Annotated in this window: 46 protein-coding genes, 18 tRNA genes and 3 rRNA genes (1 of these 67 running past the window's edge); 4 read left to right on the top strand and 63 right to left on the bottom strand. The window is 40.5% G+C overall.

Annotation, left to right across the window (positions count from 1 at the left end; translation table 11 throughout):
- On the top strand, positions 1-308 hold the 3' portion of the coding sequence (locus NYE32_RS00335) for a LytTR family DNA-binding domain-containing protein (RefSeq protein ID WP_013989911.1). The gene continues 130 nt to the left of window position 1, outside the view; 308 of the gene's 438 nt are visible here — the last part of the coding sequence; the start codon falls outside the window, past its left edge; it ends in the stop codon at positions 306-308.
- On the top strand, positions 305-760 hold the full coding sequence (locus NYE32_RS00330) for a DUF3021 domain-containing protein (protein WP_195436128.1): 456 nt from the start codon (positions 305-307) through the stop codon (positions 758-760). Before NYE32_RS00335 ends, NYE32_RS00330 begins: the two co-directional genes overlap by 4 nt.
- A 33-nt stretch (positions 761-793) precedes the next feature.
- Here NYE32_RS00330 and mutS read toward each other — a convergent pair whose 3' ends face one another.
- The 3 genes from mutS to argR are packed head-to-tail and all read right to left on the bottom strand — an operon-like array spanning position 794 to position 4,132.
- Positions 794-3,352, bottom strand: a complete 2,559-nt coding sequence (mutS, locus tag NYE32_RS00325) for a DNA mismatch repair protein MutS (protein WP_073689442.1) — start codon at positions 3,350-3,352, stop codon at positions 794-796.
- Entirely contained in the window at positions 3,345-3,704 is a 360-nt protein-coding gene (locus NYE32_RS00320; RefSeq protein ID WP_073689443.1) for a YlbF family regulator, read from the bottom strand. Before NYE32_RS00320 ends, mutS begins: the two co-directional genes overlap by 8 nt.
- Complete coding sequence (argR, locus tag NYE32_RS00315; RefSeq protein ID WP_171963598.1) at positions 3,704-4,132, bottom strand: arginine repressor; 429 nt, start codon at positions 4,130-4,132, stop codon at positions 3,704-3,706. The genes NYE32_RS00320 and argR overlap by 1 nt, the downstream gene beginning before the upstream one ends.
- A 154-nt stretch (positions 4,133-4,286) precedes the next feature.
- Here argR and argS point away from each other — a divergent pair, with 154 nt between their 5' ends.
- Positions 4,287-5,978, top strand: coding sequence for an arginine--tRNA ligase (gene argS, locus NYE32_RS00310; RefSeq protein ID WP_073689444.1), 1,692 nt, complete (start codon positions 4,287-4,289; stop codon positions 5,976-5,978).
- Between the two features lie 621 nt (positions 5,979-6,599).
- Here the strand turns inward: argS and NYE32_RS00305 are convergent.
- The 10 genes from NYE32_RS00305 to purD form a co-directional block, all read right to left on the bottom strand.
- Positions 6,600-6,755 carry a class IIb bacteriocin, lactobin A/cerein 7B family gene (locus tag NYE32_RS00305; RefSeq protein ID WP_013989906.1) on the bottom strand — a complete coding sequence of 52 codons (156 nt, stop codon included), beginning with the start codon at positions 6,753-6,755 and terminating at the stop codon, positions 6,600-6,602.
- The gene (locus NYE32_RS00300) at positions 6,748-6,948 is read right to left on the bottom strand and encodes a hypothetical protein (RefSeq protein WP_049545557.1); all 201 of its coding nucleotides are present in this window, start codon (positions 6,946-6,948) and stop codon (positions 6,748-6,750) included. The genes NYE32_RS00305 and NYE32_RS00300 overlap by 8 nt, the downstream gene beginning before the upstream one ends.
- 26 nt (positions 6,949-6,974) lie before the next feature.
- The gene (locus NYE32_RS00295; RefSeq protein ID WP_004181980.1) at positions 6,975-7,169 is read right to left on the bottom strand and encodes a class IIb bacteriocin, lactobin A/cerein 7B family; all 195 of its coding nucleotides are present in this window, start codon (positions 7,167-7,169) and stop codon (positions 6,975-6,977) included.
- 185 nt (positions 7,170-7,354) lie between these two features.
- Entirely contained in the window at positions 7,355-8,653 is a 1,299-nt protein-coding gene (gene purB, locus NYE32_RS00290) for an adenylosuccinate lyase (RefSeq protein WP_156685501.1), read from the bottom strand.
- An 85-nt stretch (positions 8,654-8,738) separates the two neighbouring features.
- The gene (locus NYE32_RS00285; protein ID WP_195436130.1) at positions 8,739-9,860 is read right to left on the bottom strand and encodes a hypothetical protein; all 1,122 of its coding nucleotides are present in this window, start codon (positions 9,858-9,860) and stop codon (positions 8,739-8,741) included.
- 27 nt (positions 9,861-9,887) lie between these two features.
- Positions 9,888-10,115, bottom strand: coding sequence for a phosphoribosylaminoimidazole carboxylase (locus tag NYE32_RS00280; protein ID WP_156685499.1), 228 nt, complete (start codon positions 10,113-10,115; stop codon positions 9,888-9,890).
- Between the two features lie 8 nt (positions 10,116-10,123).
- Positions 10,124-11,074 carry a 2-dehydropantoate 2-reductase N-terminal domain-containing protein gene (locus NYE32_RS00275; RefSeq protein WP_156685498.1) on the bottom strand — a complete coding sequence of 317 codons (951 nt, stop codon included), beginning with the start codon at positions 11,072-11,074 and terminating at the stop codon, positions 10,124-10,126.
- A complete protein-coding gene (gene purK, locus NYE32_RS00270) occupies positions 11,075-12,166 on the bottom strand; it encodes a 5-(carboxyamino)imidazole ribonucleotide synthase (RefSeq protein ID WP_156685497.1) in 1,092 nt (363 codons plus the stop codon).
- A complete protein-coding gene (gene purE, locus NYE32_RS00265) occupies positions 12,153-12,641 on the bottom strand; it encodes a 5-(carboxyamino)imidazole ribonucleotide mutase (RefSeq protein WP_014633767.1) in 489 nt (162 codons plus the stop codon). Before purE ends, purK begins: the two co-directional genes overlap by 14 nt.
- A gap of 297 nt (positions 12,642-12,938) precedes the next feature.
- Complete coding sequence (gene purD, locus NYE32_RS00260) at positions 12,939-14,201, bottom strand: phosphoribosylamine--glycine ligase (RefSeq protein WP_339157036.1); 1,263 nt, start codon at positions 14,199-14,201, stop codon at positions 12,939-12,941.
- A 306-nt stretch (positions 14,202-14,507) separates the two neighbouring features.
- Between purD and NYE32_RS00255 the strand changes: the two genes are divergently transcribed.
- Entirely contained in the window at positions 14,508-15,347 is an 840-nt protein-coding gene (locus tag NYE32_RS00255) for a CHAP domain-containing protein (RefSeq protein ID WP_339157035.1), read from the top strand.
- Between the two features lie 139 nt (positions 15,348-15,486).
- Here the strand turns inward: NYE32_RS00255 and NYE32_RS00250 are convergent, their stop codons facing one another.
- From NYE32_RS00250 to dnaA, 50 genes are all read right to left on the bottom strand, one after another.
- On the bottom strand, positions 15,487-16,215 hold the full coding sequence (locus tag NYE32_RS00250) for a hypothetical protein (RefSeq protein ID WP_316583653.1): 729 nt from the start codon (positions 16,213-16,215) through the stop codon (positions 15,487-15,489).
- Positions 16,202-18,919, bottom strand: coding sequence for an RNA-directed DNA polymerase (locus NYE32_RS00245; RefSeq protein ID WP_316583655.1), 2,718 nt, complete (start codon positions 18,917-18,919; stop codon positions 16,202-16,204). Before NYE32_RS00245 ends, NYE32_RS00250 begins: the two co-directional genes overlap by 14 nt.
- 112 nt (positions 18,920-19,031) lie before the next feature.
- Positions 19,032-20,579 carry a bifunctional phosphoribosylaminoimidazolecarboxamide formyltransferase/IMP cyclohydrolase gene (gene purH, locus NYE32_RS00240; protein WP_037599454.1) on the bottom strand — a complete coding sequence of 516 codons (1,548 nt, stop codon included), beginning with the start codon at positions 20,577-20,579 and terminating at the stop codon, positions 19,032-19,034.
- Positions 20,580-20,653: 74 nt separating this feature from the next.
- Complete coding sequence (purN, locus tag NYE32_RS00235) at positions 20,654-21,208, bottom strand: phosphoribosylglycinamide formyltransferase (RefSeq protein ID WP_037599456.1); 555 nt, start codon at positions 21,206-21,208, stop codon at positions 20,654-20,656.
- Positions 21,208-22,230 carry a phosphoribosylformylglycinamidine cyclo-ligase gene (gene purM / locus NYE32_RS00230; protein ID WP_037599457.1) on the bottom strand — a complete coding sequence of 341 codons (1,023 nt, stop codon included), beginning with the start codon at positions 22,228-22,230 and terminating at the stop codon, positions 21,208-21,210. The genes purN and purM overlap by 1 nt, the downstream gene beginning before the upstream one ends.
- A gap of 170 nt (positions 22,231-22,400) precedes the next feature.
- The gene (gene purF / locus NYE32_RS00225) at positions 22,401-23,840 is read right to left on the bottom strand and encodes an amidophosphoribosyltransferase (protein WP_013989889.1); all 1,440 of its coding nucleotides are present in this window, start codon (positions 23,838-23,840) and stop codon (positions 22,401-22,403) included.
- Between the two features lie 154 nt (positions 23,841-23,994).
- Entirely contained in the window at positions 23,995-27,720 is a 3,726-nt protein-coding gene (locus NYE32_RS00220; RefSeq protein ID WP_037599461.1) for a phosphoribosylformylglycinamidine synthase, read from the bottom strand.
- Positions 27,721-27,786: 66 nt separating this feature from the next.
- Positions 27,787-28,494, bottom strand: a complete 708-nt coding sequence (gene purC / locus NYE32_RS00215) for a phosphoribosylaminoimidazolesuccinocarboxamide synthase (RefSeq protein ID WP_339157034.1) — start codon at positions 28,492-28,494, stop codon at positions 27,787-27,789.
- Positions 28,495-28,752: 258 nt separating this feature from the next.
- Positions 28,753-28,998 (bottom strand): phosphopantetheine-binding protein, encoded by a 246-nt coding sequence (locus tag NYE32_RS00210; RefSeq protein WP_002889565.1) that lies wholly within the window; start codon positions 28,996-28,998, stop codon positions 28,753-28,755.
- Positions 28,998-30,002: a phosphate acyltransferase PlsX gene (plsX, locus tag NYE32_RS00205; protein ID WP_013989885.1), complete on the bottom strand. Its 1,005-nt coding sequence runs from the start codon at positions 30,000-30,002 to the stop codon at positions 28,998-29,000. The genes NYE32_RS00210 and plsX overlap by 1 nt, the downstream gene beginning before the upstream one ends.
- A 211-nt stretch (positions 30,003-30,213) precedes the next feature.
- The gene (recO, locus tag NYE32_RS00200; protein WP_037599465.1) at positions 30,214-30,987 is read right to left on the bottom strand and encodes a DNA repair protein RecO; all 774 of its coding nucleotides are present in this window, start codon (positions 30,985-30,987) and stop codon (positions 30,214-30,216) included.
- On the bottom strand, positions 30,974-32,149 hold the full coding sequence (locus NYE32_RS00195; RefSeq protein ID WP_037599467.1) for a pyridoxal phosphate-dependent aminotransferase: 1,176 nt from the start codon (positions 32,147-32,149) through the stop codon (positions 30,974-30,976). The genes recO and NYE32_RS00195 overlap by 14 nt, the downstream gene beginning before the upstream one ends.
- A gap of 91 nt (positions 32,150-32,240) precedes the next feature.
- Complete coding sequence (locus tag NYE32_RS00190; protein WP_002886286.1) at positions 32,241-33,206, bottom strand: ribose-phosphate diphosphokinase; 966 nt, start codon at positions 33,204-33,206, stop codon at positions 32,241-32,243.
- Between the two features lie 211 nt (positions 33,207-33,417).
- Positions 33,418-34,929, bottom strand: coding sequence for a CHAP domain-containing protein (locus NYE32_RS00185; RefSeq protein WP_037599470.1), 1,512 nt, complete (start codon positions 34,927-34,929; stop codon positions 33,418-33,420).
- Positions 34,930-35,013: 84 nt separating this feature from the next.
- Entirely contained in the window at positions 35,014-35,538 is a 525-nt protein-coding gene (gene mreD / locus NYE32_RS00180) for a rod shape-determining protein MreD (protein ID WP_037599472.1), read from the bottom strand.
- A gap of 1 nt (position 35,539) precedes the next feature.
- Positions 35,540-36,370 carry a rod shape-determining protein MreC gene (gene mreC, locus NYE32_RS00175; RefSeq protein WP_037599475.1) on the bottom strand — a complete coding sequence of 277 codons (831 nt, stop codon included), beginning with the start codon at positions 36,368-36,370 and terminating at the stop codon, positions 35,540-35,542.
- 58 nt (positions 36,371-36,428) lie between these two features.
- Positions 36,429-36,516, bottom strand: a tRNA-Ser gene (locus NYE32_RS00170).
- A gap of 4 nt (positions 36,517-36,520) precedes the next feature.
- A tRNA-Ile gene (locus NYE32_RS00165) sits at positions 36,521-36,594 on the bottom strand.
- A 31-nt stretch (positions 36,595-36,625) separates the two neighbouring features.
- Positions 36,626-36,696 (bottom strand) — tRNA-Gly (locus NYE32_RS00160).
- 9 nt (positions 36,697-36,705) lie between these two features.
- Positions 36,706-36,778 (bottom strand) — tRNA-Phe (locus NYE32_RS00155).
- 3 nt (positions 36,779-36,781) lie between these two features.
- Positions 36,782-36,855, bottom strand: a tRNA-Met gene (locus NYE32_RS00150).
- Between the two features lie 9 nt (positions 36,856-36,864).
- A tRNA-Ser gene (locus NYE32_RS00145) sits at positions 36,865-36,954 on the bottom strand.
- A 19-nt stretch (positions 36,955-36,973) separates the two neighbouring features.
- A tRNA-Ile gene (locus NYE32_RS00140) sits at positions 36,974-37,047 on the bottom strand.
- A gap of 16 nt (positions 37,048-37,063) precedes the next feature.
- Positions 37,064-37,137, bottom strand: a tRNA-Met gene (locus NYE32_RS00135).
- 5 nt (positions 37,138-37,142) lie between these two features.
- Positions 37,143-37,216 (bottom strand) — tRNA-Pro (locus NYE32_RS00130).
- A gap of 6 nt (positions 37,217-37,222) precedes the next feature.
- A tRNA-Arg gene (locus NYE32_RS00125) sits at positions 37,223-37,296 on the bottom strand.
- A gap of 14 nt (positions 37,297-37,310) precedes the next feature.
- A tRNA-Leu gene (locus NYE32_RS00120) sits at positions 37,311-37,396 on the bottom strand.
- 6 nt (positions 37,397-37,402) lie between these two features.
- Positions 37,403-37,474, bottom strand: a tRNA-Gly gene (locus NYE32_RS00115).
- 6 nt (positions 37,475-37,480) lie between these two features.
- Positions 37,481-37,553, bottom strand: a tRNA-Thr gene (locus NYE32_RS00110).
- Between the two features lie 12 nt (positions 37,554-37,565).
- A tRNA-Leu gene (locus NYE32_RS00105) sits at positions 37,566-37,647 on the bottom strand.
- Between the two features lie 5 nt (positions 37,648-37,652).
- Positions 37,653-37,725 (bottom strand) — tRNA-Lys (locus tag NYE32_RS00100).
- Between the two features lie 19 nt (positions 37,726-37,744).
- A tRNA-Asp gene (locus tag NYE32_RS00095) sits at positions 37,745-37,817 on the bottom strand.
- 2 nt (positions 37,818-37,819) lie between these two features.
- Positions 37,820-37,892 (bottom strand) — tRNA-Val (locus tag NYE32_RS00090).
- A gap of 5 nt (positions 37,893-37,897) precedes the next feature.
- A 5S ribosomal RNA gene (gene rrf / locus NYE32_RS00085) occupies positions 37,898-38,013 on the bottom strand.
- An 83-nt stretch (positions 38,014-38,096) separates the two neighbouring features.
- A 23S ribosomal RNA gene (locus tag NYE32_RS00080) occupies positions 38,097-40,996 on the bottom strand.
- 146 nt (positions 40,997-41,142) lie between these two features.
- Positions 41,143-41,215 (bottom strand) — tRNA-Ala (locus NYE32_RS00075).
- A 54-nt stretch (positions 41,216-41,269) separates the two neighbouring features.
- Positions 41,270-42,817, bottom strand: a 16S ribosomal RNA gene (locus tag NYE32_RS00070).
- Together the 16S, 23S and 5S rRNA genes with 18 tRNA genes alongside form the textbook arrangement of a ribosomal RNA operon.
- 364 nt (positions 42,818-43,181) lie before the next feature.
- On the bottom strand, positions 43,182-45,161 hold the full coding sequence (ftsH, locus tag NYE32_RS00065; RefSeq protein ID WP_002883966.1) for an ATP-dependent zinc metalloprotease FtsH: 1,980 nt from the start codon (positions 45,159-45,161) through the stop codon (positions 43,182-43,184).
- Positions 45,162-45,180: 19 nt separating this feature from the next.
- Complete coding sequence (hpt, locus tag NYE32_RS00060) at positions 45,181-45,723, bottom strand: hypoxanthine phosphoribosyltransferase (RefSeq protein ID WP_037599390.1); 543 nt, start codon at positions 45,721-45,723, stop codon at positions 45,181-45,183.
- Positions 45,724-45,804: 81 nt separating this feature from the next.
- Entirely contained in the window at positions 45,805-47,070 is a 1,266-nt protein-coding gene (gene tilS / locus NYE32_RS00055) for a tRNA lysidine(34) synthetase TilS (RefSeq protein ID WP_037599389.1), read from the bottom strand.
- A complete protein-coding gene (locus tag NYE32_RS00050; protein WP_037599388.1) occupies positions 47,070-48,362 on the bottom strand; it encodes a serine hydrolase in 1,293 nt (430 codons plus the stop codon). The genes tilS and NYE32_RS00050 overlap by 1 nt, the downstream gene beginning before the upstream one ends.
- Positions 48,359-48,490: an SP_0009 family protein gene (locus NYE32_RS00045; protein WP_002883955.1), complete on the bottom strand. Its 132-nt coding sequence runs from the start codon at positions 48,488-48,490 to the stop codon at positions 48,359-48,361. The genes NYE32_RS00050 and NYE32_RS00045 overlap by 4 nt, the downstream gene beginning before the upstream one ends.
- On the bottom strand, positions 48,490-48,861 hold the full coding sequence (locus tag NYE32_RS00040; RefSeq protein ID WP_037599387.1) for a septum formation initiator family protein: 372 nt from the start codon (positions 48,859-48,861) through the stop codon (positions 48,490-48,492). Before NYE32_RS00040 ends, NYE32_RS00045 begins: the two co-directional genes overlap by 1 nt.
- Positions 48,845-49,120: an RNA-binding S4 domain-containing protein gene (locus tag NYE32_RS00035; RefSeq protein ID WP_002883975.1), complete on the bottom strand. Its 276-nt coding sequence runs from the start codon at positions 49,118-49,120 to the stop codon at positions 48,845-48,847. Before NYE32_RS00035 ends, NYE32_RS00040 begins: the two co-directional genes overlap by 17 nt.
- 184 nt (positions 49,121-49,304) lie before the next feature.
- Positions 49,305-52,811 (bottom strand): transcription-repair coupling factor, encoded by a 3,507-nt coding sequence (gene mfd / locus NYE32_RS00030; RefSeq protein ID WP_037599386.1) that lies wholly within the window; start codon positions 52,809-52,811, stop codon positions 49,305-49,307.
- Complete coding sequence (gene pth / locus NYE32_RS00025) at positions 52,804-53,373, bottom strand: aminoacyl-tRNA hydrolase (RefSeq protein WP_037599385.1); 570 nt, start codon at positions 53,371-53,373, stop codon at positions 52,804-52,806. The genes mfd and pth overlap by 8 nt, the downstream gene beginning before the upstream one ends.
- A 73-nt stretch (positions 53,374-53,446) precedes the next feature.
- Positions 53,447-54,562, bottom strand: coding sequence for a redox-regulated ATPase YchF (gene ychF / locus NYE32_RS00020; RefSeq protein WP_002883967.1), 1,116 nt, complete (start codon positions 54,560-54,562; stop codon positions 53,447-53,449).
- Positions 54,563-54,771: 209 nt separating this feature from the next.
- The gene (locus NYE32_RS00015) at positions 54,772-54,963 is read right to left on the bottom strand and encodes a DUF951 domain-containing protein (RefSeq protein WP_037599384.1); all 192 of its coding nucleotides are present in this window, start codon (positions 54,961-54,963) and stop codon (positions 54,772-54,774) included.
- Positions 54,964-55,014: 51 nt separating this feature from the next.
- Complete coding sequence (dnaN, locus tag NYE32_RS00010; protein ID WP_037599383.1) at positions 55,015-56,151, bottom strand: DNA polymerase III subunit beta; 1,137 nt, start codon at positions 56,149-56,151, stop codon at positions 55,015-55,017.
- Between the two features lie 155 nt (positions 56,152-56,306).
- Positions 56,307-57,671 (bottom strand): chromosomal replication initiator protein DnaA, encoded by a 1,365-nt coding sequence (gene dnaA, locus NYE32_RS00005; protein WP_037599382.1) that lies wholly within the window; start codon positions 57,669-57,671, stop codon positions 56,307-56,309.

Raw genomic sequence — 57,671 nt, 5'->3', positions numbered from 1 at the left:
AAGGAAAAAAAGATGGAGAAACTTATCTTATCGAACCCAAAGCTATTTCCAGAATTTACATCGAAAATCGACAAGTTCTAGCTGAAACTATTCAAGGAGAGTACCCCTTAGGCTTACGTCTCTATCAAGTTTTAGAAAAACTGCCATCTTACTTTATCAAAATTTCACAATCAGAGATTGTCAACCTCAAAGAAATTGAACGCTTCAACATCACCCCTAACGGCCTCGTAGAAATTCACCTTAAAAACAAGGAAACTACCTACTCATCACGCCGTTACCTCAAAGCAATAAAGGAGAAATTACAATGAAAAAGCAACTTTTTAAATCAGGTACAAATGGCATCCTTATCGGACTTGCCGTATCCATGGTCATGTCTCTTATCTGGGCACCAAGCTACATGCCTCTAAATCCTCACTCAGCCATTGGACAATGGATGACGTCACATCAGGTTCACGGATCTATAGCATTGGCCTACTGCCTCATCACTTGGTTTGCTATCGGTATCCTTTTTGAAATCGCTAGTTATATTTTTCGTAAAGCTGAATGGAGTTTGCTTCGTGCAACCCTCACTCACTATGCCTTAACCTGTCTAGGTTTCATTCCACTAGCTACCCTCAGCGGATGGTTTCCTCTACGTTTAACTTTCTACTTGGAGCTAGTCATTGAATTCAGCCTTATCTATCTCCTCGTTTGGGTCTTCTCTTATTGGAAAATGAAAAAGGATATTGAACAACTCAACCAAGAATTGAAACACCTATAAAAGACAAGAAGCCTGTCAATTGACAAGCTTCTTTTATAGTTTCTGTTTTAAATCTGCTACAGCCATCATGACCTGCATAGGTGTCATGTTGTAAATGTCTAAATCACGCAACTCTTGAAGAACTGGATTTTCAGTAAAATCATCAAAGAGAGAGATTTGCTCGTTGACATGTGTTTCAGTGGCAGGCTTCTCTTGAGGCAATACCTTTTCCTGAGGTTGGATGGCAACTGTCTCGCCCTCTAGTTGTGTCAAGATAGTGTCAGCACGTTCCAGTAAATCTGCTGGTAAACCTGCAATCTTAGCTACATGAATACCATAAGATTTGTCGGCTGGTCCATCAACAATCTTGTGAAGGAAAGTCACTTCACCGTCCTTTTCAAGTGTCGCCACATGAACGTTGACAAGGTGTGTCAAAGTATTTGACAGAGCTGTCAACTCATGATAATGGGTCGCAAACATGGTTTTAGCCCCCACCTTGTCATGAATAAACTCAATGATAGACTGGGCCAGAGCCATACCGTCATAGGTGGCTGTCCCACGTCCCAACTCATCAAAAATAATCAAGGAATTAGGTGTCGCTCGCTTAATGGCCTGATTAGCCTCCATCATCTCAACCATGAAGGTCGACTGACCTGAAATCAGATCATCTGCAGCACCAATACGTGTATAGATAGCATCAAAAACTGGCAAATCAATACTATCTGCTGGCACATAAGACCCCATCTGAGCCATAACTACTGACAAGGCTAACTGACGCATATAGGTAGATTTACCACTCATATTTGGTCCTGTAATGAGCTGAACATTGGTCTGACTGTCAAAGGTAATCGTGTTTGGAATGTATTCCTGAACGCCCATAACCTTCTCAACCACCGCATGACGACCTTGATCAATAACGATACGATGCTCATCATTGAACACAGGACGAACATAATGATTAGTCTCTGCTGTAACAGCCAAACTTTGAAGCACATCGACGGTCGCAATGGCCTTAGCCAAAGATTGCAAACGGTCAATATAGCGTTCAACCTGCTCACGGACACGCATGAAAATATCATACTCTAGCGTTGATGATTTTTCACGCGCCTCAAGCATTTCACCTTCAATTTTAGCCAACTCAGCAGTTCCAAATCGCTCTGAATTTTTCAGAGTTGCCTTGCGGAAGAAATGGTCAGGAACCAAGCTAAGGTTAGAGTTGGTCACATGGAAGTAATAACCATCTTTACGGTTATAATCAATCTTTAGTGTTGTAATACCAGACGCTTCACGTTCTTTGGCTTCGATATCTGCAATCCATGAGGTTCCCTCACTCATCACCTTGCGATACTTGTCCAAGGTCTCATCAAAACCAGCACGGATAATGCCACCTTCTGTAATGGTTGCAGGAGCATCTGGATCAATAGCCGACCGAATCAATCTCTCTAATTCTGGCAGAGCATCTAACTCTTGTAAAAGACGTGACAAGGCATCGTCATTAAAAGACTCCAAAATCGCCTTAATCACCGGTACTTGAGCCAAAGTATGACCTAGCTGAATCAAATCTTTTGGATTAGCCTTGCCAAAGGAAACACGACTGGCCAGGCGCTCAATATCGTAAACACCTTTTAGACTCTCAGTCAAGTCACTACGCTCAAAGAAATTGTCCAAGAAAACTTGGATAATATTCTGACGCTCGGTGATAGTGGCTTGATTCACTAAAGGACGATCAATCCAAGTTCGCAAGAGACGCATTCCCATAGCTGTCTTGGTTTCATCCAAGAGCCAGAAAAGAGATCCGTGTTTCTTGCCCGTTCTAGCATTTTCCAGTAAATCCAAACTTGACTTGGTCGCATAGGACATCTGCAAGTAATCTTTAATCTCATAGTGCTGAGCCTTTTGTAAATGACTGAGCTCTCGCATCTGAGTACGATGAACATACTGGAGAAGTTTACCCGCCACACTGCTTTCCAAATCTGTCAAACTAGTGTCAATCAAGTGGACATCATCGTAAACCTCTGTTTCCTTGGAGAGTAGAAGGTTGAGTTGCTTCACCAAAACTTGTTCGTCAGCTTCAGGTAAATCATAACCAACCACTACTTCACGTGCCTTAAGATTCTGAATTTCACTGCAAACTGAACTAAAATCATCCAACTCTGTCGCAAAAAATTCACCCGTTGATACATCCATATAGGCCAGGCCGAATCGACTTCCAACCTTGTCAATGGCTACTAAGAAATTGTTGGCATTATCAGGTTTAGAGCTGTCAACCACTGTCCCTGGCGTGATAACCTGAACTACCTCACGCTTAACCACGCCAACAGCCTGTTTAGGGTCCTCCATCTGCTCAGCAATGGCTACTTTGTAGCCCATCTCAACCAAGACATCAATATAGGCTTGAGCCGAATGATAAGGAACACCTGCCATAGGAATGGGTTTATCTGCGTTCTTATTACGACTGGTTAGGCTAATTTCCAAAATCTGGGCAGCCTTAACGGCATCATCGTAAAATAATTCGTAAAAATCCCCCATCCGAAACAGCAAAAAAGCATCTGGATAATTTTCCTTGATATCCAAATACTGCTGCATTCCTGGAGATATCTTTTCCTTAGCCATGTCTTAACTCCTCGTTAATCTTTTCTTCGATAGACTTGGTCACATATTGAATCAAGTCACTGGCATCTTGCATCTTTTGACGGTAATCCTGAACAATGGGCAAATTTTCCAACTCATTCTGAATCAAATCTGCCTGCTCACCTGCCTCCTCATAGGCACGTTGTTTCTCAATTTTTTGAAAAAGCACCGCTTCTTGTTGATAGGCCTTCATCTGTCCAGCCAGAAAACTAATCTGAGGGATCTGTCCAATAGCTTTCTCAGCCTCTTGAAAAGCAAGAACCGCCTCATGGTGTTTGAGGAGGTCGATTAACTCTTCTTTGGCTTTTTGGAAATCCTGATGGGGAGTCTTCATCAGTGAAACTCACTTTCCAATCTTTCAGCAACCACTGCGTCCTTACAGATTACCAATAGGGTATCTGCGCCAGCAACAGTTCCTAAAATTTCAGGATTGCCGTCACTATCAATCAGGTTAGCCAAAACATCTGCTTCACCCAATTCTGTATGGAGAACCAGCATAAACTGAGCACGGGAAACTGATTTGACATAGTCCTTAACCGTAGGATCCAAACTTGAAAGCACATGCTCAGACAAACTATAGTAAAGTTTACCTTCCTCATCACGAAGCTTCAACAGACCAATCTCACGCAAATCACGTGACAAGGTAGCCTGTGTAACCGTGATACCTTCCGCCTCTAGGCGTTGCTTAATTTCCTCTTGTGTCCCAATCTTATCTCTTGAAATCATCTGTTTGATAACAGCTTGACGATCTCTCTTCATTATCTTTCCTCTTTTTATGTATATTCCTTGCATATTATAACAGAATTTTTGTATTTTTTCATGAAATACTTCCTAATAGATGCTTTCTTGTCCCTACCCTATTAACTAAAATAATGGTAAAATAGATTCGAATGACAAGATTTGAAATGGAGTACCTATGAATACTAAAGAACTCATTGCAGCAGAAATTACTAAAGTTGTTCCTGAATTGGAGCAAGAAAACATTCAAAATCTGCTTGAAACCCCTAAAAATGCTGACATGGGGGACCTTGCCTTCCCTGCCTTCTCATTGGCAAAAGTCTTACGCAAGGCCCCTCAAATGATTGCAGCAGACATCGCTGAAAAAATTGATGCTTCAAACTTTGAAAAAGTTGAAGCTGTTGGTCCTTACATCAACTTCTTCCTTGATAAATCAAAAATCTCGGCGGACGTTCTTGGACAAGTCATCGCTCAAGGTAGCCACTACGCTGACCAAAACATCGGTCACGGACGTAACATTGCCTTTGATATGTCTAGTCCTAACATCGCTAAACCTTTCTCTATCGGTCACTTGCGTTCAACAGTTATCGCTGACGCTCTTGCCAACATCGTAGCTAAACAAGGCTACAAACCAGTCCGCATCAATCACTTGGGTGACTGGGGTAAACAGTTTGGTATGCTGATTGTTGCCTATAAGAAATGGGGTAGCGAGGAAGCTGTCAAAGCCAACCCTATCAATGAACTTCTTCAACTTTATGTGCGTATCAATGCCGAAGCTGAAAAAGACCCATCTGTAGATGAAGAAGCTCGTGAATGGTTCCGTAAATTGGAAGCTGGTGACGAGGAAGCAACTGCCCTCTGGCAATGGTTCCGTGACGAAAGCTTAGTAGAATTCAACCGTCTCTATGATGAACTTGGTGTTTCATTTGATAGCTACAACGGTGAAGCTTTCTACAATGATAAGATGGATGAAGTCGTTGACATCTTGACAGAAAAAGGACTTCTCCAAGAATCTCAAGGTGCCCAAGTGGTTAACCTTGAAAAATACGGTATCGAACACCCAGCCCTCATCAAAAAATCAGATGGTGCAACCCTTTACATCACACGTGACTTGGCTGCTGCCCTCTACCGTAAACGTACTTACGACTTTGCCAAAGCCATCTATGTGGTTGGTAATGAACAATCTGCCCACTTCAAACAGTTGAAAGCTGTTCTTAAAGAAATGGGCTACGACTGGTCTGACGATATGACTCACGTTGCCTTTGGTCTTGTAACTAAGAACGGTAAGAAATTGTCAACTCGTAAGGGTAACGTTATCTTACTTGAGCCAACTATCGCTGAAGCTGTTAACCGTGCTCAAGCTCAAATCGAAGCTAAGAATCCAAACTTGCCTAACAAGGAAGCTGTTGCCCACGCTGTTGGTGTCGGAGCTATCAAGTTCTACGACCTTAAAACAGACCGCATGAATGGTTATGACTTCGACCTTGATGCCATGGTATCCTTCGAGGGGGAAACTGGACCTTACGTACAGTATGCACACGCTCGTATCCAATCTATCTTGCGCAAGGCTGACTTCACGCCATCTACAGATGCCACATACAGCCTAAACGACGTTGAAAGCTGGGAAATCATCAAACTCATCCAAGACTTCCCACGTATCATCAACCGTGCATCAGATAACTTTGAACCATCTATCGTTGCTAAATTTGCTATCAGCTTGGCCCAAGCCTTCAACAAATACTACGCGCACACACGTATCTTGGACGAAAGCCCAGAACGTGACAGCCGTTTGGCTCTTTGCTACGCAACAGCAACAGTCCTCAAAGAAGCCCTTCGCCTTCTCGGTGTTGAAGCTCCAGACGAGATGTAATCTATACTTAAAACGCCTAAGGGCGTTTTTTAATTGCCAAAAAAAGAACCCAACACATGATGTTGAGCTCTTTTGGAGATTATGAAAAAGAAAAGTTCGTTGTTCTACAAAAAGTGTAAGCCAACGAGACTTACTGAACAAAGTTCAGTAAAAGTTATTTAGGAGACTTAAAGTATAACCTCCCTACCTTAAAGAAACCTTAAATCGCAGAAAAAAATCCCCAAAGGGATTTTCACAGCAGCCCAGAGACCACTGAAAAGATACGATTGTACAGGCTTTCCAACCTCTTCTTCCTAATCCTCCAAGGTGACCGCTTGTCCAATAGAATCTTTATATAACTATATTACCTTGTTTTGGAAGGGTTTTCAAGTATTTTCTTAAAATATCCTAATAAAACCTCAAAAATAAGAAAAAAGCCTAGATTTCTAGACTTTCTTCGGGGAGATTTGTTATGAAAAAATTATGTTTACCTCTAGCTCACAAAAGCTAGTTGCTTTATTAGAATGATTATAATATATCTTAATAAGATTAAATTTAACTTAAGAATAGGGATTCTAAATTAAATTGGTAAACAATACAATGTGAAATTATAATACCACTTTCACAGAGTGATTCTGTCACCTATCGTCCACGTCTAGCTAAATCTGTTCCAAATTTATATCCTGAACTAAATGATGCTACTGCTAGACTTCCTAAACCAATAGCAACCATAATTGGTGCAACACCTCCTTGAATTTCCTGTAATTCTTTTTTACTCAACTCATATTTTTTAGACATCTTTTTCTCCTAGCATTTTCAAAATTAATATAATCAAGATTAAGAGCATCGCTATATTTGGAACATCGATGGATAACATCCATGATGGAACTTTAATATAACCCAAATCGCTCATCATTCGTGCAATATTATAGAGCAGGCTTATTAAAAGAATAATTAACTCTGGTAGATATTTTACAAGCTCTTTAAACATTGTCTGCCTCCAATGATTCTTGAATGTTAAGGACGATTAGCATAATAACCTGCTGCAATCCCTGCAGCACCACTTGCTGCTATAACACCTGCAACGCCACCAATGACCTTCCAACCTACGACAACTCCACCAATTACAATCGGTGCAAGACCTCCGTTAACCATCATCAATTCTTCATCTTGAAGAGTAACACAGTTTACATTTTCTAAATTCAATACCATCCAATTCTCCTTTTCTATTTTTAGAATTATAATAACGAGTGTCATTATTCTTTCCACTCGCTAGCTCGTTGGTATTCTCTCGAGCTATGTTATTATTATAATTTGTCAATCAAACAAAAAATAGTGACATAAATGTCACCATCAAAAAAAGCAGGTCTAGCCTGCTTTTTGCTATTTTGTTTAGATTAATCACCCAAACCGATGCGTTCGAAGATTTCATCAACACGTTTAGTGTAGTAAACTGGATTGAAGATTTCGTCGATTTCTTCTTGAGTGAGGCGAGAAGTTACTTCTGGATCTGATTCAAGAAGTGGTTTGAAGTCTACTTGGTTATCCCATGATTGAGCAGTCTTCGGTTGAACAAGGTCGTAAGCTTGCTCACGCGTCATGCCTTTTTCAATCAAAGTCAGCATCGCACGTTGACTGAAGATCAAACCAAACGTAGAGTTCATGTTGCGGATCATGTTTTCTGGGAAGACTGTCAAGTTCTTAACGATGTTTCCAAAACGGTTAAGCATGTAGTCAATCAAGATGGTTGTGTCTGGTGTGATGATACGCTCCGCTGATGAGTGAGAGATATCACGTTCATGCCAGAGTGACACATTTTCATAAGCTGTTACCATGTGACCACGGATGACACGTGCAAGACCTGTCATGTTTTCAGAACCGATTGGGTTGCGTTTGTGAGGCATTGCTGAAGACCCTTTTTGACCTTTGGCAAAGAACTCTTCCACTTCACGTTGTTCTGATTTTTGAAGACCACGGATCTCAGTCGCCATACGCTCGATAGAAGTTGCGATGCTAGCAAGAACTGCAAAGTACTCAGCGTGAAGGTCACGAGGAAGTACCTGTGTTGAGATTTCTTGAGCACGGATACCAAGTTTGTCGCAGACGTATTTTTCAACGAATGGTGGGATGTTGGCAAAGTTACCAACCGCACCAGAAATCTTACCAGCTTCCACACCAGCAGCCGCATGCTCGAAACGCTCGATGTTGCGTTTCATTTCGCTGTACCAAGTGGCCAATTTAAGACCAAAAGTTGTAGGCTCAGCGTGCACACCGTGGGTACGACCCATCATGATGGTGAACTTGTGTTCTTTCGCTTTGTCAGCGATGATGTTGGTGAAGTTTTCAAGGTCACGACGGATGATGTCGTTGGCTTGTTTGTAGAGGTAACCATAGGCAGTATCTACCACGTCAGTAGATGTCAAACCATAGTGAACCCACTTACGCTCTTCGCCAAGAGTCTCAGAAACCGCACGTGTGAAGGCAACCACATCGTGACGCGTTTGCTGCTCGATTTCCAAAATACGGTCGATGTCAAAGTCCGCTTTTTCACGAATCAAAGCCACATCTTCCTTAGGGATTTCCCCCAACTCAGCCCATGCTTCGTCAGCCAAGATTTCCACCTCAAGCCAAGCACGGTATTTATTTTCTTCACTCCAAATGTTCGCCATCTCAGGGCGGCTATATCTATCAATCATATTTTCTTTTCCTTTCTTTGTTTAAGTTATATGTTAACGATACTCTATCAAAATCCAAGTCTTTAGAATGTTCTATTTTCCTGATTTAACTATCTTTCCCCAGATTAATAAAGTACTTTGATACCTTTTTAGCTTCTTCCTTAGTATTGTAATCAAGTTCTGGACGAGATAAAACATTTTTCAAGACTCGTCTTACATATTCATCAACCATGATTGATGTATTTTCAATATCAACAGCCGAATAATTGACTTTGTTACCATGGGATTGTTTACTTCGTATTCTAAATGCTTTTTTTATTGTATTAAAAATACTTTTGTTCTCATTTTCGATTTCATCCTCTGTGCTATTACTCGAAAGTAACAGAGCATTAGCAAGAAAAGTCTGCTCTTGTACAGTAAGGTCTAATAAATTCTTAGTTACTTCTTGTAAAGTTTTTTCGATTTTTGTACTCTTCATTCCTTCAAGTGCATATATACATTGAAGGACTTGCATATAAAAATCAATTTTCACTGATAATTGACCACTTCTTCGAGCATTCTGTAAATTAATTAGCGCTCTAACAAAACTAGATTCCTTACTACGATCCAATTTATCATTTTCTATTGTTGAAGCTCTGAAAGAGTGATGTATAACAGTAGGAGTAACTGGCAGAGGTTTTGTCATTATAGAATACAGTAAGAAGTAATTTTGTTCTACCTCTTTCAGCTCTTTTCCAGTCAATTCAATCGTTTTATGTTCTCCATTCGCCAAAGTATATGGCATTTCAATACTAATCCGATTTTGATATCCACTTTGTGTAATAAAATAGGTATTATTCTCCTGAACACATGAATCTTTAACCAGCCAAATCGCAGTTGATAAAACAATAATATTTTTATACTGCCTAAAGAATGGTAGATTATATATTTCATCGACTTCTTGCTTTAATTTAAAATCCTTATTTTCTATAACAATTTTACCGAAATCGTATAACTGTTTCTCTACTTTTTCAGGTAACTCAAAAGAAAAGCATATTCCTGCTTTACTTTTGAGTTCTTCTAGTCTCATTTTCCCATAAAGTTTTGAAAAATATTTTTCAATCAATTTATGCTTCTTAAAAAACGATTTATTATTAATAACCTCTGTACTTTCTATCGGAAGCTTTTTATCTATCTGCGAATCCAAAAAAAGTAATTTTTTAGTTATTTTAAGATAGCTAATTTCCATTAGTATAAAATTCATTTTAACTTTCCCTCATTCAAAATCCTCTTTCCCAATCCACACTGATGGATAGTGATCCAGTGTATTCAAATCAGTATCCATCGGCAAATCATAGATAGCTAAATAGTTTTCCGGATATTGAGCAACCAACTCTTCATACTTAGCTTTCACTTTTTCGTGATTGCTACTAGCATACAAGACTTCGACGACTGCTCCAGTCTTATCTTTTTCAACAAATGCGTTGACAATGAGTTGAATCATAAAACCTCCTAAATCGAAATTCCCTTCATATTTGCATCAAGAATGGGCATCTCAACACCTAACTCCTGACCGGTCTGATAGACACTTTGACAACAGTAGAAAATATCCTGTTTATCATTGTGTAAGGTCATGATTTTTCGGGTCAGCTCATTTTTCGCAAACATGATTTTCATGGCTTTTCCTGCAATCCAAGCGGGAATTTTGTAAGGTAAGAGTTCAGCTTTATAAAGTTTCAAATTCACACCACGTGCTTCTACGACTTTCAAAGCCTCTCGAATGGCCTTGATGGCCAATGATAATTCCGAAGAACTATTCATCAAGTTCAAAGCCAGCTGTTCTGGATTTTCCAATTTTCCCGAACGCGCAGCTGTCGAAGTGACACCTGCATTAATCGCCATGTGAATCCAAATCCACTCGACCATATCATGAGGCACTTCCCACTTTAAATCTGCTGAAGTTAGTAAATTCGTCAGGTCAGCATAGTTAGAAATCTGTGCTCTTTGCTCACCTTCTAGCATTAAATGGTCGAACAAGACACCATCCAAATGGTCCTCCTGCATATGACCGCCCGCTGTCGGAAAAGCCAGAATATAGTCGTAATCTCCTGCCCACTCTTGGACCTCTTTTCGAGTATTCCAGAAATTACAGAAGAAAACAAGGGTGCCTTTGATATTATTTTTTCGCAAGGTTTCCACAGCTTCTTTGACAAAACCATGACGAACACTGAGAAAAATAAAATCATATTCCGAATCATCTTCTGCCACATGAACCTCATAGGTATCATGCTTGTTCTCACCTTTGGAATGATAGCGACCATCTAGCAAATCAACCGATAGGGATTTGGGAGCATTGTTCCGCTTACTGTCTCTAAGGACATGTTCTACTTGATGACCTGCTTTTTGAAAAGCATAGGCATAAGTCGTTCCAATGACTCCGAGTCCTAGGATTGCTATTTTCACCTAAAAATCAATTCCTTTCCCAAACTCAACCACACTATCTGGTTCATCACTAAACAAAGTCACATGACCCATTTTGCGGTTGTGCTTCGCTTCTAGTTTACCATACATGTGGAGGTGGGCGCTTGGATTTTCTGTGACATAACGCTCAGCTGCTTCGACGTGTTGGCCGAGGACGTTGAGCATGACAGCAGGTGCATGGAGGTTGATTGCTGGAAGTGGTGCTCCGAGAACGCCCAAGATATGCGTGTCAAACTGTGAAAAGTCGCAGGCTTCAATTGAGTAGTGGCCAGAATTGTGTGGGCGTGGGGCGATTTCGTTGACGATGATGTCATCAGCTGTCGCAAACATTTCCACACAGAGGGTACCAGAGAGGTTAAGTTGTTCAGCAATCTTCACAGCCATAGCTTTAGCTTTCTCAGCTAGACTATCCGAAATGCGAGCGGGCACGATGGTTTTAGAGAGGATGTTGTTGCGGTGGATATTTTCCTGAACTGGGAAAACCGTCACATCCTTGCCATTACCAGACACTATGACTGAAATTTCAAGGTCGAAGTTGACGAACTCTTCCAAGACACACTCGGCTGAGTTAGCAAGGGCATTTGCCTCTTCCAAATCGTCGGCTGAAGTGATGACTTTTTGACCGTGGCCATCGTAACCGCCTGTCGCAGTCTTGAGGACGTGTTTTTTAGAAAGGTCAATATTTTCCAAATCAAGGCTAGATGTCACGACCTTGTAAGGCGCAACCGTCACTTTAGCCTTGTTTGAGAGGAAGTCCTTCTCAAAAATACGGTTTTGTGAAATGCGAAGTAGGTCTGTTCCTTGTGGGAGCTGACCGTCTTTGATAACAGCGTCAAGGCCGTCAGCGTCGACATTTTCAAATTCATAAGTGAGAACATCACAGCGGTCTGCCAACTGGCGAAGGGCGTCTACGTCATCGTAGGGTGCCACGATAACCTCAGACACACGAGAAGATGGACAATCTGCTGCAGGATCAAGGGTGATAACCTTGTGGCCCATGTAGATAGCTGAAATAGCCATCATCTGACCGAGCTGGCCACCACCGATGATACCAATGGTTTTAGTTGAGCTCATTTGTAGACTCCTCTGCGATTTTTCCTTGTTCTTCAGCAAAGTTAGCAAGCGCATCCGCAATGGCCTTGTCTTCTACTGAGAGGAGACGAAGGGCAAAAAGGGCAGCGTTAGTCGCACCAGCTTCACCGATAGCCATGGTTGCGACAGGTACACCACCTGGCATCTGAACGATAGAATAGAGCGAATCCACACCGCTAAGGGCACGTGATTTGACTGGCACACCGATGACTGGAAGGGTTGTTTTGGCAGCAACCATACCCGGCAAGTGAGCAGCGCCACCCGCACCAGCGATGATGACCTTGATACCACGGCTACGTGCTTCTTCCGCATGTTTGAACATGAGGTCCGGTGTACGGTGTGCGGAAACAACTTTCTTTTCATAAGCAACACCGAAGTTGTCGAGGACTTCAGCGGCTTTTTGCATGGTTGCCCAGTCGGATTTTGAGCCCATGATAATGGAAATTACTGGTTTCATAGTTAATATCCTTTTCTTTTTTGATAATGGTCTTAAGTGGTGGGGACGGAAGCAAACCTTCGGTTTCATTCCTAAACTTTGAGCCTAGAGTCTCAAAGTTTCCCCCGACCAGAACAGTAACTGTTCTGGTCTTTTCACCACGGCGACCATTATCGGATTGGCGACTTCGTCGCCTAAAATAGCATTGATATTCGAAAACTCAAAGAAAATCATAGAGTGACAAGGCAAAGCGACGAAGATAGAACTAAAGTTCATCAAGGAGCTTTAACACAGTCAATCGAAGATTTTCAAAGAGTTTTATTTGTTAGCCTTGCTACCGATATCCGTACGATAGAAGAGGCCTTCTGTGTTTTGTTTATCGAGCTGGCTGTAGATAATGTTTTGGCCGTCTTTGACGGTGTCTGCTGTTGTGACTAGCATGTAAACACGTCCTCCGTTTGAGAGGAGATCTTGGCCATTTTCAGCGAATTTAGCACCGGCATAGTAAGTGATGATATCGCCTTCTGTCTTGGCTGGAAGTTTGACACCCTTCTCATAAGCCAGTGGGTAGCCGTTTGAGGCTACAACCACGCCTAGTGTCACACCCTTGTCCGTCCAAGTGATAGCTGGCTCTTGGCCATCCAAAATATCGGTGATATTTTGTGCAAAGTCAGATGTCAAACGAGGCAAGATAATTTGCGTTTCAGGATCACCAAAACGAGAGTTGAACTCGATGACTTTAGGTCCGTTAGCTGTCAAGATAAGTCCCGCGTAAAGGACACCAGTGTAAGGACGCCCTTCTTTAATCATGCCTTCGAGGACTGGCTTGACAATAGTGTCAACTGCTGTGTCAACCACGCTCTGTGGCAAGTGAGGAACTGGCGCATAGGCACCCATCCCACCAGTGTTAGGACCCTTGTCCCCATCATAGGCACGTTTGTGGTCCTGAGCCGTAGGCATGATGTAGAACTTGACCCCATTGACAAAGGCAAAGAGAGAGAACTCTTCCCCGTCAAGGAATTCCTCGATGACCACACGCGCACCTGAATCACCGAATTTATTGTCCAAAAGCATCTCGTGAGCGGCTTCGACGGCTTGCTCAACCGTTTCAGCAACGACGACACCTTTACCTAGGGCTAAGCCGTCTGCTTTGACGACGATTGGAGCGCCTTTTTCCTCAATGTAGGCCTTGGCTTCCTCAAAATCTGAAAATGTGCCATAGGCTGCTGTCGGAACGTCATATTTGACCATGATTTCCTTAGCAAAATCCTTAGACCACTCAAGCTCAGCCGCAGCCTTGGTAGGACCAAAGGCTTTGAGTCCAGCCGCATTGAAATCATCCACGATACCAGCTGCAAGAGCATCATCTGGACCGATAAAGGTCCAAGCAATATCGTTCGCTTTTGCGAAGTCAATCAGCTTAGAATGTTCGGAAATTCCGATATTGATCAAATCAAGACCGTCCAATGTCATCCCGTCATTACCAGGAGCCACGAAAACTTGCTCAACGTCCTTAGACTCCAATAATTTCTTGGCAATCGCATGTTCACGACCACCAGAACCAACAACCAAAAGTTTCATTTGAAAGATACCTCAATATCAAATAAGACTAGGGGCAAATGCCCGTTAACGACAATCATTCGGAAAAATTAGCATTTTTCACGAATTATACATAACCATTATAACATATTTGTTCGGAGATATGGGTGTGTATCCAAATTTGGACATGAAAAAGGCAGCCACTTGGACCACCTCTTGGGAGATTATGAAAATGAAAAAAGTTATTTAGGATTAATGATAGTATAGACTGAGCAGCTTAAGGGAGGCTTAAACGCAAAAATATCTTCATTTTCCTGAAAAACTGCGAATAGGTAGGTGGAGGTTAAAATGAAGAAAAAATTACTAAATTGTCTCTTACCGCTAGCTTGTCTAGCGACTGTTTCGGTTTCGTGTGGCAGCTCTGCTCAGGCGGCTGTCCTCGGGGATGACTACCCTTCCTCTTGGAAATACGGTGGCTTCGGTGTCGATCCATGGACCATGTATTGGCGTCAATGTACATCCTTCGCAGCCTATCGACTCAGTAACACCAACGGTTTCACTCTACCTCTAGGTTATGGAAATGCCATCACTTGGGGCAGTATCGCACGTGCCAATGGCCACCGCGTTGACATGAATCCTGCCGTAGGGAGCATCGCCTGGTTCTCAGCTGGAGTCAATGGGGCTGGTCACATGGGACATGTCGCTTGGGTTGCGGAAGTTCATGGTGATCAGGTGACCATTGAGGAGTACAACTACGATGCGGGTCAAGGACCTGAGAAATATCACAAACGTAGCTTCCATAAGAGTCAGGTGTCTGGCTATATCCATTTTAAAGACCTCGAACCAGGAGCTCAAAATGGAAATCCTACTAACTTTTCTTTCAAAGTTGGCGATACAGTCCGCTTCACAGGCACCTTCCGTGTCACATCAATCGTAGGAAGTAATATCACCAGTCAAGACCTAGCTGGAGGTACACCAACCAAACACAATATCGTTGACCCTGGCCCAGTCATTGAAGTTGATGGACAGGGTAATCCAACATCAGACCAGTACCTCAACCCTGGTGAGACCTTTACTATTCCAGGTAACTTCAAAGTGCTAGCCATTGACCCACCTAGCGATGGCATCCTCGTCCAAATCGGAAATCGCAAGACTTGGGTAACCCAATCTGTCCTTGAAAAAGTTTAAATCTATTGAACAATCGTGAGAACGGTTGTTTTTTTGATACTCTGAAATAAAAAAGCCCAGCCAGTGCTGAGCTCTTAGGAGATTTATGAAAAAGAAAAGTTTTTTAGGATGGTATTAGTATAACTTGGAAGTCTACCTTCTATATGGTCTTCAGATTATATTTTCGTAAATTTTTCCAATCCCTTCTCACAACAATTGTTATATTTATCTCTTGTAGAAAATTATATGTCTCAATAGCTAATTTTAACAATTGCAGCCTCTGCATAGAGGATATAGACTGATGATTTGCAAAACGTATATTTCCCCCTATCACCGAGCACACAAACTCTCTTTCCCCATTTGAATTATCCAATTCCTTACAAAGGTCATAAATGAGTTCAAAATATTTTTGATAGCTTTCCAATTCAATATGATGATCCGCATTAAACTTCGCCACTCTAAAAAGGTAGTATTTCTGATTAAAACATACCATTTTGCCATCAGAATCTGTTATAGTAGGTAAATCAACATCTCGAAATTTATCCATAAACTGAGCTTGTATTGATTTGCTACGTATCCTACAATCAGTATTACGATTCAAATCACTATCTACAGGAATCACTCTTATCTTATCTTTATACTTTTTATTGAATAAATCACCATACTCAATCTTTAAAGTCAATTTTGAACGTTCTGGCTCCTTGAATTCATAGTTGTTTAATAAAAAATGAATACCTAACCCTGACGCTAACGATATTATCAAAATAATACTCTCTGCAACCCAAAAGTTTAGTTTATTCATTTTGGGTAAGATAAATTGTAAATAACCAAATATACTAACAATGTACCACTCAAGCACCACAGTTATTATTTTTCTAATTTTTACCATATTTTCTCCCTAAATTTCTATAATAATATTTTGGTGGATTTTGCTTCATAGTACTATCCAAGTTATTTAATCTCTTATTCTTTATTACCTTTAAATCAATCTCGCAAATATCAACATGAGTGTTTTTAGCTCCTTTATGCAGTGAAATTTGTCGCTTATACTCTTCCTTGTAAGGGCTAAATACTTCAACCCCACCGAATTTCGAATAGTTTGTTATCGTAGATACTGCCATTAGATCTCGTGATAGACTCTCTGCTATCTGATAATAATACTTAATATCTTTATTATTAGTAATTAAGTGAACTATTTCTGGTTCTTCCTTGGAAATTTCATATTTTAAATCTATTGAAGTAGCCTCATAACAATTTAATATTGCGTGGTAACTTCCTTTAAATTCTATTATATGCTGATTTTCCCATTCAGTTGGGTTTGGGATATAAATTTCCCAATTATTTCCTAAATGAGAACTCGAATTATGAAATTTCTCGTATTCAAGTGGTGATGGATAAATCTTTGGAAGTAGTATTATCTCTACATCTTTATACTCTTTTTCTCCCTTCAATACTTTAAATGGTCTGATAATAAAGGTTAAATTTAGAACCTTTTCTTTCTCCTTTAGGTAAATAAAATCCATTCCTCCAATAATAAGTGTTTTTGTTTTTTTTGAAAATCGTACAAGTGAGTAAATCTCTTGAATTGGTATTCCTTGTTCGGGATACAATAAAACATCTGCATTATTTTCATCTGACTCGTTCAGAGTAATAACAATATCAGTAATATTAGATTTATTTTTAGAATTTGAGAGAAAATAATTCTTCCTGTTACTATATGTTTCAAAGTTACTCTGAGATAGTACAATCTTATCTTTTGGTTCATACCCTTCAATTTTCGTATCTGCATTATTATCAAAAACTTTTATATTTTGTACAGTATGAAAATTATTACGAAAATTATTCTTTATTATAGTCAAAAAGTCTTCATCTTTACTCGAAATAGATAGTGACTGAGAACACTTAAATTGCACTAACTTCCTTAATTGCTTTTCAAAATAAAATAAACTAGTCTCATCAATTATATTTTCTAATTTATATCTCGGATATCTAAAATATTCCTGAATCTGATATAATGGTGTATTTAATTTACAACTAAAAACTTTTTCAATATTCTTTTCAAAGTGCGATAAAAACACATCTAGGTAATCATTTTCCTTCTCTACATTTTCTTTTAGTAATTGAAATCTATTCCAAAATTCCAATTTATATTTTTTTATACTAGTCAGACTTTTTGAGTACTCACTTAATAATAATTTCTTTGATATCAATTCAATAATAATCAAGTGATACCAATAATCAAATAAATTTAGTAAAAATTCATCATCAACAAATGAATAAAAATAGTCAATAAATTTCTTCGACAGCCTTACATTATCTCCATCAATATCCTCCTTAAGATTCCAAAAAATATAATTAAAAATTGTCGATATTGTTCGGCTAATATATTTTTTATCCCTAACAATTGTAAATAAATCCGAAAGTTTCGTTAACCCCTGAGTTAATTTATATGCGTTCTCAAACTCTTTATCATATTCATTAGGATCTATCAAACGATAATTATCACTGGAAAGCTGTTGAGTTTCTTTCTCAAATTTATTCAAATAATTAATATCATTTTGTTTGTTAACAATAAAAAACAGGGTTTTCTCTTCATTAAGTTCAACTGAATTCTTCAAAGAACTCTTTATTAAACTAAGCTTACTTTTGATACGTTCAACTTCTGGTAACTCCGATGATAAATAATTCTCAGAAATATCTGTTTTTATCAAAAAAACAATATCATCTACATAACGACTATAGTTAACTGGATAAAATTCTTCTTTAATTTTTTTGTCTAACTCTAACAAATAGAGATTGCTCAAAATATTACTAGGCAAAAAACCTATGGGAAGCACTCCATCAATTCTCTCATTATTTTTTTCTTCTGAGTTATTTAAAGTTACTAAAAATTCTCTTACCTCTTTTAAATTGTTATATTTTTCAATGATTAAAAAAATATATTCTGTAATAAATTCAAAATCACTTATAGAATGTTTTCTTAGTTCGGTTAGCAATCTTTCTTTGATATTTTGTACACTAACGTTATAGTAACATCTTGACAAATCAGTCTGTATATATATACCTGTCTCTTTATTATTTATCCATTGACGCATCTTATCAAAGTTTGAATCTCGAAACTCAGAATATGCATCAAAATACGGTTTAAAAAAACTACTTTGCGATACAGACAATCTATTAGCATAGATATCACTATCAAACCCATTATCAACTATTTTTCCAACAGTTTCTACCCAAATCGCACTCACAATAAAATCTTGTAAACTTAACTGAATAAAATAATTAAATTCTATTTTCCCAGTAATTTTCCTAGATGAAGAGAATGTAATAACATTATGAGATTGACTTTCTAAATTATCCTTAACTTTTTTATACATTGGAATGGCTTCGATTTCTTTCAATTTAGGATTAAGAGTACCTTTTAGTAACTCGTTTTTTATGTTAGAAATCTCTGAAACAAGTACTTCTCGAATATTCTCTTCTTTATCTCCCCTAAACCATATCGGCCAATTATAAAACATTCTCTTGTTATACTTCAGCTCATTCAAAATCTTTGTTGCTAAAATCTCTGCATTAATGCTTTCAATATCCACTTAATCATAATCCTTTCTTTTAATTATTCTAGTATACCAAATTTTTTACTTTATTAACTTTAATATTAAACTCAAAGAAAAACATCCAATTTCTTGGATGCTTTGTAAGTTCTTAATGACGGAAGTGACGAACACCTGTAAAGATCATTGTCAAACCATGTTTATCAGCCGCTTCGATTGACTCTTGGTCACGCACTGATCCACCTGGTTGGATGATAGCCTTAATACCTGCTTTGGCGATTTCTTCAACGTTATCTGCAAATGGGAAGAAGGCATCTGAAGCAAGAACAGCGCCATCAAGACGGTCTTTAGCTTGATCAATGGCGATGCGGACTGAAGCCACACGGTTAGTTTGACCAGGGCCAACACCAAGTGTCATGTGGTCGTTAGTCACGATAATACCATTTGATTTGACATACTTGATAGCTTTCCAAGCAAACTCAAGAGCTGTCGCTTCTGTCTCAGTTGGTTGGCGTTTAGTAACCACTTGCCAGTCAGCTGGACTTTCTTTAACAACGTCTTGGTTTTGAACGAGAAGTCCACCAACAACACCAGTGTATTCTGCTTCGACTTCGCTAGCATCTTGAGCGTCAAATGGCAACTCAAGGATACGCAAGTTTTTCTTCTTGGTAGTCAAGATTTCAAGCGCTTCGTCTGTGTAGCTTGGTGCAATGATGATTTCAAGGAAGACACCGTGCATTTTCTTAGCCGTCGCAGCGTCAACTTCACGGTTGAGGACTACAATACCACCAAAGATTGACACTGGGTCAGCTTCATAAGCGTAGTCCCAAGCTGTTTCAATGTCATCAGCTTGACCGATACCACATGGGTTCATGTGTTTCAAAGCCACAACTGTTGGACGGTCTTTGAAATCACGGATGATACGGATAGCGGCATCAGCGTCACGGATATTGTTGAATGACAATTCTTTACCGTTAAGCTGTTTAGCTGAAGCAATTGAGTAAGCCGTTGGTAAACCTTTTTGGTAGAAGTCTGCGTCTTGTTGAGGGTTTTCACCGTAACGCATAGGTTGCTTGAGGTCATAAGTCAAAGTGAGTTTTTCAGGTTTTGTTTCACCCACTTGAGCTGTGAAGTATTCTGCAATCAAAGCGTCGTATGAAGCTGTGTGACGGTATACTTTCGCTGCCAAACGTTGGCGAGTTTCGTAGCTTGTTTCGCCGTTGGCTGCCAATTCGTCAAGCACAACCGCATAGTCAGCAGGGTCCACCACAACTGTTACGCTAGCGTGGTTTTTAGCTGCTGAACGAAGCATTGATGGACCACCGATATCGATGTTTTCAACTGCGTCAGCGTAAGTCACATCTGGTTTGAGAATGGTTTCCTTGAATGGATAAAGGTTTACCACAACAAGGTCAATAAGTTCGATATTATTGTCCTTAGCCGCTTGAAGGTGGCTATCGAGGTCACGACGAGCGAGGAGACCACCGTGGATATTTGGGTGAAGGGTCTTAACACGACCGTCCATCATTTCTGGGAAACCAGTCACATCATCAATGGCGATAGTGTCTACCCCAGCATTGTCAAGGGCCACCTTGGTACCACCTGTTGAGATGATGTCCCAACCTAGTTTTTTGAGTTCTTGGGCAAATTCAACGATGCCCGCTTTATCTGAGACTGAAATAAGTGCTCGTTTAGTCATTTTCTCTCTTTTCCTTTTTTAAAAAAGTTCTTTATCTGCTACAGTCGAAAATTATCTTTCGCTCTAGCGCTTTCTTATTTTCTCGCTACACCCAAACTATCCAAGACTTCTGGATAGAGTTTGTACTCTGCTTCGTGGATGCGAGTTTCGAAAGTATCAAGGGTATCACCTTCAAGGCGTGGCACACGGACTTGTTTGATGACCTTTCCGGTATCAACGCCAGAATCCACCCAGTGAATAGTTACACCAGACTGGTCAACACCTGCATTCCAAGCATCCTCAATACCGTGAGCCCCCGGAAATTCAGGGAGATAAGCCGGGTGAATATTGATAATACGGCCTTCGTAAGCTGCTAGCAAGGTTGGGCCGACGATTTTCATATAACCGGCCAAACAAACCAAATCAATCTGGTGATCATCCAAGAGTTTGACGATAGCCTCTTCATAAGCCGCTTTATTGTCAAATTCCTTGAGTTCAAAGGTATGGCTAGCCACACCAAGATTTTTGGCACGTTCTAAGACGTAGGCATCACGGTAATCTGAAAAAACAAATTCTACTGGAAATTGTTCCGCAATCACCTGGAAGTTTGAGCCGTTGCCAGAGGCAAATACAGCAATCCTTTTAGCCATTATTTAATCACCACACTTGCGCCATCTTTCTTCACAATACGACCGATTTCATAAACAGGTTCGTCAAGAAGTTCTTTGACACGTTCAACATTTTCTGGTTTAACCGCAAGCATGAGACCAATACCCATGTTGAAGATTTCAAACATTTCTTCATGTTTGATTTCACCATATTTTTCAAGGGCTTTGAAAATTGGAAGAACTGGCACTTTGCTTTCGTCAATTTCAGCAGCCAAGTCATCTGAGAACATACGTGGTACATTTTCGATGAAACCACCACCTGTGATGTGGGCAATACCGTTCACCAATTCTTCTTTGATGAGTGGCAAAGCCGCTTTGACGTAGATACGAGTTGGTTCAAGAAGAACGTCTTTGAGTTTTTTGCCTTCAAGTTCTGGGAGAATTTCTTCACCTGTGTAATCCGCAAAGACACGACGCACGAGTGAGTAACCATTTGAGTGGATACCGCTTGAGGCAAGTCCAAGAAGCACATCACCTTCAGCCACTTTTGAACCGTCAATGATTTGAGATTTTTCTGCGATACCTACCGCGAAACCTGCCAAATCATAGTCGTCTTCTCCATACATACCAGGCATTTCAGCAGTTTCACCACCAATGAGGGCAGCACCAGCTTGCACACAACCTTCAGCCACACCAGCAACGACCTGTTCCAATTTAGTTGGTTCATTTTTACCAGTTGCTACGTAGTCAAGGAAGTAAAGGGGCTCAGCACCTGCAGCGATGATATCGTTAACACACATAGCTACACAGTCTTGACCGATAGTATCGTGTTTATCGTACTTGATAGCAAGCATGAGTTTAGTACCGACACCATCTGTACCTGAAATCAAAACGGGCTCTTTGACACCTGTTTTTGAAAGGTCAAACATACCACCGAAGCCACCGAGAGCTCCCATGACACCTGCACGCTCTGTACGGGCAACGTGTTTTTTGATACGTTCAACAACTTCATAACCTGCTTCAACATCCACACCCGATTGGGCATACGCATTTTTATTTGTCATTTGTTTATTCCTTTTCTTTTTTCGAGAAAAATACTAGTCAGATCTCCAGCTTTGGCTCCATAGGTCAAAGCGTCTACTGACAAATGCTTTAGCTTTTAGTCAGTAGTTAGACGTGGAGCGTAAGCATTTTTAGACATAATTTTTTACTCTTTTTTCCTTCTAGACTACTCTTAATAGAAAGAAGTGTGTTCTTTCAAACTTTCCAAATAGCGTTCTTCGTAATCGTACAATGGTGTTGGATATTTACCATCAAAGTAAGCCACACAAAGGCCACCGTTCGGTGCATCTGTGTCAATTCCAATAGAATCAATCAAGCCATCAATAGACAAGTAAGTCAAGCTATCCGCACCAATGATTTCGCGTGTTTCCTCAACTGTATGATTGGCCGCAATCAATTCCTTACGTGTTTGAATATCGATACCGTAGAAACATGGATAGGCAAGGGCTGGACTACCGATTGCTACGTGGACCTCTGTTGCTCCTGCTTCTTTTAGCAAATTAACGATACGACGTGAGGTCGTCCCACGTACAATAGAATCGTCAATCATAACCACACGTTTGCCTTTAACAACACCTGATACGGCAGAGAGCTTCATACGAACCCCTTGCTCACGTAATTCTTGTGTTGGTTGGATAAAGGTACGTTGAGTGTATTGGTTTTTAATCAAGCCCATTTCATTTGGTAAGCCTGATTCTTCTGCAAATCCCATGGCTGCGCTAAGTGATGAATTAGGCACACCAACTACAATATCTGCTTCATGTTTGAATTCACGTGCCAATTGAGCACCCATACGTTTACGAGCTGTATGGACATTGACCCCTTGGATATTTGAATCAGGACGGGCAAAGTAAATATACTCCATTGAGCAAACAGCCAATTGGGTGTCCGTTGTATAGTTATCGTAAGTAATGCCATTATCATCGATGATAACAACCTCACCTGGATTCACATCGCGAATCCACTCTGCTCCAACCACTTCAAAGGCACAGGTTTCAGATGAAACCACAATAGCTCCATTGGCCATCTTACCAATAGAAAGGGGACGGAAACCATTTGGATCCAAGGCTGCAATGAGCTTGTCCTCAAGCATGAGGAGGTAAGCAAATCCACCTTTAACAGTGTTCAAGGCTTCTTTCACCTTACCCATGAAGGATGGGTTATGGCTACGACGAATCAAGTGGGCCAAAATTTCTGAGTCAGAAGTCGAGTTAAAGATTGCACCATTTTTTTCCAACTCACGTCTAAGTGACTCTGCATTAGTCAAGTTCCCGTTGTGGGCAAGTCCAAACTGATTGTCATGAAAGCGAAAGAGGAAAGGCTGGATGTTATCCACCGAAGCTTCACCAGCAGTCGCATAACGAACATGACCGATAGCAGCCGTTCCAGTTAGCTTGTCCAAGTTGGCTGGATCACGAAAAACTTCTGAGAGAAGCCCCATATCACGATGACGCTTCAATTGACCCGCATCATTTGAGAGAATTCCTGCTCCCTCTTGACCACGGTGTTGGAGACTGTGAAGTCCGAAATAAGTTAATTTGGCAGCATCTGGGTGACCCCAGATACCAAAAACACCACATTCTTCATTAAGAGATTTAACTTCGTATGTCATTTTTTATACCTTTTATTTTTGATATTTTCCTTATGCAAGGCGAACGAAAAACTGTTTCTACCCTCTCATTTCACTAATTGGAACTCAAGTTTTCAAGCTCTTTATAACCACTGCATATCGAAAAATATCATTACTGAGTACACTTGGCACTCTATTATTTTCCAGTAAAGTATTTAACCGCTGACGCAAAGAGGTGTTGGTCTTTATTTCCTGGAATATTTTGGAAAAGACCGTCTTCGAAACGTTCTGAGTGACCCATCTTACCAATAATTTGACCGTTCTTACTTGTGATACCTTCGATAGCATTCACAGATCCGTTAGGATTGTATTTTGAATCCATGCTTGGTTTACCTTCGAAGTCAACATATTGGGTAAAGATTTGACCATTGTCACGAAGCTCTGCAAATTCCTCAGCTGTCACGACAAACTTACCTTCACCGTGTGATACTGGGATGGCATGGATGTCACCAACTTCTACTCCGGCAAGCCATGGTGAGTTCGTGTTGGCAATACGTGTTTCAACCATCTTAGCCACGTGTTGGTTGGCATCATTGTAGAAGAGGGTTGGACTAGTACTGCTTGCATCTTCAAAGTTACCATATGGAAGAAGACCTGATTTGACAAGAGCCTGGAATCCGTTACAGATACCGATAATCAAACCACCACGTTCGATGAAGCTATCGATGGCTGCACGTACTTTTTCATTGAGCAAGATGTTAACGATAAATTTAGCTGATCCATCTGGTTCATCGGCTGCTGAGAAGCCACCTGCAAAGAAGATAATGTTAGCTTTTTCGATATTGTCAACCATGGTGTCAACAGACTTGACAATAGCCTCTTCGTTAAGTGTTACAAATGGTACTAAGTTGACTTTTGCACCTTCTTTTTCAAAGGCCTTAGCTGAATCGTACTCAGAGTTAGTACCTGGGAACACTGGGATGTAAACCACTGGTGTATCAACTGTTTCTTTAGCTTTGATAACAGCATCTGATGCCACAGTAGGTACTTCTTCCAACTCAGTTGCTTGTGCAAATTCCGTTGGGTAAACCTCTTCCAATTTACCTTGGAAGGCACTGTCAAGTTTGTGTCCATCAAGCGTTACACCATTGACAGTAAGTGTAAAGTCAGCTGCTGTTTGTCCAATCTTGGCAACCCCTGCAATATCTTCCGGAGATGTGAAGACGAATCCACCCAATTGAGCTGTCAAGGCAGTCTCAAGATTTTCAAGGGTTACAGTGGCACTAATATGGTTACCAAATGTTGCAAGGGCAAGAGCTTCAACAACACCACCATATTTGACAGCTGATGCTGCTGTCACTTTGTGATCAGCTTGGATGGCTTCAAACTTAGCAAAGTTAGACTTGATGAGATCGAAGTCAATTTCTTGTGCCAAAGCTTGACCTGGGATGTAATAGATATTTTCACCAGCAGCTTTAAATTCTGGAGAAAGGACCTTACGGCTATCTGCAGTTGTGACACCAAAAGCAACCAAGGTTGGTGGTACTGTCAATTCTTCAAAGGTACCAGACATAGAGTCTTTACCACCGATAGATGGCAACCCAAGTTGAATCTGAGCTTCAATTGATCCAAGAAGAGCTGATACTGGTTGACCAAAACGCTCTGCTTGTTTATCCATACGCTCGAAGTATTCTTGATAAGAGAAACGAGCCTTAGACCAGTTTGCACCAGCAGCAACCAAGCGAGCGGTTGCTTCGATGACCGCATAAGCCGCACCATGATATGGAGACCATTCTGCTACATAAGGGTTGAACCCTTGCGCCATAACAGAAGCAGTTGTTGTCACACCATGTTGGACTGGCAATTTCTGTACAGAAGCTTCAGTTGGTGTAATTTGGTAGCGACCACCAAGTGGGTGATTGACTGTTGAACGACCAACTGAGCTATCAAAGATAGTTTGCAACCCTTTTTGACTGGCATGGTTAAGATCAGCCAAGACTTCAAGAGTATCAGCTTCAAGGGTTTCGGCAGATGTTTGGCGTTCTTCTGGAAGCTTGACATCCTTGTCAACTACCTTAGCATCCACAACTACACGCACACCGTTTGTATCAAGGAAACGACGTTCCAAATCAACGATGGTTTCGCCATTCCAGTGCATAACAAGATTTGGTTTTTCAGTCACTGTCGCAACGACAACAGCATCAATATTTTCTTTATTACATTCAGCAACGAAGGCGTCTACATCATCTGGACGAACCACTACAGCCATACGTTCCTGAGACTCAGAAATGGCAATTTCTGTACCGTTCAAGCCTTGATATTTCAATGGCACTTTGTCTAGATCAATTTCAAGACCATCTGCCAATTCACCGATAGCCACACAGACACCACCAGCACCAAAGTCATTTGATTTCTTGATAAGACGTGTCACTTCCCCATTACGGAAAAGACGTTGAATCTTACGTTCTTCGATGGCATTCCCTTTTTGAACCTCAGCACCAGCTGTTTCAACAGATTCAACCGTTTGAACTTTAGATGAACCTGTCGCACCACCGACACCATCACGTCCAGTCTTACCACCGAGCAAGATAATCACATCACCTGCTTCAGGTTTTTCACGGACAACATTTTCCTTAGGAGCCGCACCGACCACGGCACCTAGCTCCATACGCTTAGCAACGAAACCTGGGTGGAAATATTCACGAACATAGGTTGTTGCAAGACCAATTTGGTTACCGTATGAAGAATAACCGTGAGCTGCTGTTTTAGAAATCACTTGTTGTGGTAATTTACCAGCACGAGTTTCAGCAATTGGTGTTGTAATATCACCAGCACCTGAGATACGCATGGCTTGGTAAACATATGAACGACCTGACAATGGGTCACGAATGGCTCCACCAATACAAGTAGCTGCACCACCAAATGGTTCAATTTCAGTTGGGTGGTTGTGAGTTTCGTTCTTGAACATGAGAAGCCATGGTTCTTTCACACCATTGACATCCACTTCAATTTCAACTGAGCAGGCATTGATTTCATCAGACACTTCCATGTCATCCAAACGACCATTAGCACGCTCATAACGGCCAAAAATAGTCGCCATATCCATCAAGGTTTGAGGTTTTTCTGTACGTCCCAACTCATCACGCATGGTGATATATTTGTCATAAGTCGCTTGCAATTGTTTTTGGAATTTAGAAGCTGAGAAGTCGATATTCTTCAACTCCGTCTCAAAAGTTGTGTGACGGCAGTGGTCAGACCAATAAGTATCCAAAACTTTCAACTCAGTCTCAGTAGGCACACGTCCAATAGACTTGAAGTAATCTTGAATGAAGAGAAGGTCATCCACTTCCATTGCCAATCCTTGCTCTGCCTTATACTTAGCAAAATCTTCTGCCGTATAAGTTTCAAAGAAATCCAAACTTGGAATGGTCTTGTCAGACTCAGAGAAATCCTGTTTAGCAATGCCAACAGTGATGTCTTTGAAACGAGAATCCACTGGGTTCAAGAGGTAGTTTTTGACAGCTTCCAACTCATTCGCATCAATATCCTTGTTAACCAAGTAAAGTTGCGCTGTGTTCACCGTTACATCATTTGAACTACCAAGCAAAAGCAAAGCTTCCTGTGAAGATGCCGCACGTTGGTCAAATTGACCAGGCAAACTTTCGATAGCAAAGAAAGCATACTTCTCAAGATCAGCCTTAACCGCAGCTTCATCCAAAACAGTATCGGTCACTTGCTCAGAGAAGATGTGTTTTTCCGCACACGCAAACAAGTCCTCTGCCAAATTAAAGACATCGTAAACTTGAACAATACGAAGATCATTCAAAGTTTTCAACTGAAGATTATGCTTTAATTCTTTTACTAAAGAGTGAGATTTCACACGAAAATCAGCTTTTTTCTCAACGAAAATACGTTTATCCATTTTATTTCCTTTATCTATTTCTACTTAAAGATTGTAGTGAAGACCAAGTATTCTATTTGTAAAAGGCTACTTCAATCCTTGTAATTTTTCCAATACAACTTCATAAACATCTGTCAAGCTACCAAGATCACGACGGAAGACATCCTTGTCCATATGGTGCCCTTCAGCATCCCAAAGGCGGCAGTTATCTGGTGAAAATTCATCTGCCAAGATAATTTTGCCATCCTTATCAAAACCGAATTCCAATTTGAAGTCAATCAAACGAAGACCAATTTGTACAAACCAATCTTTCAGCAATTCATTGATACGACGCGTTTCTTCCTTGATATAAGCAATTTGTTCATCATTGGCAATATCCAAAAACTTCACATGCTCGTCATTGATGAATGGGTCATCCAAATCATCGTTCTTATAGTAAAATTCAACGATAGGAGTTTTCAAGTCCAAACCTTCTTCCACGCCAAAACGTTTAGAAAAAGAACCCGCAGTCACGTTACGAAGAACAACCTCCAAAGGAATGATTTTCACTTTCTTGTTGAGTTGTTCTGTGTCAGAAATACGTTCGATAAAGTGAGTAGCTACACCCGCAGCATTCAATTTTTCAAAAATAAGAGACGAAATCTGATTATTTAGCACACCCTTTCCCTTAATAGTCTCCTTACGAGCACCATTAAGCATAGTTGCTTGGTCCTTATAGACCGACTTAATCACATTTTCGTCTTCTGTACTATAAATATCTTTAGCTTTACCAGTATAAATTAGTTGGTTTGACATGGTATTGTTCGCCTTTCAAGTTTATTCGTCTTAATTATACCACACCAAAATCCAAAAACCAACATATAGCAAACTTTATTACTTGAGTAAAAAAACAACGTTCGTGTTTTAGTTCTTTTTTAGAGTTTCTTAATAAATAATGTATAGAAAAAAGGAGTGTGACAGAACTAAATCCATATAACATTTAGTTTCTTGCCTCACTCCAACAAAATAACAATCGTATAGTACACAATTATTATATTATTATGTCTAGCTTTCTTATTCTTTATTCAATTCCTCAGACAAATAGTCCAACAAATCAGCTACCTTAACCATATGGTCAATAGTATCATCGGAAATCTCAAGAGCAAACTCATCCTCCAAATTAATAATGAATTCCATAAGCTCTATTGAATCTACACCCAAGTCATCTAATTTGGTGTCTTCGGTTAAAACAATGTCCTCTTTACCCATCTGCTCTTGAATAACGAGCTGCATTTTCTGAAGAATTTCTACTCTACTCATCAGTTAGCCTCCTCTTTCGGACTAAAGGCTTCAACTAGCTGCTCAACAACCTTCGTATCAAGCATCGTACGAACCTGTTTAATGGTGTAGTAAACAGCCTTAGCATCACTAGATCCATGACATTTTACTACGGGAGCTTTAAGACCAAAGAGAACCGCACCTCCGGCGCTAGAGTAATCCATAGTCTCTTTCATACCTTTTAGACTATCCTTCAATAGGAAGGCACCTAACTTAGCTTTAAGACCACCATTCATGATAGCTGACTTAAGAGTCTTCATGGCACCAAGTCCCGTTCCTTCAATTGCCTTAAGAACTGCATTTCCTGTGAAACCATCAGCGACTACTACATCAGCAGCTCCTGACATAATTTCACGCGCCTCAACATTACCAACAAAGTTAATACTTGGCTCCTTAGATAGGAGTTCAAAAGCCTCCTTACGAAGACTATCCCCCTTTGTTTCCTCAGTCCCATTATTAAGGAGACCTACACGAGGGTTGGCAATACCACGCACATTTTTAGCATAGAAAGAGCCTAAAATAGCATATTGATGCAAATGACTAGCTGTATTTTCCGCATTTGCACCTAAATCAAGCATATCAAAGGGTTGACCAGTAAAACTTGGCATTGTTGACATAAGACCTGGACGCTCAACTCCCTTAATACGTCCGACCACGAAGAGACCTGCGGCAAGAAGGGCACCTGTATTTCCCGCAGAAATCACGGCACCTGCTTTTTTCTCCTTAACAGCTTGTGCACCTAAGACCATTGAAGCTTTTTTCTTCTTGCGAATAGCTTTAGCTGGCTCATCATCCGAATTTATCTTTTCATCAGTATGCACAATGCTCACACGTTCATTTGCTGTCAAATAAGTCTTGATTTTAGCTTCATCACCATAAAGCTGGATTTCAATATCTTTGAAATCTGCTATAGCTTGGTTGACTCCCTCTACAATTGCTTGTGGCGCATTATCGCCACCCATAGCATCTACTGCAATTACATGCATAGCATTCTCCCTCTCGTCCTCTGCCATAAAAAACAAACTCAGATTTCTTTCAATAAAATATTAGGTAACTAAAATAGACTAGTTCACTGTTTCTAGCAGAGTCTTTCAGCTTATTATCTTATTATTATAGCACGAACTGACCTGCATTTTAACCCCTGAGACTGAAAACCATTACTTTCCTGTTTCACGTGAAACAAAAAGAAGATAATGTCTAGTCAGCACTATCTTCTTTATTCATAATATGGCCCCAAGAATTTAGATTATCAATAAATTTCTTACTTTTAAGATGTATTCCAACATAATTATCATAGAGGTCATCGATAAAATATCGTAGCTTTCGTTTCATGTCATCCTTAACAGATATGCTTCTCAATTCTTCAAAGGAAAGCCCCTGAAAACGATCTAAAAGATAAGGCACATTAGGGTCCAAGTGACTACGCCTTTCATCCTCTGCATAGTGATTTGGACAAAGTAGCCCCGAGAACTTAAACGAGAAATCAAAAGGAAGACCTACACGATGACAAAAGACACACTCGTGAAAATTCAAGCGTACGCCGAAACGGTCTAAAACCTGAATCTCAAAGATATTAGTCAATATTTCATAATCCAAGCCTTCTTCCATTAATTCAAGCGTCTTCTCCAAGAATACAAATAATTGCGCATCTGGCACACCATCAGCAATAGTAGCATCTGTCAATGCAGCCAAATAAGTCGCATAAGACAGCTTGAAAATATCGCTTGTAATTTCCTTGAAGGACTCTACCTGGCTATAATCTTCTATGAAAGATAGACCTTCATCATTTACAGTCATCATGAATTCAGCGATGGTCAAAGGTTGAATGACAGCACTTAATTTACCTGCTCCACCACCTCTAACAAAAAACATCCGTTTACCAGCTTGCTCGGTAAAAATTTTAACTAGTTTATCATTCTCACGATAATTACGATTGAAGAGGACAAGCCCTCTACTCTCAAGCTTCTGCATGTTCTTCCATAAACTCTTTCAAACGAGTCATAGCTGTTTCAATAGTATCCATGCTAGCCGCATACGACAAGCGAACAAAGCCTTCGCCATACTTTCCAAAAGCGACCCCTGGGATAATCGCAATAGCTTTTTCACGAGCAAAGTCTTGGCAGAACTTAAAGGAGTCTTGAGTATACCCTTCTGGAATCTTAGCAAAGATGTAGAAAGCACCATCAGGTTTAATAATTCTGAAATCAAGTTCAGTCATTTTTTCAAGAATATAATCACGACGCTTCAAGTACTCAACTTTCATTGGTTGGGCATCATCCTTACCAGCAGATAAGGCTTCAATAGCTGCAAATTGTGCCATAGTAGCTGCAGCTGTTACCAAATACTGGTGACTCTTAATCAACTGAGCCGTTAAAACTGCAGGTGCAAAAATCAAACCAATACGCCAGCCTGTCATCGCATGAGATTTAGACAAACCATTAATCAAAATTGTTTGTTCCGGCAAATACTCAGCAATAGATACATGTTGGTCCACATAAGTTAGCTCAGAGTAAACTTCATCACTAACAACAAAAATATCGTATTTTTTCAGAACTTCAGCCAAATCTTTAATCTGTTGACGTGAGTAGGTCACACCGGTTGGGTTGGTTGGGTAGTTAAGCAAAACGGCTTTGAGCTTATCTCCCTGCTCCAAAATTGCCTTTTCTAACATCTCCGGAGTCAAAACAAAATCATTAGCTGTTGTATCAATTTCAACAATTTCAGCACCAACTAGATTTGCAATCGGCTCATATCCAGGATAGGCTGGTGCAGGTAAAAGAATCGTATCTCCTGGCTCCAAAATCGCTGTCAAAGTTGCAGAAAGGGCTTCTGTAGCTCCAATAGTCACCAATATTTCATTTTCTGAGTTATAAGTAAGATTGTATTTTTCCTTAACAAACTCCGCAGCTGCTTGACGTAAGGCAGGAAGCCCTGCCATACCTGTATAGTGCGACTGGTTAGCATCGATAGCAGATTTAGCAGCCTCTTTTACATGATCTGGAGTTGTAAAATCAGGTTCACCAAGTGTCAACTTTTTGATCCCTGGTACATCTGAAATTGATTGGTCAAACTGACGAATCATTGAAACTTCAATCTTATCTAAATTTTTATTAAAACGTTGTGTTAAATCCATCACAGTCACCTCTTTGCAATTATGCCTAACATTATATCAAAAACTCAAACGCATTTAAACACCAAAAAAGCTAGCCTAAGCTAGCTTTAGTCTATTTATGGCCCATTTCAAACAAAGGTGACAATGGACGTTTTTCATGAATACGAATAATTGCCTCTGAAATCAAATCAGCAATTGAAATTTGTTCAATTTTATCAATCAAACGTTCTTCTGGAAGATAAATCGTGTCCAATACGACAAGCTTCTCAATAGCAGATTTTTGAATATTATCAAGTGCTGGACCTGACAATACAGGGTGAGTACATGAAGCATAAACATGAGTTGCACCAGCTTCAGCAAGCGCATCCGCCGCATGACAGATTGTACCCGCAGTATCAATCATATCATCAATCAAGATACATGTTTTACCTTCAACGTTACCAATAATATTCATAACCTCAGAAGTGTTCATTTTATCAACACTACGGCGCTTATCAATGATTGCAATTGGTGTTTTCAAACATTGAGCAAGTTTTCGTGCACGAGTCACACCACCATGGTCTGGAGAAACAACAACAACATCATCCCCAGTAAGACCAGCACGATCAAAGTAATCTGCGATAAGTGGCGCCCCCATCAAATGGTCTACAGGAATATCAAAGAATCCTTGAATTTGAGAAGCATGGAGGTCAACTGTCAAAAGTCGATCAACACCTGCAACCTCAAGCATATTAGCAACCAACTTAGATGTGATTGGTTCACGTGAACGTGCCTTACGGTCTTGACGTGCATAACCATAATAAGGCATAACAACACTGATTGTTTCTGCACTTGCACGTTTTAGCGCATCAACCATAATCAAGATTTCCATCAAGTTATCATTTACAGGAGAGCTTGTAGATTGAAGAATAAAAACGTGATGACCACGGATAGATTCTTCAATATTAACTTGAATCTCACCATCTGAAAATTCACGAACACTTGATTTTCCGAGTTCAATACCCATTTTATCAGCAACTTTTGCTGCTAATTCCTGGTTAGACGATAAAGCAAACAACTTCAAATTCGTATAAGACATGATTTCCTCCAAAATATCTACTAAACCATTCTACCTTTTTTTAGATTGATTTTCAATGCAAAATAAATGGTGTCACAGTAACTTAACAAGACTAAAAAGATTTAACCTTAACCTCGACATTTTCCCGTCTAAAAGCTGTTCCAGAAAGTAAAGACATTTTGCCATAAAATAAAAACGACTCGAGAAAATTCGAATCGCCTTTTTGTGTTCATTATGGGTAAATATAATATACAGAACCACCGTGAGCTGAAGATGTTGGATCAAATGTACCACGGTAGTTACCGATTGACATGTTACCAGCATAGTTTGATTCCATAACTTGAATTGAATTTGCACCTGATGCTGATGTTACGTAAGCTACGTGACCATAACCACCACCATCATTTGGCCAAACCGCAATTGCACCGGCTACAGGAGTCGTACCAACTGAGTGACCAGCTGCTTGTGCGCTAGCAATCCAGTTTTTAGCATTACCCCAGTAATTACCAACCCATGAAGCTAATGATTTAGCACCCCAAGTACATTGACCAACTGGATATGTATTAGGAGTTGATGCTGCTGATACTTTAGGTGTTTCAGCAGCAGGAGCTGGTGCTTCTGAAGCTGCAGGTGCTTGACTTGCTGGTGCTTCAGATGTTGCCGCAGGTGCTTCGCTAGCAGGAGCTTCTGAAGCTGCTGGAGCAGCTGATTCTGGTTGTGCTTCAGATGTTACTGGGGCAGCAGGCTCTTGTTGTGCCTCTGACGCAGCTGATTCTGGCTGTGCTTCAGATGTTGCTGGAGTAGCAGGCTCTTGTGTTGCTTCTGAAGTTGCAACAGTTGGCTCTTGAGTAGTTTCTGAAGTTTCTGATGAAACCGGTTCTTGTGCTACTTCTGAGGCTGTCGCTGTTTCTGAAACAGTAGCTTCAGAAGGTTGAGCTACAGCTTCTGAAGTTGCTGCCGCCTCTGATTGAGCTACAAATGCTGCCGCTTCTGAAGATGCTACTGCTTGTGCTGCTGCCTCTGATTCTGCAATTGCTTGAGACTGAGCAACTGAGGCTGCAGTTGAAGCTGCCACAGCTTCTGCAGTTGATTTAGCAGAAACAAGTGATGTTTTTTCATCTTGTGCTGTAGCCAATTCTGCAGCCAAAGTAACTTGTGCTGCTTCTAGTTCAGCTTGTTGAGTTGTCAAACCAGCTTCTGTTGTTTCAAGCTCAGCTTTATTAGTTGCAATTTCATTAATAGCAGCTTGGTTTTGTTCTTGCTTTGCAGCAAGCTCTTTTTGATCAGACTCTTGTTTTGTCAACATGTCATTATTAGCCGTAACAACTTTTGAAATAGCTGTGATACGAGTAATAGCTTCAGAGATTGACTTAGAGTTCAAGATAGAGTTGATGTAGCTAGTCGCAGTATTATTTTGTTGAGCACTACGAGCTTGTTTCGCCAAAGAATCTTGACGAGCTACAATTTTACTTGATAATTCTTGAATTTCAGATTCCAAATCTGCTGATACTTTTTCAAGTTCAGCATTTTTAGTTTCCAAATCTGATTTTTGTGTTCTAAGTGTAGATACTTGAGATTGGATTGTAGCAACTTGCGCTTGTGCAGTCTCTTGTTGAGAAGCAAGGTTACTAATTGCGTTATCTGCAGCAGCGATTTGCGAATCATAATCCTCTGCATGTACTGATGCAGCTGCTGATAAGGTTACACCACTTACCAACACTGCTGAAAGAATACGTTTTTTCATAATATAAAATACTACTCCTTTTCGATAAGACCTTCTTATTGTATCAAAAAATGGCGCAAACTTTGTTACGCCAATATTACAGTTCTATTTAAATCTATCAACTGACAGATACAAAAATAATTTTTCAAGAATAGGTTTAATAAAGATAAAGATCAAAAGATTAAACACTATACTAGGACTTAGTTGATAAATAATAAAATCCGTCACAGACTCATTGGAGAAACCATAGAATAAGGCAAAGCCAAAATTTATGGTATCAAAGAGAAATAAGAATAAAAACATTAACAAAAAATCAACATAGGTATTTCTCTTAACAATTCGACCTAGCTGAGTTAACAGATAGCATAACAGTGGCAGAGTTAGAATCACTATACCAACTGTTTTGAAATAATAGGTATCATAAAGAAATCCAAAACAAATAAGGTAAAGAAATGCATACTTATTTGGAAAATCAAGAGTTAAGATGAAAATATAAATAATAAAAAGATGAGATGATAGAAAAAATTCAGGGGATAAATAATGATTAAGTATCATAGAAATATGACCATCCCATAGAAAAGGGACAATACTCAGTAAGAAAGGAATAATAGAATACTTGGACAATTTCATATTATTTACCATCTCCAACTAAAGTAACATAAGAAATTTTATCAAAATCAGCATAAGGTTTTACCAAAATCGTACGATTTCCTTCATAATCAATAACAGAGTCTACAGTACCAATTGGAACATCCTTTACTGATACATCATCAAGACCACTTGTGACTACTACAGTGCCGACCTTAACGTTAGAAGATGAATTGAGTTGTGTCATCTCTAATAGCTTCTTTTTATTGTCATAACGTGATATAATCCCGAAAATCTGATTATCGTCCTCTGATTTAACACTAGATGCAAGGTAGCTATCACTAGAACTACTAGAAAGTAAAGAAATAGTTGTTGTATCATTATAAACTTTAGTTACAAATCCAATAACTCCACCATTAGAAGTTGCTAGCATAGATTTACTAACATTCTTAGACTTACCCACATTAATAGTTAACTCTTTTAACCAAGTCACAGAAGGTCTCATAGAAACTTCAGCAGTGAGAACATTATCACGACTTAGCTTGTCCGAAAGATTAAGAGATGCTCTTAAAGAATCATTCTCTTCTTGCAAGTTAGAAATAATAGCCGATTGATTTTCTAAATTTGACAAAGATTTTTTTAAATCACGATTCTCAGAATAAGTTGATAAAAGATCAGAAAGCACATTGTGAGATTTTGATAGTGCAGTAAATGGAACTGAAACAACAGAGTCTACTTTTGTAACCAAACCAGATACATTAAAAGAGATATCCTTCGTTAATTTTTTATTAGTAAAGACAAAAGAAAAAAGCATTACAAAAAATAGAATAATAATAAACCCATAAAGAAGAAATCGATAAAAACTATTTTTCATTTTGTCACCTCAAAAAAAAGAAAACGAATTATCTAAAAGATAATTCGTCATAATACTACGGAGAATGGGGGATTCGAACCCCCGCGCCAGTTACCCGACCTAACGATTTAGCAAACCGTCCTCTTCAGCCTCTTGAGTAATTCTCCAATATGGGCACGAGTGGAATCGAACCACCGACCTCACGCTTATCAGGCGTGCGCTCTAACCATCTGAGCTACGCGCCCAAGCAAATGCTTGGCTATAATATCCAAATAAAGCGGGTGACGAGAATCGAACTCGCGACAACAGCTTGGAAGGCTGTAGTTTTACCACTAAACTACACCCGCTTAATAAAATGGCGCGAGACGGAATCGAACCGCCGACACATGGAGCTTCAATCCATTGCTCTACCAACTGAGCTACCGAGCCATATTGCGGGAGCAGGATTTGAACCTACGACCTTCGGGTTATGAGCCCGACGAGCTACCTAGCTGCTCCATCCCGCGTTAATTATAAGGAGGATGTGGGATTCGAACCCACGCACGCTTTTACACGCCTGACGGTTTTCAAGACCGTTCCCTTCAGCCGGACTTGGGTAATCCTCCAAATATTATAATTAATATATGGACCTTGTAGGACTCGAACCTACGACCGCTCGGTTATGAGCCGAGTGCTCTAACCAGTTGAGCTAAAGGTCCAAGAAATCCATATATATAGCGGCGAAGGGGATCGAACCCCCGACCTCCCGGGTATGAACCGGACGCTCTAGCCAGCTGAGCTACACCGCCATAAATCGGGAAGACAGGATTCGAACCTGCGACCCCTTGGTCCCAAACCAAGTGCTCTACCAAGCTGAGCTACTTCCCGATAAAATGCACCCTAGAGGAGTCGAACCTCTAACCGCCTGATTCGTAGTCAGGTACTCTATCCAGTTGAGCTAAGGGTGCTCATTATTTTATTATGCCGAGGACCGGGATCGAACCGGTACGAAAGTTTCCTTTCGCAGGATTTTAAGTCCTGTGCGTCTGCCAGTTCCGCCACCCCGGCTCCTCAAGCGAACGACGGGATTCGAACCCGCGACCCCCACCTTGGCAAGGTGATGTTCTACCACTGAACTACGTTCGCATTTTATGCCGGCTACATGACTTGAACACGCGACCCTCTGATTACAAATCAGATGCTCTACCAACTGAGCTAAGCCGGCTAACTTTTCTAATGCGGGTGAAGGGACTTGAACCCCCACGCCGTTAAGCGCCAGATCCTAAATCTGGTGCGTCTGCCAATTCCGCCACACCCGCATATATGACCCGTACTGGGCTCGAACCAGTGACCCATTGATTAAAAGTCAATTGCTCTACCAACTGAGCTAACGAGTCTCAAATATTTCTACTTGAACGGTCCCGACGGGAATCGAACCCGCGATCTTCGCCGTGACAGGGCGACGTGATAACCGCTACACCACGGGACCTATGGGAGTTAACGGGATCGAACCGCTGACCCTCTGCTTGTAAGGCAGATGCTCTCCCAGCTGAGCTAAACTCCCTTTGTGCTAAGCGACTACCGTATCTAACAGGGGGCAACCCCCAACTACATCAGGCGTACTAGGGCTTAACTTCTGTGTTCGGCATGGGAACAGGTGTATCTCCTAGGCTATCGTCACTTAACTCTGAGTATTCTCAACTCAAAATTGAATATCTATACTGTATCAAGAAACCAAATCGTTGTCAATATGTCTCAGTTACTTTCTTTGGATAAGTCCTCGAGCTATTAGTATTAGTCCGCTACATGTGTCACCACACTTCCACTTCTAACCTATCAACCTGATCATCTCTCAGGGCTCTTACTGATATAAAATCATGGGAAATCTCATCTTGAGGTGGGCTTCACACTTAGATGCTTTCAGCGTTTATCCCTTCCCTACATAGCTACCCAGCGATGCTCTTGGCAGAACAACTGGTACACCAGCGGTAAGTCCACTCTGGTCCTCTCGTACTAGGAGCAGATCCTCTCAAATTTCCTACGCCCGCGACGGATAGGGACCGAACTGTCTCACGACGTTCTGAACCCAGCTCGCGTGCCGCTTTAATGGGCGAACAGCCCAACCCTTGGGACCGACTACAGCCCCAGGATGCGACGAGCCGACATCGAGGTGCCAAACCTCCCCGTCGATGTGAACTCTTGGGGGAGATAAGCCTGTTATCCCCAGGGTAGCTTTTATCCGTTGAGCGATGGCCCTTCCATGCGGAACCACCGGATCACTAAGCCCGACTTTCGTCCCTGCTCGAGTTGTAGCTCTCGCAGTCAAGCTCCCTTATACCTTTACACTCTGCGAATGATTTCCAACCATTCTGAGGGAACCTTTGGGCGCCTCCGTTACCTTTTAGGAGGCGACCGCCCCAGTCAAACTGCCCGTCAGACACTGTCTCCGATAGGGATAACCTATCTGGGTTAGAGTAGCCATAACACAAGGGTAGTATCCCAACAACGCCTCACTCGAAACTGGCGTCCCGAGGTCATAGGCTCCTACCTATCCTGTACATGTGGTACAGATACTCAATATCAAACTGCAGTAAAGCTCCATGGGGTCTTTCCGTCCTGTCGCGGGTAACCTGCATCTTCACAGGTACTAAAATTTCACCGAGTCTCTCGTTGAGACAGTGCCCAAATCATTACGCCTTTCGTGCGGGTCGGAACTTACCCGACAAGGAATTTCGCTACCTTAGGACCGTTATAGTTACGGCCGCCGTTTACTGGGGCTTCAATTCATACCTTCGCTTACGCTAAGCACTCCTCTTAACCTTCCAGCACCGGGCAGGCGTCACCCCCTATACATCATCTTACGATTTAGCAGAGAGCTGTGTTTTTGATAAACAGTTGCTTGGGCCTATTCACTGCGGCTGACCATAAGTCAGCGCCCCTTCTCCCGAAGTTACGGGGCCATTTTGCCGAGTTCCTTAACGAGAGTTCTCTCGCTCACCTGAGGCTACTCGCCTCGACTACCTGTGTCGGTTTGCGGTACGGGTAGAGTATAATTAACGCTAGAAGCTTTTCTCGGCAGTGTGACATCACTAACTTCGCTACTAAACTTCGCTCCCCATCACAGCTCAATGTTATAGATATAAGCATTTGACTCATATCACACCTCACTGCTTGGCCAGACACTTCCAATCGTCTGGTTTAGTTAGCCTACTGCGTCCCTCCATCACTATATACTCTAGTACAGGAATATCAACCTGTTGTCCATCGGATACACCTTTCGGTCTCTCCTTAGGTCCCGACTAACCCAGGGCGGACGAGCCTTCCCCTGGAAACCTTAGTCTTACGGTGGACAGGATTCTCACCTGTCTTTCGCTACTCATACCGGCATTCTCACTTCTATGCGCTCCAGCACTCCTCACGGTACACCTTCTTCGCACATAGAACGCTCTCCTACCATACCTATAAAGGTATCCACAGCTTCGGTAATATGTTTTAGCCCCGGTACATTTTCGGCGCAGGGTCACTCGACTAGTGAGCTATTACGCACTCTTTGAATGAATAGCTGCTTCTAAGCTAACATCCTAGTTGTCTGTGCAACCCCACATCCTTTTCCACTTAACATATATTTTGGGACCTTAGCTGGTGGTCTGGGCTGTTTCCCTTTCGACTACGGATCTTAGCACTCGCAGTCTGACTGCCGATTATATCTCGTTGGCATTCGGAGTTTATCTGAGATTGGTAATCCGGGATGGACCCCTCACCCAAACAGTGCTCTACCTCCAAGAGACTTAACATCGACGCTAGCCCTAAAGCTATTTCGGAGAGAACCAGCTATCTCCAAGTTCGTTTGGAATTTCTCCGCTACCCACAAGTCATCCAAGCACTTTTCAACGTGCCCTGGTTCGGTCCTCCAGTGAGTTTTACCTCACCTTCAACCTGCTCATGGGTAGGTCACATGGTTTCGGGTCTACGACATGATACTAATGCGCCCTATTAAGACTCGGTTTCCCTACGGCTCCGTCTCTTCAACTTAACCTCGCATCATATCGTAACTCGCCGGTTCATTCTACAAAAGGCACGCTCTCACCCATTAACGGGCTCGAACTTGTTGTAGGCACACGGTTTCAGGTTCTATTTCACTCCCCTCCCGGGGTGCTTTTCACCTTTCCCTCACGGTACTGGTTCACTATCGGTCACTAGAGAGTATTTAGGGTTGGGAGATGGTCCTCCCAGATTCCGACGAGATTTCTCGTGTCTCGCCGTACTCAGGATACTGCTAGGTATAAAGACTATTTCGAATACGAGGCTATTACTCTCTTTGGCCTACCTTCCCAGGTAGTTCTTCTATAATCTTTAAGTCCACGTTGCAGTCCTACAACCCCGAAGAGTAAACTCTTCGGTTTGCCCTCTTGCCGTTTCGCTCGCCGCTACTAAGGCAATCGCTTTTGCTTTCTCTTCCTGCAGCTACTTAGATGTTTCAGTTCACTGCGTCTTCCTCTACATTACCTTAACAGTAATGAGTGACAGGCATTACCTGCCGGGTTCCCCCATTCGGACATCTCTGGATCATTGCTCACTTACAGCTCCCCAAAGCATTTCGTCGTTAGTCACGTCCTTCATCGGCTTCTAGTGCCAAGGCATCCACCGTGCGCCCTTATTAACTTAACCTTATTTTGGTCTTTCGACCTAACTCATTAAATATTCACAGCGTTTCGGTTTATTTTCTTGTTACTATCTATATGTAATTAATTACATATGGAATTTGATATAGATATTCAATTTTCAATGGACAATACTTGAATCTTTCGATTCAATGGAGCCTAGCGGGATCGAACCGCTGACCTCCTGCGTGCAAAGCAGGCGCTCTCCCAGCTGAGCTAAGGCCCCACAAGACCTCTCAAAACTAAATAAGAAACTCAAGTACATTCCGTTTTTCCTTAGAAAGGAGGTGATCCAGCCGCACCTTCCGATACGGCTACCTTGTTACGACTTCACCCCAATCATCTATCCCACCTTAGGCGGCTGGCTCCAAAAGGTTACCTCACCGACTTCGGGTGTTACAAACTCTCGTGGTGTGACGGGCGGTGTGTACAAGGCCCGGGAACGTATTCACCGCGGCGTGCTGATCCGCGATTACTAGCGATTCCGACTTCATGTAGGCGAGTTGCAGCCTACAATCCGAACTGAGATTGGCTTTAAGAGATTAGCTTGCCGTCACCGACTCGCAACTCGTTGTACCAACCATTGTAGCACGTGTGTAGCCCAGGTCATAAGGGGCATGATGATTTGACGTCATCCCCACCTTCCTCCGGTTTATTACCGGCAGTCTCGCTAGAGTGCCCAACTGAATGATGGCAACTAACAATAGGGGTTGCGCTCGTTGCGGGACTTAACCCAACATCTCACGACACGAGCTGACGACAACCATGCACCACCTGTCACCGATGTACCGAAGTAACTTTCTATCTCTAGAAATAGCATCGGGATGTCAAGACCTGGTAAGGTTCTTCGCGTTGCTTCGAATTAAACCACATGCTCCACCGCTTGTGCGGGCCCCCGTCAATTCCTTTGAGTTTCAACCTTGCGGTCGTACTCCCCAGGCGGAGTGCTTAATGCGTTAGCTGCGGCACTGAATCCCGGAAAGGATCCAACACCTAGCACTCATCGTTTACGGCGTGGACTACCAGGGTATCTAATCCTGTTCGCTCCCCACGCTTTCGAGCCTCAGCGTCAGTTACAGACCAGAGAGCCGCTTTCGCCACCGGTGTTCCTCCATATATCTACGCATTTCACCGCTACACATGGAATTCCACTCTCCCCTTCTGCACTCAAGTTTGACAGTTTCCAAAGCGAACTATGGTTGAGCCACAGCCTTTAACTTCAGACTTATCAAACCGCCTGCGCTCGCTTTACGCCCAATAAATCCGGACAACGCTCGGGACCTACGTATTACCGCGGCTGCTGGCACGTAGTTAGCCGTCCCTTTCTGGTAAGCTACCGTCACAGTGTGAACTTTCCACTCTCACACTCGTTCTTGACTTACAACAGAGCTTTACGATCCGAAAACCTTCTTCACTCACGCGGCGTTGCTCGGTCAGGGTTGCCCCCATTGCCGAAGATTCCCTACTGCTGCCTCCCGTAGGAGTCTGGGCCGTGTCTCAGTCCCAGTGTGGCCGATCACCCTCTCAGGTCGGCTATGTATCGTCGCCTAGGTGAGCCGTTACCTCACCTACTAGCTAATACAACGCAGGTCCATCTTGTAGTGGAGCAATTGCCCCTTTCAAATAAATGACATGTGTCATCCATTGTTATGCGGTATTAGCTATCGTTTCCAATAGTTATCCCCCGCTACAAGGCAGGTTACCTACGCGTTACTCACCCGTTCGCAACTCATCCAAGAAGAGCAAGCTCCTCTCTTCAGCGTTCTACTTGCATGTATTAGGCACGCCGCCAGCGTTCGTCCTGAGCCAGGATCAAACTCTCATTAAAAATTTAATAATTGTTCGAGCGTTAACTCATTACCGTCATCTGACGATTTATTCTTGTAAATTGACAGGTTATAATTTCTTCTATCATAACCCTGCACTTGGTTTCTTATTCAGTTCTCAAAGGTCTTTGTCTCTCTTAAGACAACTCCTATATTCTAGCAAATCTAGAATAGTTTGTCAACACTTTTTTCGAAGTTTTTTTACTTCTCGTGTTCGCCGCCCCTTCCGAAACAGCTTATTTATAATATCATCTCTGACTTACCTTGTCAATAATTTGCAGTGATTTTAATTTTCTTTTTTTTATAATGCTTTTTAATGGTATTTTTTCTCTCGATTTTACTTAAAAAAAAGAAGAGTAGAACTCCTTACTCTTCTTCATCTTTATTTTTATTTTCAATTCTTTCTTTGACTTCGTCGTAAGATAAGGCATGATTATCTTCTTCTGAGTCTCCAAGAGAATCCTCCGGCATCTTACCAGTCTCATAAATTGACTTGATTTGTGCAGCATCGAGTGTTTCATACTTAAGTAAAGCTTCTGCAATGAGAGCATGTGTTTCTCGGTTTGCATTGATAATTTCAGCTGCTTTGTCATGTGCCTCAACTAAAAGTGATCGAATTTCTTCGTCAATAAGTTGAGCTGTATGAGCTGAGTAAGACTTATCTGTAGTAAATTGTCCTGGATTCATCGCATGATTACCTTCATATTGGACTGGTCCAAGTTTTTCGCTCATACCATATTCAGTAACCATTGCACGTGCCAACTGTGTCGCTTGCTCAAAGTCATTTGAAGCACCTGATGTTTGAACGTTGAAAATAATTTCTTCTGCAACACGTCCACCCATAAGACCTGCCAATTGTTCTTTTAGCTCATCTTTAGATGACAACATCTGATCCTCTTTTGGTAGAGAAATCATATAACCACCTGCGCGACCTCGTGGAACAATAGTAACCTTGTGAACATCACGAGCGCTAGAAAGTGTTAAACCAACAATTGTATGACCCGCTTCATGGTAAGCCACAACTTTACGTTCGTGTTCTGAAACTTGGCGGTCTTTCTTAGATGGTCCAGCAATAACACGATCCTCTGCTTCGTCGATATCACTAGCATCAATTCTAGTCTTACTACGTCGTGCAGCAACTAGAGCTGCTTCATTCAAGACATTCTCCAAGTCTGCTCCAACAAAACCTGGAGTTTGTTGAGCAACAACTTTAAGGTCAACATCTTCAGCCAATGGTTTATTCTTAGCATGGACTTTCAAGATAGCCTCTCGGCCTTTTACATCTGGGCGACCAACAAGAACTTTACGGTCAAAACGGCCTGGACGCAGGAGGGCTGGATCAAGAACATCACTACGGTTGGTTGCAGCAATGACAATGATATTCTCATTTCCATCAAAACCATCCATTTCAATCAACAGTTGGTTAAGGGTTTGTTCGCGTTCGTCGTTACCACCGCCCATTCCAGTACCACGACGACGCCCAACCGCATCGATTTCATCAATAAAGATAATAGCACGTTCAGCCTTTTTAGCGTCTTCAAAAAGACTACGAACACGACTTGCTCCGACACCGACAAACATCTCTACAAAGTCAGAACCTGAGATACTAAAGAAAGGAACATCTGCTTCACCAGCAACAGCTTTAGCAAGCAGAGTTTTACCTGTCCCTGGAGGACCTTCAAGGAGGACACCTTTAGGAATACGTGCACCCAGTGCCTTATATTTACGTGGATTTTTGAGGAAATCTACAACCTCTACAAGTTCTTCTTTTTCTTCTTCAGCACCAGCCACATCTGTGAAACGAACTTTAATATTCTCTTTTGATTGAGTCTTAGCACGGTTGCGGCCAAAATTCATTGCACCGCGGTTACCGCCCTGATTCATCATGAAAAGGAAGAAAATAGCAATCCCAATCAAAGGTAGGTAACTAAAAAGATATGAAATCCAAGCACCACTTGAACTTTCACGTATCATTTTAACATTAACATCAGCTGCTTCTGATGCTGATTGCAATTTCTGCATGGTTGTTTCATTCTGAAGCACAGTTGACGTAAAGCTACGTGTCTCTGATGATGCACTACCTAAAAATGGTAGACTAAGGTCAGTATCAACCTTTTCAGCCTTTTTGTAGCTACCTTTGACTTCAATGATACTACCGTCTGGCTGATAAGTGATAGATTTTACCTTACCATCTTCAATTTTCTTAACCAACTGTGTGTAAGACAATTGTTGACTTGGGCTTTGGCTTCCTCCTGCAAAGTATTGTACTCCGGTTACAACCGCAATAATAACTATGATGTAGAGAAAAGCGTTCCGTAAGAAGCCATTATTATTTTTATTATTCATAAATTAATTAGACCTTTACTTATTTTGTATAAATTTCTTCTTTTAGGACACCGACATAAGGGAGGTTACGGTATTTTTCATCATAGTCTAGTCCGAAACCAACGATAAATTCATTAGGGACATCATAACATATGTAATCTGCCTCAATATCAACAACACGACCCTCTGGTTTATCAAAAAGAGTTGCGATTTTGACTGAATTGGCTTTACGGTACTTGAACATATCTCGAAGATAAAGGAGCGTACGACCTGTATCAATGATATCTTCAATAAAGATGATGTCTCGTCCTTCAACATTAGTGTCAACATCTTTAAGAATCTTTACTTCACCACTGCTGACAGTTCCGCCACCATAACTTGAAACGACCATAAAGTCCATCTCAATATGGGTATCAATATGTTTGATAAGTTCTGCCATAAATGGAACAGCACCTTTCAAAACACAGACTAGAAGAGGATTTTTCCCCGCATAATCCTCTGTCAGTTGTTGTCCTAGTTCTTTAGTTTTAGCTACGATATCCTCTTGGGAAAAGAGGACTTTTTTTATGTCTTTTTCTAACATTTGGGTTCCCTTTCTCGAAGTCAATATTCTGTTATTATACCACTTTTACTTCAATCATCGTTATTTGAACATGGTATTTGATTAGAAATTCTTATAAATGACTACAGTGCCATAAAGTATAGCATTTTCAGGTTTTTTTTTCAAATAGAGACGCCCAGCAACATAAAGAAAAATAATATGACCATCTTGTTCTCCTACAATGGCTTTTTGACGATCCTTCTCTAAAATCTTATTGTCTATAAACAGTCGTCTTAATTTTTTATGGTGACTACCAAGGTCAATCTTATCGCCTTCTTTTCTATGACGAATCACTATTGGGGCATCTGACCAAATACTAATAGCATCTGTGTTAGAAACGTCATTGAATTCTGAAAAAGTCAAGGTATAATCCTCAAACTCAACAGATTTTCCAAATTCTAAGAGACAAGGAGGCGATAAAGAAATAGACGCTTCTTTCCTTATCAAGAAATATGTCTGTGTTTTTACTAGTTCATAACCATTTTTTAGGGGCATCTTTCCTGAAGCGTTTTTCCTTAGATAACTTATCAATTGATTAAATTGACCTTTAGAAAGCTGCAAATCAGGAAAGGAGTCTAAATAATTCTGAAGAAGAAAGAGCTGGACAGCATCTGACTGTTGCTGAAAAACAGATAAATCAGTGATACTAATATCCTTTGTTAACTCTCCTAGAGCTTGCTCCATAAGGCCAATCTCCTCGGCTAAAAGACAAAGGTGCTCCTTAATTTTAGGATTTTCCTGAGATAAAGTAGGAAGATAGGACAGTCTGATGCGATTCCGAAGGTAGGCTAGTGAAGTATTACTCCTATCCTCAAAATGGAAAGTTACGGGAAGCTGAGCTTTCGTAAGATGCAAAAAGGGACGAATAATCTGACCAGTGCCAAATGGTCTGATAGCTGAAATTCCTGTCAGGTGTCTTAAACGACTTCCTCTCAATAGTCTCATAAAAATTGTCTCTGCCTGATCATCTGCATGATGGGCTGTTACAAGAGCAGAGTAATCATAATCTTTCATGAGCTGCTTAAAAAACTCATAGCGAAAGGTACGGGCAGCATTTTCTGAAAACTTTCCTGAGAATGCACTATAGTGAAAAGGGACCTTGTGTTCCTCTGCCCAATGACGTAAATACGCTTCTTCATGCTCCGACTCTTGTCGTTGTTTATGATTAACGTGAGCAATCCCCAACTGAATATCCAAATCTTTTTGATGGTTATACAAAAAGTGCAGCAAACTCATAGAGTCTGCTCCACCTGATACTGCTACTAAAATTTTCTTGTGCCGGTTAAAATAACCCTTGGCTTGCATCATTTGCAACAATTTTTGTGTCATTATTTCAAAATTCCATAAACATCATCTGCAATTGAGGTGATTTTGTCATAGCCTTCTTTATCCGTAAAAATCGATAAAATAAAGGGAGAATCTGCATAAACAATAGCGACGTCATGTTTAAAGTCGTAGGCATCACCAATTTTATGAGCGACGGGAACATCAATGTTTTTGGAAATACGTTCGCCATCATAGTCCGTACTTGAAAGATAATTGATAATATCACCATTTTGTCTATAAACAGCCTCCATCAAAGTACCTGCGGCTCTAGCAGTCAACTCCTTTTTATCCATATTCCACGAGGTCGCTGCGGCTTTATCTACTGATTTTTGGAAGGCTTTATCATACTGATTGGCTACATAATAACCTAATATATTTGTCGCTACATTATCTGAGTTTTGGGCTACAGCCTTCAACAGATTTTCTAAGCTATAATTTTTATCATCAGGCATCTTACTAATCTTTCCAGAACCATCTGGATCATAAGCACCTGGAAAACCATTCACAGCAGAGGTATATTGATACTCATCTGATAATCCTAATTTCTCTTGAGACAGACGTTCCTGTGCATAGTAGAGTACACCAAGCTTCGCTACGCTAGCTGCATACATGCTTTTTTCGTCATTGATAGCAGCTACTCGGTTCGTATCAAGCTGTTTAACATAAACTGAAATGCGCTCTTGATTGTTATACTTCTCATTAAGAACTTTTTGAACAGACTCGATGCGATTATCAGTCGTTGATAAATCAGAAGCATTAATCCACCCCTCTCCGTCTACCAAATAGTAGGTCCCTGCATGCGTCTGAGCTGCTTGGCTAACCTTAATAGGTTTGAAACTAGCGAGTTTAGAGTCAGCTTTTTCGGTTCCTAACACGTAAGGTTCTTTGTATACCGTTAAACCATCTTTAGTCCAGAAGGTCATATCTACTGGTTTTTGATTATAGATACTATCATCCACAATTGATTTCTGACTAGCGGCTACATAATCACCATCTTGAAGTTGGAAAACAGGTTCACCTTTTGCGTTCCAAAAAATAGCAGAAATCGATAGTTTGGTATCCGCTTGGATACTGGTTTTAAATTCGGTTAATTCCTTGTTCTTATAAGTTAGGATATTTGTTATCGTTCTTGGATTTTTAGGAATCTGTTTAAATTGACTCAAGCTAGCTGTAGTATTTTGAGTCAATTTTTGAACCTGTTTTGGGGTCAGAGCTAACTCCTTCTCCATAGGAAGTAGGACTAGAGGGCTAGAAGATACAAGCACAACAGTTGCAGCTATTAAGAGCTTTTTCATGCTTGTTTCTTCACCTCCTCTTTCCTCGGTAATTCCGTTTTAAGTTGCTGATTTTTTTCTGATAGTTCCTCTAACTTGGCTTCTGAATAGGTTAAAAAAGTTTCTACAGTTTTAAGTAAATCTTTCATTAGGGTAATAAGCTTGGTACAGGATAGATAGACTCTCCTTCACGTGAATAATAATACTTAGCACGCGCATATTTCTCGGCGAAAGCATCATCCTTAAGTTTCTTAGCCAAATCCTTTCGTTCCTTTGTCTGATCTGACAATTTATCATAGTCTTTCTGAAGCGACAAGACTTCCTTCTCTTGCTGTTTGATGTTCATATAGGTCTCAACCAGATTGTAGGTTGGCAAGATAAAGAGTAAAACAACCACAAAGAGAATCCACCCCATAAAGCGCTTCCTTTGTTCGTGTTCGGCACGCTCTAATCGTTGCTCTTGATTGGCATTATCAATGTAATCATTCGTAAGCTGTACAATATTAGGCTTCTTGCTCATCTGCTTCAATCCTTGTTTCACTTATAATCTCGTACATTTTTGCCGCATCTTCTTTTTTCGTACTATCTTTCATTTCTAGAACACGGACAGTCAAGAGTTTATTTCCAAAACGAACTTCCACTTGGTCACCAATTTTTAAATCTGTAGATGACTTAGCGAGTACACCATTTACTTTTATACGCCCTTTATCAGCCACTTCTTTAGCCACTGGACGGCGTTTGATAATTCGTGATACTTTTAAATATTTGTCTAATCTCAATGTTACTGTTTCCTTTTCGTTAGGATATCTCTTCTATGATAGCATTTTTTTTAGAAAATAGGGGACTAAAGCCTTTTCAATACAAAAATAAGAGGATCGACACTAGTCGACCCTCTCAGGAGATTTATGAAAAAGAAAAGTTTTAGGATGTTTTATAGTATAGAGAGACTTACTTAAACTTTCCTTAAGCTTCTTTTTTTTCTTTACGTTCTTTGATTTCCATAAATGTCTGTCCAAAAATCTTTAATTCTTCAAGAATTTCATAGTCTTTCTTGTTACGAACATCAAAAGTAATCTCTACTTTCCCCTGGTTATCACTGATTTTTGCTTTTAAATGCGTTTTAGAGATGGCTTCGAAATAATCTTGAGTCAAGAAGAATTTGAGAGAGGCTTTTTCGAAACGAACAGTGATAGTATCGTTCTTACGCTCAACTAATTCTGCAAAGGCAGCATCCAAATAGGCCTTAACCAGACCAATCTCAATGAGATAGGCAACTTGGTCTGGATATTCTCCAAAGCGGTCAATAAGCTCATCTTGAAGGTCTTGATAATCTTTCTGATTCTCAATTTCTCGAATACGCTTATAAATTTCAATTTTTTGGCGCTCGTCAGAAATATAGTCAGAAGGGAGGTAAGCATCAATCTGAAGATTGAACTCTGCATTTCCTTTACGTCGAACTTGAGTTTTACCTTGACGTTTATTGATAGCCTCTTCCAAGAGTTGCGAGTACATTTCGAACCCGACTGAGTCGATGAAACCACTTTGAGAAGCACCAAGAATGTTCCCCGCACCACGAATTGATAAATCACGCATGGCTATTTTGAAACCTGATCCCAGTTCTGTAAAGCCCTTAATAGCATCCAATCGCTTCTCAGAGACTTCCGTCAACACTTTGTCAGGACGATACATGAGATAGGCGTAAGCAATTCGATTACTACGTCCCACACGACCTCTCAACTGATAAAGGGTAGATAAGCCCATATGATCTGCATTCTCAATGAAGAGAGTATTAACGTTGGAGATATCAATCCCTGTCTCGATAATGGTCGTTGCTACCAATACATCGTAATCACCATTCAAGAAATCCAAGAGGGTATTCTCCAACATAACCTCACTCATCTGACCATGAACAAATCCGATACGTGCTTCAGGGACTAGCTCATGTAATTCAGAAACTTTTTGATCAATGGTTTCAACACGATTATAAACATAAAAAATCTGACCACCTCGGTCCATCTCTCTTAATATCGCTTCTCGAATAAGACCAGGATTAGTTTCCATAACATAAGTTTGAACTGGATAACGGTTGGTAGGGGCTGTCTCAATAATCGACAAATCACGAATACCTAGCATAGACATATGAAGCGTACGAGGAATAGGTGTCGCAGTTAGAGTAAGGACATCAACCTTAGCTTTCAACTCCTTAAGTTTCTCTTTATGCTTCACGCCAAAACGTTGTTCTTCATCAATTACTAGCAAGCCTAAGTCAGAAAACTTAACATCTTTAGACAGTAGGCGGTGAGTACCAATAATAATATCAATACGCCCTTTAGCTAGATTTTCAATAGTCTCATTCTGCTCTTTTTTACTTCTAAAACGACTGAGTTCATCTACTTCAACGGCATGATTTTCAAAACGCTCTTTAAAATTCAAATAGTGCTGATGGGCAAGGACCGTTGTAGGAACTAGGATAGCAACTTGCTTTCCATCATTGACTGCCTTGAAGGCGGCACGCATAGCTACCTCTGTCTTACCAAAACCAACATCACCAACCAAGAGACGATCCATGGGTTTGTCTGACTCCATGTCTGCCTTAATTTCCTTGATAGAACGCAATTGATCCTCTGTCTCAGCATAGGCGAAATCATCTTCGAAATCTCTTTGATTATCATCATCTGGTGAAAAAGCAAAACCTTTAAGTTGACTACGCTCAGCGTAAAGTTTTAAGAGATCATCAGCAATATCCTCTACTTGTTTACTTACTTTTTGTTTAGTCTTTTGGAAACGCCCATCATTGAGTTTATTAATTTTAGGCTCTTTTCCGTCCGCTGACACATACTTAGAGAGACTCTCAATCTGCTCAACAGGTAGAGAAATTGTTGCAGCATCCTGATATTGGATGGTCAAGTAGTCACGATGTACCCCTTTAATCTCAATCGTCTCAATACCTTTAAATTGTCCGATACCATGAGTCTGGTGTACAACATAATCACCTTTTTCAAGCTCATTGTAATCTTTTAGACGCTCAGCATTGGAAACGTGACTGGCACGCGCACGACGTTTTACTTTTTTATGGAAAATCTCACGTTCAGTAACCAGAACAAGCTTTTCATCAGCAAAGTAAAAACCATTGGATAAGTTTCCTAGAACTAATTGAGGCTTATGAGGAATCAAATTTCCAAAACTACTAAGTGGTAAATCTAAATCATATTCTTCCAAGGTTTCCTTCAAAGATTTGAGTTGCTTTTCAGACCCCACTTGTAAAATAACTGTAGCCTTATTCTTGGTATAGCGATGTATTTCATCAACTAGAAGTGGAAACTGGTTAAAGAACTCCTGCATAGGATATTGCGTGAATTGATACAACTTATCAAATTTAAGATTTCCCAAGCCCTTATGAAAATTCGAAAAGAAACTAGCTGGCTGATAGTTACGTAAAGTCTTAAATGAATCCACTAAGTAGTTTAGATGACTCAGAGACTTGCCTTGGTGAAGATCCTCAGTTAAAAGATTAGCCACCTCCAATTCAAGACGTCCATGGCGGTCCACTATCTTTTGAAAATCATCAATGAATACAGGAGTTCCTTTGGGAAGGTAGTCAAATAAGGTATAAGCCTTATCATAAAAGAGAGACAAAAACTTACGTAAATCTTTATGACGGTAGCCATCAATCGTAACCGACAGAACTTCCTCAAGGTAAGCCTTATGAGGACCTTCTGCCTTCGAGACCGCACTTTCTAGGGCCTTCTCAGCACGTTGGTAATCCTCTCTTGTTAAGATAATATCATCTGCTGGTGATACGATAACATGCTCTAAATTGTCTAAAGATTTCTGACTATCGCTATCAAACTGACGAATGCCATCAATCTCGTCTCCAAAAAATTCTAAACGGTAGGGGAGCTCTGAAGTCATTTCATAAATATCTAAAATGTCGCCCCTACGACTATACTCACCAGGTGAGAGAACTTGCTCCACTCTTTGGTATCCAATATGAGTCAGATGCTTACTTAGAGCCTCTAAATCATGTTCCTCCCCTAGTGTTAAGTCAATGCGAGAGTCTTTATAAACCTTAGGGTTAGGCAAATGTAACTTAGTACCAACTAAACTCGTGACCAAAACCCCACTGGCCTCTTTATCCATTAAAAAATTAAGACTTTCAAGACGAGAATGGGTCTTTTCTGGTGAAGCGAAGATAAACTCTGCAGCTACTACATCATCTGCAAAAAAAGAATAAACCTTATCCTCTCCTAAGATAGCTGACAAATCTCCTGTCAGTTGCTCAGCTTCATTTTGTGTTGAAGTAACTATTAAAATCTTAGGAACTTGCTCAGAAAGAGCGGATGCCATGACAACTGCCTTGCTGGAACCAGAAAATCCCATGACCAACTGCCTACTCAATAGTGTTACTTTATCACGCCACTCAAGCAATTGATGATTCTTCTCAAAAAGATCTAATAGAGTATTAGCCATTATAACGCCTCATAGTATCTTCGAAATCATTGGTTTTCAGGTAATGATTGAGGGCTGTCTCTACCTTGTCTAAAGTCGGTAAAATTGTGGCATAGTCGTCTTCACTAAATTTTCCAAGGACATGATTAACGACCGACATTCCTTTCTGTGGGCGTCCAATACCAATTTTTATACGGTCAAATTCTTGAGTGCCAGTTTCAGCAATGATAGATTTAATACCATTATGACCACCCGCTGAACCTTTTTGACGAAAGCGCAATTTCCCAACTTCCATATCTAAGTCATCGTAAATGACGATAAAATCCTCCATGGGAATATTGTAATAAGCTAGTAATGCTCTAACAGCTAGACCTGATAGATTCATAAAGGTTGTTGGTTTCACAAAATAAACCTTCTCACCATTTAAAAAGGTCGAAGCCACTTCAGCCTTAAAGGTCCTTTCTTCAGAAAAGGTTAATCCCAGTTCCTTAGCCATTAGGTCAATAGCCATAAAACCAACATTGTGACGTGTCTCACGGTATTTTGAACCAGGATTTCCCAAGCCAACTACTAATTTTGTCATTATTTCTCCTCTTTGATAAACAGCAAAAGGACTGAAAAATACTTTTTCAGCCTTGTGCACTATTTTTTATTTTCTAAACGTTGAAACGGAATTCCATGATGTCGCCATCTTGGACAACGTATTCTTTTCCTTCTTCACGAAGGCGACCAGCTTCCTTAACAGCTTTCTCAGAACCATATTTAATGAGATCATCGTAAGACATGGTTACAGCACGGATAAAGCCTTTCTCGAAGTCAGAGTGGATAATTCCAGCTGCTTGTGGAGCCTTGATACCTCGTTTAAAGGTCCAAGCACGCACCTCTTTTTCACCAGCAGTGAAGTAAGTTCCAAGACCAAGCAAGTGATAGGCTGCGCGTGTCAGTTTATCAACTCCTGATTCTGTCAAACCAAGGTCTTCTAGGAACATCTCCTTATCTTCATCATCCAACTCAGAAATTTCTTCCTCAACACGTGCCGAGATAACAACTACTTCTGCATTTTCAGTCGCTGCAAACTCACGAATTTGCTTCACATAATCAATATCATCAGGATTTGCGACCTGATCTTCATCAACGTTAGCCACGTAAAGCACTGGTTTTGTTGTCAAGAGGAAGAGTCCCTTAACAATTTTTTGCTCTTCCTCAGTAAAATCAATCGTACGTGCAGACTTACCATCTTCTAGAACGGGTTTAATCTTTTGAAGAATGTTAAACTCTGCTACAGAATCTTTATCTTTTTGTGTACGCGCAATTTTTTCGACACGCGCATAACGTTTGTTAATTGATTCAAGGTCAGCCAAAATCAATTCTAGATTGATTGTATCAATATCAGCCATCGGATCTACAAAGGCATCCTCACGCCCTTGTTCACGCATAACGTTTTCATCATCGAAAGCACGAACCACATGGACAATCGCATCTACTTCACGAATGTTCGCCAAGAACTTATTTCCAAGACCTTCACCCTTTGATGCTCCTTTTACGATACCCGCAATATCTGTGAACTCAAATGTAGTTGGAACTGTCTTTTTAGGGGTAATAAGTTCAGTCAGTTTCGTCAAACGCTCATCTGGTACCTCAACCATACCGACGTTTGGATCAATTGTCGCGAAAGGATAGTTAGCAGCTTCCGCACCCGCTTTTGTAATTGCATTGAAAAGAGTTGATTTACCAACGTTTGGCAAACCGACGATACCTGCTGTTAAAGCCATTAATTTATTTCTCCATAAAAAAGTAATTCAGTTAATTATAACACAAAAATTGTTAAAAATAGGCAACTTCCCTTTGAGAATCATAAAAAGGAAAGCAAGGCAAAGAATGCTATAAAGAAGATGATTAGGGACTTTAGAAAGTCTTTATATTGCTAGTGAAGTAATTTTCTTAACATAAAACTCTCGTTATATAGTCTCTCCAACACCTGTTATAAAACCTTCTTAAGTTTCTTCTCGAAATCATGACGACTCATCATGACCACATGATCACAATTCGTACAACGAATCTTAATGTCAGCTCCAAGACGGATTACTTCCCATTCATTAGCTTTTTTTCCTGTTGCTTTGATAGTACAAGCATGTGGTTTTTTCATTTCAACTAAACTTCCAATTTGGTACATAAATTCCCTTTCTAGTAAAAAAGTTATCCACAGTGGATAACTTTTTCGATTTTAGTTTGTTCTTACAGGTGTAATCAATTGAATAAAATTCTCACTGTCATCTGCTGGCGTCAATGTAAATGGACGTACTGGTGAAATGAAACGTACACGGACAGTCTCACTCTTAAGAGCTTTCAAAGCATCTATTAGGTAGGTTGGATTGAAACTAATGACCAAATCACTACCTGAAACATCTTGCACGTCAATATCCTCATTCACCTTTCCGACTTCTGGCGAATTAACATGGGCACTGACACTACCATTAATGATTTCGAGTTTAACGGTACCACTTTGACTAGCATTAGAAATCAAATATGAACGTTCCATAGCAGAACGAAGGCTAGCAGTCTCAAAAACAACTTCTGTTTCAAATGAATCGGACAAGAGACGATTAGTGTCTGGATAATTTCCTTCAAGTAAACGTGTATAGAAAGAAATTGTTTCACTACGGAATAGAATTTGATTTATTGAGAAGAAGACCTCTAAGTTTTCAATATCATCGCTAAAGACTGCCGACAATTCTTTAAGTGAGCGACTTGGGATTACGACATCAAAGTTATCTGCAGAATGCTCCAGAACAAGTTGACGTTGACTCATTCGGTGAGAGTCAGTTGCTACAGCTTTGAGATCTTTATGATTTGAAAGAACAAAGTGAACTCCGGTTAAAATTGGACGACTTTCTTGAGTGCTTGCTGCAAATGAAGTTTCAGCAATGATAGATTTTAACACTTTTGTGTCCATGAGCAATGGTGTCAAGCTATCAACTTCCTGAATACGGGGATATTGTTCAACATCTTTCCCTTTTAAAGTAATCTCTGATTTACCACTCTTCAGTAAAACTTGGTATTGTTCGATTTCTTCAAAAGTAAGGGTAACATCAGGCAAGCTTGAGACAACATTAATGAAAAAGTTTGCTTCCAAAAGGATACTACCTGGCTGTGTAATTAATAGACCTGCATTTTCTTCCGAAACTGAGATACTATTTTCAATTGAGATTTGCCCATTTGATCCTGTCAAATAGATACCATCACTGGTAACTTCGATTTTAATCGTCGATAGAATTGGGATAGCATTTTTAGAAGAAATAGCACGGCGAGTCGTATGAAGTGCTTGTAAGAAATAAGCTTTATTAATCGCAAATTGAATCATGATGCTCCTTTATTTTTATTAGTATTATTTTAGTAGTAGTAGTAGGTCTTGTGGACACTGTGCATAAGTCTACAAAACATAGTTTTATCAAGGCTTTGAACTTGTGCACAGCCTGTGGAAAACTATGAATGATTTTTAATAGTTATCCACAAGTGTCATTTTATCTTGTTTTTGATGGTATCAATTTCAATGCGTAAACTGTCATCTTGGGCAATCATATTTTTGATTTTATTGTATGCATGTAAGACAGTTGAGTGGTCTCTTCCGCCAAATTCTTTTCCAATTTTTGGAAGGGAGTTATCAGTCATTTCACGCGCAAGATACATGGCTACCTGACGTGCCAAGACAATATTTTGTGTTCGTTTAGTTGCCTTAATCTCTTTTACAGTGACATTATAAAATTTCCCTACCTCAGTTTGGATATCCTCAATCGGAATAAGAGTTAACTTAGGACCATCCATTTTACGTGCGCGAATGGCTTCGGCAGCTACCTCAACTGTGATAGTATCTAACTGGCGAACATTGGCAACTAAGCTAATATCTTTTAAGGCCCCCTCCAAGTCACGGACATTTGAATCAAATTGGCCAGCTAAATACTCAATTGTTTCAGGAGGAAAATGATAATCATAGTCCATAATCTTATTAGTAAGAATGGCCACTCGCGTTTCAAAGTCAGGTGGTGTGATATTGACGGTTAACCCCCATTTAAAGCGCGTGACAAGACGCTCTTCCATCTCGTTCAATTGATCTGGATTACGGTCGCTGGTCAGGACAATTTGTTTATTATTATTGTGAAGGACATTGAAAGTATTGAAGAATTCCTCTTGAGTGGCTTGCGTTGATTTTTTAGCCAATGATTGAATATCGTCAATTAAGAGAACGTCCAGATGACGATATTTAAGTTTTAGTTCGTCCATTTTATCTAAACGGATATGTACAACAAATTCATTAATGAAATTCTCTGCAGTGATGTATTTAATGCGTGCTTGAGGATTATCATGTAAGACCTTGTTTCCAATGGCATTGAGCAAGTGAGTTTTCCCGAGACCAGGTCCTCCGTAAATAAATAGAGGGTTATAAGTAGCTCCTGGTGAATCAGCTACAGCTAAAGATGCAGCAACTGACCAACGATTTTCATCCCCTTGGATAAAATTATCAAAGGTATACTTACTATTTAAGTCTGAGTCCAATGTAGGAAGAGCAGGGGTCTGCTGTTCCTTTTTATTACCAAAGTCATTATTTGCTACAGTTGAATTTGCCTCGTTTATGAGTGCTTCGTCAAAGACGTACTCAACTTTTATTTCACTATTATAGGCTTCAAAACCAGCCATCAAAATGAAAGATTGCATATTCTTTTCCCAGAATAGCTTTTTGACTTCTTCAAGCAGAATTGTAGCAACGTTATTTTGAACTTTGATGAGCTTGGTATCTAGGACATAATAATCAAAAGTGGCTTGTGTTAGTTCCTCTTTGGCCAGCTCTAAGAGCTTATTCCAAAAAAAATGCTCTTTTTCGGTCAT

The sequence above is a fragment of the Streptococcus sp. FSL R7-0248 genome (assembly GCF_037967965.1).
GTDB lineage: Bacteria > Bacillota > Bacilli > Lactobacillales > Streptococcaceae > Streptococcus.
This window is presented reverse-complemented; position numbering and strand designations above follow the sequence as displayed.

Bases quoted from the DNA above. Each gene is read 5' to 3' on its own strand.
- ftsH (WP_002883966.1), bottom strand. From the start codon at position 45,161: ATGAATAATAAAAATAATAATGGCTTCTTACGGAACGCTTTTCTCTAC.
- NYE32_RS00190 (WP_002886286.1), bottom strand. From the start codon at position 33,206: ATGTCTTATACGAATTTGAAGTTGTTTGCTTTATCGTCTAACCAGGAA.
- NYE32_RS00220 (WP_037599461.1), bottom strand. From the start codon at position 27,720: ATGGATAAACGTATTTTCGTTGAGAAAAAAGCTGATTTTCGTGTGAAA.
- NYE32_RS00050 (WP_037599388.1), bottom strand. From the start codon at position 48,362: ATGAAAAAGCTCTTAATAGCTGCAACTGTTGTGCTTGTATCTTCTAGC.
- NYE32_RS00255 (WP_339157035.1), top strand. From the start codon at position 14,508: ATGAAGAAAAAATTACTAAATTGTCTCTTACCGCTAGCTTGTCTAGCG.
- purE (WP_014633767.1), bottom strand. From the start codon at position 12,641: ATGAAACCAGTAATTTCCATTATCATGGGCTCAAAATCCGACTGGGCA.
- NYE32_RS00300 (WP_049545557.1), bottom strand. From the start codon at position 6,948: ATGTTTAAAGAGCTTGTAAAATATCTACCAGAGTTAATTATTCTTTTA.
- NYE32_RS00185 (WP_037599470.1), bottom strand. From the start codon at position 34,929: ATGAAAAAACGTATTCTTTCAGCAGTGTTGGTAAGTGGTGTAACCTTA.
- pth (WP_037599385.1), bottom strand. From the start codon at position 53,373: ATGACAAAATTAGTAGTTGGCTTGGGAAATCCTGGTTCAAAATACCGT.
- purH (WP_037599454.1), bottom strand. From the start codon at position 20,579: ATGACTAAACGAGCACTTATTTCAGTCTCAGATAAAGCGGGCATCGTT.
- purM (WP_037599457.1), bottom strand. From the start codon at position 22,230: ATGACAAATAAAAATGCGTATGCCCAATCGGGTGTGGATGTTGAAGCA.
- purF (WP_013989889.1), bottom strand. From the start codon at position 23,840: ATGACATACGAAGTTAAATCTCTTAATGAAGAATGTGGTGTTTTTGGT.
- NYE32_RS00045 (WP_002883955.1), bottom strand. From the start codon at position 48,490: ATGAAAGATTTACTTAAAACTGTAGAAACTTTTTTAACCTATTCAGAA.
- ychF (WP_002883967.1), bottom strand. From the start codon at position 54,562: ATGGCTTTAACAGCAGGTATCGTCGGTTTGCCAAACGTTGGTAAATCA.
- NYE32_RS00040 (WP_037599387.1), bottom strand. From the start codon at position 48,861: ATGAGCAAGAAGCCTAATATTGTACAGCTTACGAATGATTACATTGAT.
- dnaN (WP_037599383.1), bottom strand. From the start codon at position 56,151: ATGATTCAATTTGCGATTAATAAAGCTTATTTCTTACAAGCACTTCAT.
- NYE32_RS00285 (WP_195436130.1), bottom strand. From the start codon at position 9,860: ATGGAAATTAGCTATCTTAAAATAACTAAAAAATTACTTTTTTTGGAT.
- NYE32_RS00015 (WP_037599384.1), bottom strand. From the start codon at position 54,963: ATGTACCAAATTGGAAGTTTAGTTGAAATGAAAAAACCACATGCTTGT.
- purK (WP_156685497.1), bottom strand. From the start codon at position 12,166: ATGAGCTCAACTAAAACCATTGGTATCATCGGTGGTGGCCAGCTCGGT.
- NYE32_RS00250 (WP_316583653.1), bottom strand. From the start codon at position 16,215: ATGGTAAAAATTAGAAAAATAATAACTGTGGTGCTTGAGTGGTACATT.
- purB (WP_156685501.1), bottom strand. From the start codon at position 8,653: ATGATTGATAGATATAGCCGCCCTGAGATGGCGAACATTTGGAGTGAA.
- purC (WP_339157034.1), bottom strand. From the start codon at position 28,494: ATGTCAAACCAACTAATTTATACTGGTAAAGCTAAAGATATTTATAGT.
- NYE32_RS00330 (WP_195436128.1), top strand. From the start codon at position 305: ATGAAAAAGCAACTTTTTAAATCAGGTACAAATGGCATCCTTATCGGA.
- plsX (WP_013989885.1), bottom strand. From the start codon at position 30,002: ATGCATGTAATTGCAGTAGATGCTATGGGTGGCGATAATGCGCCACAA.
- NYE32_RS00195 (WP_037599467.1), bottom strand. From the start codon at position 32,149: ATGGATTTAACACAACGTTTTAATAAAAATTTAGATAAGATTGAAGTT.
- NYE32_RS00295 (WP_004181980.1), bottom strand. From the start codon at position 7,169: ATGGTATTGAATTTAGAAAATGTAAACTGTGTTACTCTTCAAGATGAA.
- NYE32_RS00280 (WP_156685499.1), bottom strand. From the start codon at position 10,115: ATGATTCAACTCATTGTCAACGCATTTGTTGAAAAAGATAAGACTGGA.
- NYE32_RS00320 (WP_073689443.1), bottom strand. From the start codon at position 3,704: ATGAAGACTCCCCATCAGGATTTCCAAAAAGCCAAAGAAGAGTTAATC.
- purN (WP_037599456.1), bottom strand. From the start codon at position 21,208: ATGGCTAAAAGGATTGCTGTATTTGCCTCTGGCAACGGCTCAAACTTC.
- NYE32_RS00210 (WP_002889565.1), bottom strand. From the start codon at position 28,998: ATGAGTAGAGTAGAAATTCTTCAGAAAATGCAGCTCGTTATTCAAGAG.
- mfd (WP_037599386.1), bottom strand. From the start codon at position 52,811: ATGGCTAATACTCTATTAGATCTTTTTGAGAAGAATCATCAATTGCTT.
- dnaA (WP_037599382.1), bottom strand. From the start codon at position 57,671: ATGACCGAAAAAGAGCATTTTTTTTGGAATAAGCTCTTAGAGCTGGCC.
- recO (WP_037599465.1), bottom strand. From the start codon at position 30,987: ATGCAGAAGCTTGAGAGTAGAGGGCTTGTCCTCTTCAATCGTAATTAT.
- mreC (WP_037599475.1), bottom strand. From the start codon at position 36,370: ATGAAAAATAGTTTTTATCGATTTCTTCTTTATGGGTTTATTATTATT.
- mreD (WP_037599472.1), bottom strand. From the start codon at position 35,538: ATGAAATTGTCCAAGTATTCTATTATTCCTTTCTTACTGAGTATTGTC.
- purD (WP_339157036.1), bottom strand. From the start codon at position 14,201: ATGAAACTTTTGGTTGTTGGTTCTGGTGGTCGTGAACATGCGATTGCC.
- NYE32_RS00305 (WP_013989906.1), bottom strand. From the start codon at position 6,755: ATGTCTAAAAAATATGAGTTGAGTAAAAAAGAATTACAGGAAATTCAA.
- tilS (WP_037599389.1), bottom strand. From the start codon at position 47,070: ATGACACAAAAATTGTTGCAAATGATGCAAGCCAAGGGTTATTTTAAC.
- hpt (WP_037599390.1), bottom strand. From the start codon at position 45,723: ATGTTAGAAAAAGACATAAAAAAAGTCCTCTTTTCCCAAGAGGATATC.
- argS (WP_073689444.1), top strand. From the start codon at position 4,287: ATGAATACTAAAGAACTCATTGCAGCAGAAATTACTAAAGTTGTTCCT.
- mutS (WP_073689442.1), bottom strand. From the start codon at position 3,352: ATGGCTAAGGAAAAGATATCTCCAGGAATGCAGCAGTATTTGGATATC.